Origin of the sequence: Psychroserpens mesophilus, assembly GCF_050617655.1 — a bacterium.
Taxonomy (GTDB): domain Bacteria; phylum Bacteroidota; class Bacteroidia; order Flavobacteriales; family Flavobacteriaceae; genus Psychroserpens; species Psychroserpens mesophilus_A.
The window spans coordinates 57,672-113,385 of the sequence record NZ_JBODQC010000007.1; the positions used below are offsets into that span (position 1 = coordinate 57,672).

The following is a 55,714-nucleotide window of genomic DNA, read 5'->3' on the forward strand; positions in this document are numbered from 1 at the left end:
CACCTTTTAAAGAATTCTTTTTAGGAAATGCCGAACCAAAAAACAACAGAATTGCTGATACTCAAAAATGTTTGCGTGTTTCAGGAAAGCATAACGATTTGGAGGAAGTAGGTTATGATACCTATCACCATACTTTATTTGAAATGCTCGGAAACTGGAGCTTTGGAGATTATTTTAAAAAAGAAGCGATTGCTTGGGCATGGGAATTATTAACTGAAGTTTATGGTATTGATAAAGACATCCTTTATGTAACTGTTTTTGAAGGTAGCGATGATGACAAGTTACCTATGGATCAGGAAGCTTACGATTTCTGGAAAGAATTGATTTCTGAAGATCGCATCCTTATGGGCAACAAAAAGGATAATTTTTGGGAAATGGGAGATCAAGGTCCTTGTGGTCCATGCAGTGAAATTCATGTTGATATTCGTTCAGATGAAGAAAAAGCTAAAGTTGACGGAAAGTCATTAGTCAATATGGATCATCCTCAGGTTGTTGAAATCTGGAATCTCGTATTCATGCAATACAACCGAAAAGCCAACGGAAGTTTAGAAAATCTGCCAGCAAAACATATCGATACAGGAATGGGTTTTGAGCGATTATGTATGGTGTTACAAGGGGTTCAATCAAATTATGATACCGATGTGTTTACACCTATCATCAGAGAAATTGAAACCATTACCAATAAAGATTACGGAACTAACGACAAGGTAGACATTGCTATTCGAGTTGTTTCAGATCATGTAAGAGCTGTAGCGTTTTCTATTGCAGATGGTCAATTGCCGAGCAATACAGGAGCAGGTTATGTGATTCGTAGAATTTTACGTCGTGCTGTTCGATACGGATTTACATTTTTAGATAAAAAAGAACCGTTTATTTACAGATTGGTTGATGTGCTTGTCAAAAAAATGGGAAAAGCTTTTCCTGAATTAAAAGAACAAAAGCAACTGATTGAAAACGTTGTAAAGGAAGAAGAATCATCCTTTTTAAGAACTTTGGATCAAGGGTTGTTATTATTAGACCGAATTATTAGTAATGCGAAATCTAAGGAAATTTCAGGTAAAAAAGTGTTTGAACTCAAAGATACCTATGGTTTTCCTGAAGATTTAACCGATTTAATTCTTCGTGAAAAAGGCTATACTTATAATCATGATGAGTTTGAGCAAAAACTCAAAGAACAACAGGAAAGAGGGAAGCAGGCTTCACAGCTTAAATCTGATGACTGGACTGTTCTAGTCGAAGATGAAGAACAGGAATTTATTGGTTACGATACGACTGAAGCTAATGTAAAATTAGTGCAATACCGAAAAGTAACCTCAAAAAAAGATGGCGAAATGTATCAACTGGTCTTTAATTTAACGCCGTTTTATGCTGAAGGTGGCGGACAAGTAGGCGATAAGGGTTATTTAGAAGACGCTTCAGGTGATATCATTTACATCGTGGATACCAAAAAGGAAAATAATGTCATTATTCATTTTGCTAAAAACTTACCTAAAGATATTCATGCCACATTCAAAGCTTCCGTAGATACAAAACAACGAAACAGAACAGAATGCAATCATACAGCAACCCATTTGTTACATCAGGCATTACGTGAAGTTCTCGGTACTCATGTTGAGCAAAAAGGATCTGCAGTGCATTCAAAATATTTACGTTTTGATTTTTCTCATTTTGCAAAGCTTACAGTTGAAGAATTACGTGATGTAGAGAATTTTGTCAATTCCAGAATTGAAGGTAAACTTCCATTGCAGGAACAGCGTAACATTCCAATGGATAAAGCCATCGAAGAAGGTGCCATGGCCTTGTTTGGAGAAAAATATGGTGATACAGTACGTACAGTGCGTTTCGGACAATCGATAGAGCTTTGTGGAGGAACACATGTTAAAAACACAGGTGATATCTGGCATTTTAAGATTGTTTCAGAAGGCGCAGTAGCAGCTGGAATTCGCCGTATTGAAGCGATTACAAATGATGCTGTTAAAGATTTCTATTTTGAAAATAACAGAGCGTATTTTGAAATGAAAGACTTACTCAATAACGCTAAAGAACCAGTAAAAGCACTTCAAAATCTTCAGGAAGAAAATTCAGATTTAAAGAAACAGATTGAGAACTTACTTAAAGAAAAGGCTAAGTCTATTAAAGGCGATTTAAAAAATGAAATTTCTGAAGTTAATGGCGTTCAGTTTTTAGCTAAGAAAATAGATTTAGATGCTTCTGGTATTAAAGATTTATGCTTTGAATTGGGTAGCCAGTTTGATAATTTATTTCTTCTTTTTGGAGCAGAAAATGATGGAAAAGCAATTTTATCATGTTATATTTCTAAAGAACTTGTAGCCAGCAAAGATTTAAACGCAGGAACCATAGTACGAGAATTAGGAAAATACATCCAAGGCGGTGGAGGAGGTCAGCCGTTTTTTGCTACAGCAGGTGGAAAAAATCCTGACGGATTAGAACATGCTTTACAAGCTGTAAAATCATATTTGGATTAGTGTCTATTCTCACAAAGACGCTAAGTCGCAAAGATTAGGTGCTTAAAATGTCTGTCTTTCAGGTAAAATAGAAATAACTTATGACTGAAAACCAATTATCTAGAATTATAGTTGATGTTAGTTATCAAATCCATGTCAAATTAGGTCTTGGTTTATTGGAGTCTGTTTATGAGGAGATTTTATATTGTGAACTTAAAAATGAAGGATTAATTGTTGAAAGACAAAAACCTCTTCCAGTAATATGGAGAGGTCAACTATTAAATTTGAATTTTAGAACAGATTAGGTAGTTGAAAATAAAGTTATTGTTGAAATAAAATCCGTTCAAGAAATCCATCCAGTACACCCAAAACAATTACTAACTTATTTAAAACTAACTAATTTGAAATTAGGTTTACTAATAAATTTTAATAGTCCATTAATTAAAAGTGGAATAACTAGAATTGTAAATAATTTATGAAATGAGTATTTCAAATTTATAAACCACTTAAGTGTAATCAGATTCAAGTAAACTTAGCGACTTTGCGTCTTTGCGAGGAAACCACATGACTATAGAAAAACCTTAATCAATTCATACAAAAAAAGTATCTTTGATTTCCATTTAAAAAAATATCACATGAACGTACATTTTATAGCCATTGGTGGAGCTGCAATGCATAATCTTGCAATTGCCTTACATAACAAAGGATATAAAGTCACAGGTAGTGATGATACCATTTTTGATCCTTCAAAGTCGCGTTTAGAGGCGAAAGGTTTATTGCCTGAAACATTCGGATGGTTTCCTGATAAAATCACAAATTCATTAGATGCTATTGTTTTAGGAATGCATGCAAAAGCTGATAACCCTGAATTGTTAAAAGCACAACAATTAGGTCTGAAAATTTACAGTTATCCTGAATTTTTATACGAACAGTCTAAACAAAAAACACGTGTAGTGATTGGTGGAAGTCATGGAAAAACGACCATTACGTCTATGATTTTACATGTGATGCATTATCATAGTCGTGATGTTGATTATATGGTTGGTGCTCAGTTAGAAGGATTTGATGTGATGGTAAAGCTCACTGAGGACAATGATTTTATAGTTCTCGAAGGTGATGAATACTTGAGTTCTCCAATTGACAGACGTCCGAAATTTCATTTATACAAGCCTAATATTGCTTTGCTAAGCGGCATTGCATGGGATCATATTAATGTATTTCCTACCTATGAAAACTATGTGGAACAATTTTCGATTTTTGTCGATAGTATTGTTAATGGTGGAAGCATTAATTATAACGAAGAAGATTTAGAAGTTAAACGTGTAGTTGAAGCCAGCGAAAATCCTATTCGCAAGTTAGCCTATAGAACTCCTGAATATCGTGTTGAAAACGGACAAACATTATTAGAAACTCCTGAAGGTGATTTGCCTGTTGAAATCTTTGGAAAGCATAACCTCAATAACCTTGCTGGTGCCAAATGGATTTGTCAACACATGGGAATTGATGAAGACGATTTTTATGAAGCCATTGCCACTTTTAAAGGCGCAAGTAAGCGTTTGGAAAAAATTGCTGAATCTCCTAAAAGTGTTGCTTATAAAGATTTTGCACATTCACCCAGTAAAGTAGAAGCAACTACCAATGCTGTGAAAGAACAGTATAGCGATAGAACACTTGTCGCTTGTTTGGAATTGCATACGTATAGTAGTTTAAATGCTGAATTTTTAAAAGAATACAAAGGCGCTTTAGATGCAGCAGATGTTGCTGTGGTATTTTATTCACCTCATGCTGTTGAAATTAAAAAACTGGATGAGGTCACTCATGAACAAATCGCCAATGCTTTTGAACGTGACGATTTAATTATTTACACCAATCCTAAAGACTTTAAAAATTACTTATTTTCCCAAAATTTTGATAATAAAGCCTTATTGCTTATGAGTTCTGGAAATTATGGAGGTTTAGATTTTGATGAGGTCAAGCAATTAATCGTTTAAAATGAAAAAACTATTGCAAAGTATCTTGATTTGCTGTTTTTTTTGTAATCTGTCTGCACAAAATAATGGCACATATAAATCTATTGAAGAAGCGTTTAATGAACCTTATAGAGTGCAAAAACTATTATTAAACTCGGTTAATTTTGAGGTTTTTCCAGACTCTATATGTTTATTGCCTAATTTACGAGTATTGCAAGTTTTAGGAGGAAATTATACACAACTGCCAGAAGAATTTGGAGATTTAAGTAATTTAGATGGTCTTATTTTAGAGCATAGTAAATTAACAACACTGCCTAAATCAATTGGAAAATTAACTTTATTAGATAAAGTCTATTTAATGAATAACGAATTACTTTTTTTACCAGAATCAATAAGTAATTTATCAAGGTTAGATTTAATCTCTCTTTCAAATAATAAACTAGAAAAATTACCAGAATCATTTGGAAAATTAGAGGCATTAAGAACATTAAGATTGAATAATAATAACCTTCGAAACTTACCTCAATCGTTTAGTAATCTTTATAATTTGAGAGAAATTGATCTTAATTTTAATCATTTCACGGATTTCCCAGAAATTTTATTATTGACAAATTTAGAAAGGATTTCAATAGAAAATAATAAACTAACTAGTATACCAAATGAGATTGGTACTATGAAATATTTGGAAGTCCTTTGGTTGGATAATAATAGTATTAAAGAATTACCTAAAGCTCTTGCAAAATTAGAGTTCTTTATAAGTTTATCTCTTGGAGGTAATGGATTAGATGTTGTTCCAATTGTAGTAACCACATTAAAGGGACTTACTTATTTGTCATTAGAAAATAATAACTTAAAAGAATTGCCAGAAAGTATTGATGAGTTAAAAAATTTAGAAATAATTGATCTTGAAAATAACAATCTAAACTCACTTCCTAAATCCATAACAAACCTTAAAAAATTACATAAGTTGAATTTAAAAGGAAATAGTTTTAGTGTTGAGGAAAAAGAAAGAACAAAAAAAACACTAAAAAATTGTGAAGTAATATTTTAGTTAGCTTTTATAATCTCTAGTAATTACGGAGGTTTAAATTTTGATGAGGTTAAGCAACTGTTTTAGTCACCTTGTCAATCTGGATTTGTTTCAAGATCTCAATGTTAAGTTTTTTTGTCATTCAGAGCGAATCGAAGAATCTCATTTTAGCATAATAAAATGGTTCTTTTTTAGTTTAAATTATTGAAAGATACTTAACATTATTCATGAAATTAATTTTCACTATTTTTTCTATTTTCACTTTTAAGCTTTTCTATTGTCAAGAGATTAAGATTTTAGATTTCAACTCAAACCAACCTATTGAAAATGTTTCTGTTTCCATAGATGAAAATTTCATTGGTTATTCTGATAGTCATGGAAACTTTCAAATAAAAGAAGATATAAAATACAGTTCTATAAGTTTTTCGCATTTAAGTTATGAAACACTTTCAATTGAAAAAGAACAATTTAATGAATCCATTATTTATTTAATTTCTAAATCTGAAACACTAGATGAAGTTGAAATTGAAGCTAAAAAAAAATATAATGTACGCAGAGCAATATTTGGCGGATTAGGAGCTAGTGCTGGATCAAATTTTGGTTGGAATACAAAAGTAGTAACATTCATACCATTTGAATACGAAGGAAAAATTACTACATTAACGTATCAATTAGTTGATATGCTTGGTGTAAAAGGTTTAAAATACTTAAAGTTTAAGGCTAATCTATACTCTATTGATACATTAACAAGATTACCTAAACAGAAATTAATAGAAGAAGACATTTTGACTTCAAACAAAAATGGAGATCGTGTGTATTCACTAGATGTAAGTAAGTATAATATACAAATGCCGAAAGAAGGTGTTTTTGTTGCTTTTGTTATTTTAGATTATGATGAGTATGTTGTAAAACACGTTATGTCAAAAGGAGGACTCATGGTCGCTACTCCAGCTATTAAAACGAGAACAAGAAAAAACAAAGAAAAAAGATTTTCATTAAAATATACTAAAAAAAGTCACGATCATAAACTCATAAATAAATGGATTAAAAATGATGATAATTTTTATGTTATGGGTTTAGAAATAAATTAAATAACAAGACATTTAAATTTATACCGAATATTCAGCTTTGAAAAATCATTTCATTGAAATATCACAATAATTTATACCTCACTTCGTTTTAAATCTAAACCAACCAATCCAACAAATTCTATTCTATACAATTACGTTTATTAATCAATTTTTAAAATCAATTAACTTTATGAAACGTATTCTTATCACAGTATGCATGCTATCGTTATTTTTTTCATGTTCTAACGATGACTCTCAAACAAACGAAGAACTTCAAGAAGATAATTTCTACGCTTTACGTGTGGGCAATTCTTGGGTTTATAAAAACTATAAATACAATGTAAATATGCAAACTTATGAATATACAGGAGTTGTAGATTCTGTTAGTATCGTTAGTAAGGAAACTATTTTAGGCGTTGATTATTTCAAGTTTAGAAGATTCACTACTGGTAATGAGGAAGGCATCACATTCTGCAATCCTAATGGAGAGCATTTTGAGTATCTGAGAGAATACGACGGAAACCTTATTTGGGATGATGGTAGAGTTAAATTTACAAATAGTAATTATACAGAGCGTATTTTAAATACTGATCCTAATCTGAGTTTAAGGGAAATTCTTGTTGAAGGCGAAACAGAAATGACTGTTGAAGCTGGTACATTCACGTGTATAAATTCAGAACGCTATATGATTAGCAATGGTGAACCAACTTCTGGTTTAGATAAATTTTATTATGCTGATGGTTTTGGATTAATTTATGACACATCTTCTTTTGTGTCAGATGAAATCCCAAGTATAATTAGGCGACTGGATAGTTACAATATTCAGTAGCTATTAATGCCTAAATGATTCCATGTATTCATTGAGTTCATCAATTGTTGATTCAAACTGAAAAGAATTGTTCACCTTCCAGTAGTTTTCTGGATTAAAACAATAAGTATACGCAAACTTGGCATACTCTAAACGTGTGTCTTCAAAATCGAATAAGTTTACAACTTGAGCAATTTGAGCAGAAGTCAAACAATTACCTTTTGTAATCTGTTTAGCGAGCGTTAATTTAGAATCTGAAAAGGTTTTACTTTTAATCGATTCTAATGCTTGATTAAAATCTGTGCGAGACATTTCAAAACAACCTGTTTCTTCAACTATAACTACATCTGAAGGTGCTCCACCAACTGTGGTAGTCGTTGTTTGAGTTGTAGTAGTCGACATGCCAGAATTTACATTAATTCCAACACCAACATTAGTGCCACCTGCATTAACACCAACACCAATATTTATCTGATCTCCATTTCCTGAAGATGTCGTCGTCGTGGTTTGGGTTACCGTTTGAATAGGAGGTAAAGGTGTTGCATTATAATGCACAACAGAAACATTACTAGGAGGAGGTAAAATAGCCTGAAATGGTGTGAACGAGTAAAAACGTAATTTTCTACCTCGTTTTGTATCTTTAATTTTATAAACAACTTCACCTCTTTGATTGTCAACATCTACAACCATTAGGTGTCTCTTTTCCAGGACAGGAATAGATTCGTCAGCAAATATAATTTTAGTGTCGTAGTAATCGTTCACCAGGTAGTCTACAGCGATATTGACTACTGGCTCTTCATTTTGTCTGATGCCATTTAAAACAACATAAAATGCATCACCATCTTCAGAGAAAATTGTTAGCCGAGATTCTTGAGCATTTGATAATAAGCTCACTAAAAACAATGTTAAGAAAGTAAATTTTTTCATAATGATAGTAATTTTAAAAACTATTGATTTTCAAAAGCTATGCCAAAAATAATGATAAATTTAAAATGAATACAAAAACCTTATTTGTATTATGATATAAAAAAGAAAATTGTTTTACAGGATATTGGTAAATCGCTTTAATTCTAAACTTATAACTTATATAAATGAATGTTTTAATTGAACTACTCCTATGAGCTTAAAGCTGTAAATTTGCACATCGTGTGAAAAAATAGCTTTAGTTTTTATTATATATCATTGTTGTGTACTCATTTTGATATAGTTTTTCACGAAGTAAATTACTAAATAAGAGACTTCCTTTTTTATTTAAATGAATGAGATCAGTAAAATTCTCTCTTCTATGAAGTATTTCATGATATTTTTTTTCATTGAAATCATATAAAGGGATGTTCTTTTCCAATGATAGTTTTGTTAAAAATTTTTTATGATCTTTATATTGTTCCTCACTGAGATTATATTCAGGTGGAATCACAAATACGAGCTTACTGCCATGCTCAGAAATCCTGTTGATTAATTTTATAAAATGTTCTTTAGCTTCAATTGAGATTTTTTCTTTGATAATCTTTGGTCCAGAAATATCAATGTTATTTTTTTTTTCGAGTGAGATATACCCTCGATCAAAATCCTCAATAAGAAATTTATATTTTCCTTGAGTATTTTTGTTAAGCGATCCCTTTACTCTGGATCTATATTTAAGCAAAGGAATTTTATTAGCTATTAAGTTCTTTTTGTCATATTCATTATCTCCAATTAATAAACTCCAAAAGTGTTTCACTGGAAAATATTCTGAATCACTAGTAAAATTTCTTTCATTACGTGTTATAAAATAATGATCGGCTGAAATGATCCAATAGTCAATTTTAGGGTGATTAATTACAAAAAGATCATTGTACCAGTCTGAATAAAAGTTCTGAGTACCACCATTTAAAGCAAAATTGTAAAACCGAATGTCTAAAGTATCTAATTTACTTGGACGAATTGAATGCGTAGCATTTGAATTTCCAATAATTGCGCCATTATAAATGCTGTTTTTATTCAGAGATTCTTGATATTGAAGTCTGTAATGTGGTGGTTCATCATTATGTTTTGATAAAAATATATTTAGTGCTAGAAATACAAGAATTAGAAAAGAGGTCATCCACGCAATATTTTTAATAAATTTCTTCATAAAACTAAAATTGAAAGTAAATAAATGAAGTCTCTCCAAATGATCCAATGAAGTAAATTATCAAAACAATTAAAATATACATAGACCACCTTAAAGTTCTTGACCTGATTTGAGCAAAATTTTGAATAGCGAATTGTTGCTCTCTACCTCTCCATTCAAATAATACAAATAGGACTAGGGTAATTATAAATGGATAACCAATTCTCCAAAATACAAATTTATAAGATGTCCAGTAATTAGCATGTAGTGTTAAACCGCTGAACATATCAGTCATAAATTGTATGGCATGTGTGATGTTTTCAGCTCTAAAAAACACCCATGCAATTACTGTTAATACAAATGTTATTAGCATCATAGAAAACTCTTTTGCTGATGGTAAAAGCCTTCCTTCAGCAACTACATTTAAGTTTTTTCGGTTATTTTTTGTCAATAAAATAGGTAGAAAATATAATGCATTAAGGGTACCCCAAACTATGAATGTCCAATTAGCACCATGCCAAAAACCGCTAACTATGAATATGATGAATGTGTTTCTAATTTTCATCCAAATACTTCCTCTGCTACCACCTAGAGGTATGTACAAATAATCTCTAAACCAAGTTGAAAGTGAAATGTGCCATCTTCTCCAAAATTCTGCAATATCTCTTGAGAAATACGGAAAAGCAAAATTTTGCCTAAGGTTAAACCCGAAAAGACGAGATGTTCCTATAGCTATATCAGAATATCCAGAAAAATCGCAATAAATTTGAAATGTAAAAAGCAGAGCGCCAATAACTAATGTGCTTCCTCCATATTCAGACGAATTGTTAAATATCATATTGGCGTAATGTGCACAATTATCTGCAATCACTATTTTTTTAAACAAACCCCAAAGTATTTGACGCATTCCATCAACTGTTTTAAAGTAATCAAACTCTCGTTTTGTGTAAAATTGAGGTAAAAGATTAGTGGCTCTTTCTATAGGGCCTGCCACTAATTGGGGAAAGAAACTTACAAAAGCAGAAAAAGCAATTATATTTTTAGTTGGCTCAAGTTTCTTTTTATAGATATCAATAGTATAACTAAGGGTTTGAAAAGTGTAAAAACTAATCCCTACAGGTAGAATAATATTGAGGGAATTGGCATTAATTTCAGTTCCAAAAAATGAGAAAGCTGATATGAAATTATCTAGAAAGAAATTGTAATACTTAAAAAAGCCTAAAAAACCCAAATTAGCACAAATGCTTGTCCATAGTAGTATTTTTCTTTTAAGCGAACTTTCTTCTTTAGATAATAAAATACCTATAGAAAAATCGATAAGAGTACTGATAATTATTAATGATAAAAATCGCCAATCCCACCATCCGTAAAACACATAACTGGCAATAACAATTAAAAAATTTTGAAGTTTGAGGTTCTTATTTGTAACAAACCAATAGAGTAGGAAAACTATTGGCAGGAAAATAGAAAAATCAATAGAGTTAAAAAGCATTGTTTAGAATAAAAGTCTAAAATAAGATTTTAATGGCATTTTGGTTGGCTTTTTACTGATGTATTAGATTAGTTCTCTACTAATTATTAAAACTGAAGCGGCAACTATATTTCTCAGTATGAATTTAAAATGAATGTTTGATTAAATTCAACTACTTATTTTTCATAGAAAATCTAAAGCCTATGTTTGCTTGGGCTAAGAAATATTTTAATATTATTATTTTTTAAATGATTTATAATTCCAAATGTTGAACAATTCAACTCAGAAGTGTTATGCTTTTTGGATTTGTTCTAACTAATTCAACTCGTGCAGCTTCAATATCATTGGGCTTTTTATCTTGAGATAACTTGAATTTTCCTTCCCATTCGGTTATGGTAATCTCAAACATTTTAATGTAATTGAGATTTCTTTCCAGTTTTGGATTATCTGGTTCCAAAGTATAGTTGTGATCTGGTGCTTCTAAAAATTCAGTCATTTTTATTAACGACTGTTTCAATGCAGTTTTACTTTTAATAGCGTTTACATGTCCTTTTAAATGAACTTTAATGTAATTCCATGTTGGCAATTGTGGTGTACTATAGATACTTGGAGAAATATAACATTCTGGTCCCGAAAAAATTAATGTAACATCGTTGTTGTTTTTCAATAGTTTTGCCTGCGGATTATAAATATCAATATGACCGATAAGTTTTCCGTTTTCAAAAATTAAAGGTAGATGTGTGATGATAGGTTGATTGTTACTAACCGAAATTACCATAGCTAAAGGATAGGATTTGATGACCTCAATCATGTGATTGTGGTTGTCATCCTGATGGTGTTTAGGAGGATAGTTCATTATACTCCAAATTGTTTTAAATGGTGATCTAAATGTTTGTACTGCATTTTTCCCCATTGCTCTTGAGTGAATTTTCCAAACATGGGATGCGCAGGCCATTCTGCTCTAGTTTTTTCATTGTGAAATCTATGTATGATTTCCACAAGTTTAGGTTTTTCAGTTTTAAAATCCTTATCATTATTTACCATGAATTTCTGTACTGTTGGTAAATTTTGTTTCCATGGCTTGTCGTTATATAAGGACGACTTAAACATCGAGAATAATAAGCGTTTAAACACATTAGGTTTTTCTAATGAAATATCCTGTAAGGCAATTTGTAAAGGAAAATTGCAATGTGCCAGCATCTGAGATACATTCATTTTTCCCCATTTTGCTTCAGACTGTTCATCTAGCTTTTCAATTCTGCTCATAATATCATGATGGGCTTCAGTAGTAAAAATGGATTTCATAATAATATAGTATGTTTTCTATATAATGTATATATTTATGCAGCAGAAAGTTACAATATATCTTTATAAAATGACCAAGAAACCAATATCATTTTCCATAAAAAATTGGTCGCAGGATGATCAGCCACGAGAGAAACTTCGCGATAAGGGTAAATCTGCACTCAGTGATGCAGAGCTGATTGCGATCTTGATTGGTTCGGGAAATAAAGAGGAAAGTGCTGTGTCGCTTAGCAAACGTATTTTGGCTAGTGTCAATTATAATCTAAATGCATTAGGAAAACTGTCATTAAAACAACTCATCGCATTTAAAGGCATTGGTGAAGCTAAAGCCATAACAATAGCAGCAGCATTAGAACTGGGACGACGACGACGTGGAAATGAGGCTCTTGAAAAAAGTAAAATTAACTCCAGTGTTTCTGTTTTTGAACTCATGCAACCCATTATTGGAGAGTTACCTCATGAGGAATTTTGGATAATTTATTTGAATAATTCCAATAAAGTCATTCAAAAAAACCAATTGAGTAAAGGAGGAATTACAGGCACTTTGGTTGATATACGTTTAGCTCTCAAAACAGCTCTGGAAGTTGGTGCTGTTGGATTAATTTTGGTTCATAATCATCCTTCAGGCACTTTAAAACCAAGTGAAGCAGACAAAAATCTAACTCAAAAATTAAAAGTGGCTGCCCAAAGTTTAGATATAAAGATTTTAGATCACCTCATTATTACTGAAAATAGCTACTTCAGTTTTGCCGATGAATCTTTAATGTGAAAAACGACTTTAATTTCTAAATTCAAATTATAATATGACGATTTTCCATTCGTAATTTGGTACTTTTAAGAACTGGAATTTTTGATAAAATATGTTACTCGTTTACACTCACAAAATAACACCAAGATTGCGTTACACATTTAAACATTTGTGTACACGAATATTAGGAGTTCCTGTCTCTTTTACAACAACAATTGAAGATTTTATAGCTCATGAGAGTATTAAAATATCCTACGCAAAGCAACCTTTGAGTCATGAAATTTTTGTGAGAAGTCATGAGTTACTTTTTGAACAAGGGCTTTCAGATATTGATATTAGCGTTCAGGATTGGGATGATACTAAATGTTTTTTTTCAACAGGAGAAAAAAGTGCTTTGCCTTTCGATATTTTTGCCGCTTCATTTTATTTATTGAGTCGATATGAAGAATATTTACCTCATGTAAAAGATGACTATGGTCGATTTACAGCTTCAGAAAGCATTGCTTTTAAAAATAATTTTTTACAGCAACCAGTAATAGATATTTGGGCTTATAAGTTCAAAACTATTTTAGAAGAAAAATTTGAAAATTATAACTTTCCAAAGCGACGTTATACCATTCAGCCTGTTATAGATGTGCCCAGAGCTTATTATTACAAAAAAAAGGGATTGATTAGAACATTTGGAGGCGTATTTAATGATTTAATTCGCTTTAGATTAAAACGTTTGTATGAAAGAACCTTAGTGTTATCTGGATTTAAACGAGATCCACATGACACTTTTAAATGGATTATTAATAAACAAAAAGCTTGTGATTTTAAGTTTGTAGTCCTCTTTTTAATTGGAGATTATTCTACTTACGATAAAAATATCAGTATCAATAAAAAGGAATTTGTGTCATTGATTAAGTCTGTAGCAGATTACTCAAAAGTTGGTATAAAAGCATCCTATTTTGCGTTAGACGATATTTCTATTTTGAAAAAAGAAAAGCAAAAAATGGAAGCTATTGTGAACTATGAACTCCAAGCCTCTCGTCATTCGTTTTCAAAATTAAACTTACCTAAATCCTATCGCCACATGGTAGAACTTGAAATTAATCAGGATTATACAATGGGTTATATCAAAGAATTAGGATTTAGAGCTGGTACTTGCACACCATTTTTATTTTACGATTTAGATTATGAGGTGCAAACACCATTGCAAATACATTCATTTCACTGTTTAGACGCTGCATTGTTAAAATACCAATCGCAATTAGATAAAAAAGAAGCTTTACAACGCATTATAAAACAGGTGAAGCAGGTAAATGGTACCTTTACACCTGTATTTCATAATTATAGCTTTAGTGACGATTTACTATGGAGAGGCTATAGAGAATTATTCACCATGATATTAGATTCTGTAAATGAAGATTAAAGACATAAAACACGTGTTTTTCGACCTCGATCATACCCTTTGGGATTTTGATAAAAACTCTGCATTGACATTCGATAAAATATTTCAGTTACATCAACTTGATATTAACAGAGTACAATTTTCTACAGTGTACGAACCTATTAATTTGAACTATTGGAAACTTTATCGTGAGGAAAAGATCAATAAGTCAAGTTTGAGATACAAGCGTTTAAAAGATGCTTTTGATGCGATAGCGTATGAAGTTTCAGACGATACGATAAATCAATTATCTGAAGATTATATCACATATCTTACTACTTTTAATCATTTATTTGAAGGCACTTTTGCTCTTCTAGAGCACTTAAAAGAGCGTTATAAATTGCATATTATTACCAATGGTTTTGATGAAGCTCAGCAAAAAAAGATGGATAATGCTAATATTTCTCAATATTTTGAAACCGTTACAAATTCAGAAATTGCAGGTGTAAAAAAACCAAATCCTATCATTTTTAAATATGCTCTGGATATTGCTAAAGCTCAGCCACATGAAAGTATAATGATTGGTGATAATATGGAAGCAGATATTTTAGGTGCTCTCGATATGGGTTTTGATGCCATTCTGTTTAATTATCATAACCATAATCCCGAACCTCATATTAAACAAGTAAAGACCTTATTAGATATAAAAATGTATCTTTAGTCATTCGTTTTTTAACTTCAAAAACAGATATTTCAATGAAAAATATAGTGTTGGTTTTTTCACTGTTGCTTCTCTGCTCATTTAACGCATCGTCTCAGGATGAGCAAATTAATGTAGAAGCAATTAATAATTATAAATACGTCATTATTCCTTTAAAATATGACTTTGTAAATGCAGAAGATAAATATCAAATTAATTCTTTGACTAAGTTTTTGTTCAATAAATATGGCTATACAGCTTTTTTGGAAAACGATTCCTTTCCTGAAGATTTAGTTAATAACAGATGTCTGGCTCTTACCGCAGATGTTGTTAAAGTAAAAGGTGGATTTTTAAATACTAGACTTAGAATTGATTTGATGGATTGTAAAAATAATCTGGTCATCTCTTCTAAAATGGGCAAGACCAGAGAAAAAGAATATAAAGTAGCTTATAATCTGGCATTGAGAGATGCTTTTGAAACCTTTCAATTTTTCAATTATGAATATAAACCAAATGAAATCGTTGCCATTTTATCTTCAAATGATGAAGCAGCTCAAAAAGAGATTGAACGTTTAAAAGAAGAAGTCGCTACTTTAAAAGAAGATAAAGCAGTAAAACAAAACGTCATTAAAGCTGTAGTCGAAACACCTCAAGAGAAAGTAGGAGAGCAAAATGAGATAAAAGCAATAGTCAAAACGCCTTCTGAAAACTTAAAAGATACTACTGAAATTCTCTACGCTCAACCTATAAATGAAGGATATCAGTTGGTTGATCAAACCACTAAAGTAGTTATGGTTCTTTTAAAAACACCAAAAGCAAATATGTTTATGGTTAAAGGGCAAAATGCTATGGTTTATAAGGAAGAAGGACTTTGGTACATCTCAAAAAATGATGGTAAATCGACATCAATTGAAGTCATAAATATTAAGTTTTAATACTTGTATTTGTCTTTCCAGCGTAGCTTTAAAAACTCGCGCTGCGCATGTTCTCTGGCATTATTTCCAGGATTATAAAGCGTCGTATTTTTAATGGCTTCTGGTAAAAACTCCTGATTTGCAAAATTATTATCGTAGCTATGCGCATATTTGTAATCATCGCCATAGCCTAACTCTTTCATTAATTTGGTTGGTGCATTTCTTATCGATAGAGGTACAGCCAGATCTCCAGTTTCTTTAACGAGTTTTTGAGCTTTACCAATAGCTTCGTAAGCAGCATTGCTTTTTGGTGATGTTGCTAAATACGTTGCGCACTGACTCAAAATGATGCGAGATTCAGGATTTCCTATAACAGATACCGCTTGAAACGTATTGTTTGCAATAACTAGGGCTGTTGGATTTGCATTACCAATATCCTCGCTTGCCGAAATAAGTAAACGCCTAGCAATGAATTTAACATCTTCACCACCTTCAATCATTCGTGCCAGCCAATATACAGCAGCATTAGGATCGCTTCCTCTAATCGATTTGATAAATGCGGAAATAATATCATAGTGCTGTTCGCCCGTTTTGTCATATCTAACCGTATTATTTTGAATTTTTTCTGAAACGATTTCATTTGTAATTACAACTTTTTCATCACTGTTAAAAGCAGTAACAATGAGTTCAAAAGCATTGAGAAGTTTTCGGGCATCACCTCCAGAAAGTCTGATGAGCGCTTCAGTTTCTTTTAATTTTATGTTGCGTTTTGAAAGTAAATCGTCTTCTTTCATGGCGCGTTTTAAAAGCGCTTCTAAATCTGTTTTGTCAAACGCGTTTAAAACATACACTTGGCATCTTGAAAGTAGTGCAGGAATCACTTCAAAACTCGGGTTTTCTGTAGTGGCACCAATCAGTGTTACCCAACCTTTTTCAACGGCTTGTAATAAAGAATCTTGTTGAGATTTACTAAACCTGTGAATCTCATCAATAAATAAAATAGGATTCTTGGTGGTGAACAATCCACCACTTTGCTTGGCTTTCTCAATAACATCTCTAATGTCTTTAACACCAGAGTTTATAGCGCTTAACGTGTAAAAAGGTCTTTTAGACTCATTGGCAATAATGTTAGCAAGCGTTGTTTTTCCAGTGCCTGGTGGACCCCAAAAAATCATAGAAGCAATGGCTCCATTTTGTAACTGTTGAGTTAAAACGCCAGTTTTGCCAACTAAATGCGACTGACTTAAATAATCGTTAAGCGTTTGCGGACGTAATCGTTCTGCTAAAGGTTCGTTCATAATGTAAAATTACAAAAAACGAATGTGACAATTTTTCATAGTTTTAATAAATGGAGAGTATTTTGCTATTTAAATTCTAAATTTACAAATGAGTCATAACCAACAACATTTTAGATATTCTACAGGAGTCGTTGCATATCCGGTTTTTTTTGTGCTTTTAATCTGGATTGTGTTCTGGTTACAAGTACGATTTTTTCCGGCAATTAAAACTTTTGGAGTGTATCCTCAAAAGCTCGAAGGCTTGAGTGGCATATTTTTTAGTCCGTTTATACATGCCGATATTCAACATCTGTATCACAATAGTATTCCGCTTTTTATTTTATCAGTTGCCTTATTTTATTTCTATCGGAAAATCTCCTGGAAAGTTATTCTCTACGGAATTTTACTTTCTGGATTCATCACATGGATGATAGGACGGCCTTCTAATCATATTGGAGCAAGCGGATTGGTGTATGTGTTGGTGAGTTTCATTTTCTTTAAAGGCGTTTTTGCAAAACACTACAGGTTAGTTGCCTTATCATTAATGATTATTTTTCTCTACGGAAGCATGATATGGTACGTTTTTCCTGTTAAAGAAGGAATGTCTTGGGAAGGACATTTAGGTGGATTGATCTCTGGATTGTTGTTTGCCATCATTTTTAGAAAATCGGTCGCAAAACCCGAACGATATGTTTGGCAGCAACCAGATTATAATGAAGAGGATGATCCGTTTTTGAGACACTTTGACGAAAATGGAAATTTTATTGAAAATTTAGAACCAGAACTAGAGGAGGAGATGCCTTCCGAAGACAATCAATTAAATATCACTTATAATTTTAAAGAAAACGAGGATTAACGTCTTTGTCTTACAGCTTCATAAAGAAAAGCTCCACAAGCTACAGATACATTTAAAGATTCAATGTCTCCTAATATGGGAAGTTTTGCCTGATCATCTGCAACTTTCAAAACTGAAGGATTAATGCCTTTGCCTTCAGAACCCATTACAATGGCACAAGGCTCTTTGAAAGACACGTCATAAATAGTGTGTTCTGCTTTTTCTGTCGCAGCAATCACTTTAATTCCCGAAGCTTGCATGTAAAATACAGCATCCTTAATATGGTCGACTTTACAAATTGGAATTTTAAAAATGGCTCCAGCGCTTGTTTTTACGGTGTCTCCGTTAACAGGAGCACCTCCTTTTTTCTGAATAATAATACCAGAAACACCTGTGCATTCAGCAGTTCTTATTATGGCACCAAAATTTCTTACATCGCTCAATTGATCCAGTAAAAGAAAGAGTGGAGTTTTACCAGATTCTAAAACAGTTTCTACTAAATTTTCAATAGTATAAAAAGTTATAGGTGCTATTTGAGCCACTGCACCTTGATGATTTTGTTTGGTGAGTCGATTAAGCTTTTCTACTGGAACATAAGAGATGTTAAGACGTTCTTTTCTTAACAAGTCCTCTAATTCTGAAAATAAATCACCTTGTAATCCTTTTTGCAAAAATACCTTGTCAATATTTTCGTCAGATTTTATAGCTTCTATAATGGCACGAATACCAAAAATTGTAGTCTCTTTTTCCATAGGTCAAAGGTATAAAACCTCAATCAATTAAAAATAGATTACCTATATAAATAAACAGGCATATTAAAAGGTAGCTGTTAAACTTAAATGCACTTTGGAATCTGATAATTTGAATTGTTGATTTTCGGTTTTACCACTTGAATAATTAAAACGAAATAAGCCTGCTTTACTCAAAAACCCAAACCCAAAACCAAAACCAAACAATTTACCTTTCTGGTCACTAATCTTGTTTTCAAAATAAGCAGCATCAATTACAGAATGAACATAGATATCACGATTTAAGCGATAACGATATTCGGTATTAATCACACCAAAAAGATTAGCGAACAAACTGTTTTCTTCAAAACCACGAATTGAATTGATACCTCCAAATCTCGGAAGCTCATTTTCAAGAAACGTATCAGAGTCTATGATTTCACCACTTCCTCTAACGTAAATACTATTTCGATCATTGAGATTAAAGATTTTAAATGTATTTAAAGCAAACTTTGTTTGGTCTTCATTAATCTCATCAAATGTCCTATTTCCAAATCCAGCAGTAATATCAAACAGAAAATTTACTGGGAAAAGAAAATCATAATTCTGTCGTTTCGTGTAAATATAGTTTGTAAAATAATAACTCGAACTGAAATCATTTACAGAAGATATTGTTGTGTCTAACAAATCGGTAGAGTTAATACCGCTCAAACCAATACCAACAAGATGGTTGGAATTAATTTGGTAATTGAGTTTAGCAGATTGCCTTGTTGTAACAAACGTAGAGTCTTTCTTAAATATATTAAGGTTGAGTTCCACGCCTAACGGAGAGGAGAAAAGGTAAGGCATCGTAACATTACCATCAAAGGTTTGCTGGTCGTTCTCATCACTTTTATAAAGTAACTTTAAGGTTTCTCCATAATTAAGATTGTTAGTAAGACTTAAATTTAAATAGCCATCAAATTCAATTTTATTTGTGTCTTCATTAGTTCCAAAACCTAAAAAACCGTCAAAAGCATTGCTTTTTGTCTTTTCGATATACATATATAGTATGGTAGAATCTTTTGTGAATAAAACCTCAGGATCTTTAATTTGATTCGCAAAACGTAAATCACTAAGTTCAGACGTTTTTCTTTTGATACGATTTAGATTAAAACGTTGTCCGGTTTTAATCTTCATATAATGTTTAATATACGTTTTTGGAAACTTTTCATAACCTTTAATGATTATTTTGTCTATCGTGCGTTCAATAGGTTGAGATAATTCTATACTGGCCAAAAGATTGGTGTCACTTTCCTGTGTAATCTCTACAAGTTGAAGTGTGGAGAACGGTTTGCCTCGATTAGCAATTTCAGCATTTATAAACTCGAGAGTTGTTTCTAATTTTGAAATAGGAATAGTAAACGAAGAGCCATTAGACTTTAGGTTACTTAGTTTTAAAATGTCCTCATCAATCAATCCGTAGTGATTAATTGTAATGGACTTAAATCTTGTTTTTAAACTAAATTTAGCCTGAAACAAAGAATCATTCTGTTTTTTGAGTTCGATTAACCTGCTATTTATATAGCCAATGGATAAAAGGCGTTTTGCTAACGAGTCGGTTTCAGTTTTAAGTGAATTATAATCCTTAAAATAAGATTTGTAACCTAATGAATCTATCACATTAGTTTCATTTATATCATTCCCAATAGCTTTTAGTTCTAAATTTTGCGAATAAACTTGCGCAAAAAATAGTCCGACTATCAGAACAGTATAACTACGAAATCGATTAGGCATGTATTAGATTATGTTTCAAAACTAACGCAAATTTGCAAGTAAAAATATGGAAGGGATAAAATAAATTTGAAAACTTTTGAAAATTAATGGCTTTGCATTTGAAAAATTGATATTTATTTCTACCTTTGCAGCCCTCAAAGTAGAGGGTTAAATAATAATTATATAGAAATATATGCCAACAATTTCACAATTAGTACGAAAAGGAAGAGCCAAAATAACCAAGAAGAGTAAATCGGCTGCTTTAGATTCGTGTCCACAAAGACGTGGTGTGTGTACTCGTGTTTACACGACGACGCCTAAGAAACCAAACTCAGCAATGCGTAAGGTGGCAAGGGTTCGTTTAACAAACGGAAACGAGGTTAATGCATACATCGGTGGAGAAGGACACAACTTGCAAGAGCACTCGATAGTATTGGTTAGAGGTGGAAGGGTAAAAGATTTACCAGGAGTTAGATATCACATCGTTCGTGGTGCTTTAGACACAGCAGGTGTTGCAGGTAGAACACAACGTAGATCTAAGTATGGTGCAAAACGCCCTAAAAAGTAATTTAAAACTTTAAGAAGAAGACATGAGAAAAAGAGCAGCAAAAAAGAGACCGCTTTTACCAGATCCACGTTTTAACGATCAGTTAGTAACTCGTTTCGTTAATATGATGATGTGGGACGGAAAGAAGTCTGTAGCTTTTAAAGTATTCTATGATGCAATTGATATTGTAGAAGCAAAGAAAACTGACGAAGAAAAAACAGCTTTAGAAACTTGGAAAGACGCTTTATCAAACGTAATGCCTCACGTAGAAGTGCGTAGTCGTCGTGTTGGTGGTGCAACATTCCAGATTCCAATGCAAATTCGTCCAGATCGTAAAGTATCAACAGCTATGAAATGGTTGATATCGTATTCAAGAAAAAGAAATGAAAAATCTATGCCTCAAAAGTTAGCTGCTGAAATTTTAGCTGCAGCTAAAGAAGAAGGAGCAGCTGTTAAAAAGAGAGTTGATACTCACAAAATGGCAGAAGCAAATAAGGCATTCTCACACTTTAGATTTTAATTTAAGATGGCACAAAGAGATTTAAAATATACAAGAAATATAGGAATTGCGGCTCACATTGATGCTGGTAAAACAACAACAACTGAGCGTATTCTTTTTTATACAGGAGTTTCTCATAAAATTGGAGAAGTGCATGATGGTGCTGCAACAATGGACTGGATGGAGCAAGAGCAGGAAAGAGGTATTACAATTACTTCTGCTGCAACAACTTGTACCTGGAAGTTTCCATTGGAAAATGCTGAGCCTACTCCAGAGACTAAAGATTATCATTTCAATATTATTGATACTCCTGGTCACGTAGATTTTACAGTTGAAGTAAACCGTTCACTACGTGTATTAGATGGTTTAGTATTCTTATTTAGTGCGGTTGATGGTGTTGAGCCTCAATCTGAAACTAACTGGAGACTAGCAGATAATTATAAAGTTCCAAGAATTGGTTTCGTAAATAAAATGGACCGTCAAGGTTCTAATTTCCTTGCTGTTTGCCAGCAGGTAAAAGATATGTTAAAATCAAATGCTGTACCAATTGTATTAAACATTGGTGATGAAGCTGATTTTAAAGGTATTATTGATTTAGTTAAAAACAGAGCTATTGTATGGCATGATGAAACTCAAGGGGCAACTTTTGATGTGATTGAAATTCCAGAAGAGCTTAAAGCTGAAGCAAAAAAATACAGAGCTTTATTAATTGAGGAAGTTGCAGGATATGATGAAAATCTTCTTGAGAAATTCATGGAGGATGAAGATTCAATTACAGAAGACGAAGTGCACGCTGCACTTAGAGCTGCTGTAATGGATATGGCAATCATACCAATGATTTGTGGTTCTGCATTTAAAAATAAAGGTGTGCAGTTTTTATTAGACGCTGTATGTCGTTACTTGCCTTCTCCTACAGATAAAGAAGGTATTGTTGGAATAAATCCAGAAACAGATAAAGAAGAAATTCGTAAGCCAGACGTGTCTGCTCCATTTGCAGCATTGGCATTTAAAATTGCTACCGATCCTTTCGTAGGTCGTTTAGCATTCTTTAGAGCATACTCTGGTCGTTTAGATGCTGGTTCTTACATCTTGAACAACCGTTCAGGTAAAAAAGAACGTATTTCACGTATCTATCAAATGCACTCTAATAAACAAAATGCTATCGATTTTATCGAAGCAGGTGATATTGGAGCAGCTGTAGGATTTAAAGATATTAAGACTGGTGATACTATGTCTGATGAAAAACATCCTATTGTTTTAGAATCTATGGACTTCCCAGATCCGGTTATTGGTATTGCGGTTGAGCCTAAAACTAAAGCAGATGTTGATAAGTTAGGTATGGCTTTAGCTAAATTAGCCGAAGAAGATCCAACGTTTACAGCAAGAACTGATGAAGCTTCAGGACAGACTATTATTTCTGGAATGGGTGAGCTTCACTTAGATATTATTGTAGATCGTCTTAAACGTGAGTTTAAGGTTGAAGTAAACCAAGGTCAGCCACAAGTAGAATACAAAGAAGCTATTACAAGACGTGCAGAACACAGAGAAGTTTACAAGAAACAATCTGGTGGACGTGGTAAATTTGCTGATATCGTATTCACGCTTGAACCAGCTGAAGAAGGAAAAGTTGGATTGGAATTCGTTTCTGAAATTAAAGGTGGTAACGTTCCTAAGGAATTTATCCCTTCAATCGAGAAAGGATTTAAAATGGCAATGGTTAACGGACCATTAGCAGGATACGAAGTTGATGCTATGAAAGTGACATTAACTGATGGTTCTTACCATGATGTGGATTCTGATCAGTTATCATTCGAATTAGCTGCAAAATTAGGATTCAAAGCTGCTGCAAAAGCTGCAAAAGCTGTTATCATGGAGCCTATTATGAAGATTGAAGTCATTACTCCTGAAGAAAACATGGGAGATATCGTAGGTGATTTGAACAGACGAAGAGGTCAAATGAGTAGTATGGGAGACAGAGCAGGTGCAAAAACTGTAAAGGCTACTGTGCCATTATCAGAAATGTTTGGGTATGTAACTACATTAAGAACATTATCTTCAGGTCGTGCAACATCAACAATGGAGTTTTCACATTATGCTGAAACGCCTTCAAATATTTCAGAAGAAGTCATCAAAGCAGCTAAAGGCATAGAAGCTTAAAACTAAAAGAAAATGAGTCAGAAAATTAGAATAAAATTAAAGTCTTACGATCACAATTTAGTTGATAAGTCTGCTGATAAGATTGTAAAAACAGTAAAAAGTACTGGAGCTGTAGTAACTGGACCAATTCCATTACCAACTCACAAAAAGATTTTCACTGTATTGCGTTCACCACACGTAAACAAGAAGTCAAGAGAACAATTTCAATTAAGCTCTTACAAGCGTTTATTAGATATTTACTCTTCATCTTCTAAAACAATTGACGCTTTAATGAAACTTGAATTACCAAGTGGAGTTGAGGTAGAGATTAAAGTGTAAGTGAATCTTATCGCTTAATAGATAAAAGCGAAACATGTCCAGAGCTGCGTGCAAAGGAAAAACGGTAAAAATACAATTCAAGGTCGAATGTATTTTCGGCCTTAAATTTTAATAAATAGTAACAAATTAATAATTAATAAATATGTCTGGGTTAATAGGAAAAAAGATCGGTATGACCAGCATTTTCGATGAAAATGGAAAGAACATTCCATGTACAGTAATCGAAGCTGGACCATGTATCGTTACCCAAGTCAGAACCGAAGAGGTAGACGGGTACAGTGCCCTTCAACTTGGTTTCGATGACAAGACAGAGAAAAGTGCTACTAAAGCTGAAATTGGTCATGCCAAGAAAGCTGGTACTTCTGTTAAGAGAAAAGTCGCGGAATTTCAAGGATTTGAAGGAGATTACAAATTAGGAGATGCCATAACAGTAGAGCACTTTATAGAAGGTGAGTTTGTTGATATAGCAGGAACTTCAAAAGGTAAAGGTTTCCAAGGTGTTGTAAAACGTCATGGATTTGGTGGAGTTGGTCAAGCAACGCATGGTCAACACAACCGTTTAAGAGCTCCAGGATCTATTGGTGCTGCTTCATATCCTGCGAGAGTATTCAAAGGGATGAAAATGGCAGGACGAATGGGAGGTGAAAGAGTGAATGTTGAAAATTTAAGAGTCTATAAAGTAGTTCCAGAAAAGAATTTACTTGTAGTTAAAGGTTGTGTTCCAGGACACAAAAATTCTTATGTAATTATTCAGAAGTAATGAAAGTAGCAGTTTTAGATATAAACGGAAAAGACACAGGTAGAAAAGCAGAGCTTTCTAAAGATGTGTTCGCTATTGAGCCTAATAATCATGCAGTTTACTTAGATGTTAAGCAGTATTTAGCAAATCAACGTCAAGGTACTCATAAGTCTAAAGAGAGAGCAGAAATAGCTGGTAGTACACGTAAGATTAAAAAACAAAAAGGTACAGGTACTGCGAGAGCAGGTAGTATTAAGTCTGGTGTATTTAGAGGTGGTGGACGTATGTTCGGACCTAGACCAAGAAATTACAGTATTAAACTGAATAAAAACCTTAAACGTCTAGCTCGTAAATCGGCTTTGACAATGAAGGCTAATGCTAAGGATATCGTCGTTTTGGAAGACTTCAGTTTTGATGCTCCAAAAACGAAAAACTTTACAGCAGTGTTGAAAGCACTAGATATACAAGACAAAAAATCGTTATTTGTGTTGGGTGCTTCAAATAATAATGTATATTTGTCATCACGAAATTTTAAAGGCTCTGATGTTGTAACAAACTCAGAATTAAGCACTTATAAAATTTTAAATGCTAACAAATTAGTTCTTCTAGAGAGTTCTTTAGAAGGAATTGAATCGAATTTAAGTAAATAGAAAGTCATGAGTATCTTAATTAAACCTATAATCACTGAAAAAGCAACCATGCAAAGTGAGTTGTTGAATGCTTATGCATTTGAAGTGAACACTAAGGCGAACAAGGTTGAAATAAAAAAGGCTGTGGAAGCAACCTATGGCGTTTCTGTTGAAAAAGTTCGTACTATAAATGTCCGTCCAGATAGAAGAACCCGTTTTACAAAAACAGGTATTCAACATGGTAAAACAAATGCTGTTAAAAAAGCAATTGTACAGCTGGCGGAAGGTGAAGTAATTGATTTATACACTAACATGTAATTAGACAAGAATGTCAGTAAGAAAATTAAAACCAATAACATCAGCTCAGCGTTTTAGAGTAGTAAATGGATTCGATGCCATTACTACTGATAAGCCGGAAAAGAGTTTACTCGTTCCGAATAAAAGATCTGGTGGTAGAAACAATCGAGGAAAAATGACCATGCGCCAAATTGGGGGAGGTCATAAAAGAAAGTATCGTATTATCGATTTTAAACGTAACAAAACAGGTATTCCTGGTGAGGTTATGTCTATCGAATACGATCCAAACAGAACAGCTTTTATCGCATTATTGAATTATCAAGATGGTGTGAAGCGTTACATCATTGCTCAGAACGGTTTACAAGTAGGGCAAAATGTAGTTTCTGGTAGAGAAGGAATTGCGCCAGAAATTGGTAACGCAATGCCTTTAAGTCAAATACCTTTGGGTACAATTATTTCTTGTATAGAGTTACGTCCTGGTCAAGGCGCTGTAATGGCTAGAAGTGCTGGTGCATTTGCTCAGCTTATGGCAAGAGATGGTAAATTTGCTACTGTAAAATTACCTTCAGGAGAAACAAGATTAGTACTGGCAGAATGTATGGCAACTATTGGAGTTATTTCTAACTCAGATCATCAGTTAACGGTCTCAGGTAAAGCAGGACGTACAAGATGGTTAGGTAGAAGACCAAGAGTAAGACCAGTAGTTATGAATCCAGTTGATCACCCAATGGGTGGTGGTGAAGGTAAATCTTCAGGAGGACATCCAAGATCTAGAAACGGTATTCCAGCTAAAGGATTTAGAACACGTTCTAAGACGAAGTCGAGTAATAAGTATATTGTAGAACGTAGAAAGAAATAATTGAGATAATATGGCACGTTCATTAAAAAAAGGACCTTACATCCATTATAAATTGAGTAAAAAAGTAGAAGAGAATGTAGCTTCTAACAAAAAAACAGTAATCAAAACGTGGTCTAGAGCCTCTATGATTTCTCCTGATTTTGTTGGGCAAACAATCGCTGTTCACAATGGTCGTCAATTTGTACCAGTTTATGTAACTGAAAACATGGTAGGTCACAAGTTAGGAGAATTTTCACCAACACGATCTTTTAGAGGTCACGCAGGTGCAAAAAATAAAGGAAAAAAATAGTAAGCTATGGGAAGTCGTAAAAAACAAATGGCAGACGCTATTAAGGAAGACAGAAAGAAAGTTGCTTTTGCAAAGTTGAATAACTGTCCTACCTCGCCAAGAAAAATGCGTTTAGTGGCAGATTTGGTAAGAGGAAAAGAAGCTGAAAAAGCACTTCAAATCTTAAGATTTAGTTCTAAAGAAGCATCACGTCGTTTAGAAAAATTGTTATTGTCAGCTATTGCTAACTGGCAAGCTAAAAACGAAGATGCAAGTATTGAAGATGCAGATTTATTTGTGCAGGAAATTAGAGTAGATGGAGGATCTATGTTAAAAAGATTACGTCCAGCACCTCAAGGTCGTGCTCACAGAATTAGAAAAAGATCGAATCACGTAACAGTCGTGATTGGAGCAAAAAATAACACACAAGCTTAAATAGAGATATGGGACAAAAGACAAATCCAATCGGAAATCGTTTAGGAATTATCAGAGGATGGGAATCTAACTGGTATGGAGGAAATGACTATGGCGATAAATTAGCTGAAGACGATAAGATTAGAAAATACGTTCACGCTCGTTTATCAAAAGCAAGTGTGTCACGAGTAATTATTGAGCGTACGCTTAAACTTGTAACCGTTACTATCACTACTGCAAGACCTGGTATTATTATCGGAAAAGGCGGACAAGAGGTAGACAAGTTAAAAGAAGAACTTAAGAAAATTACTGGTAAAGAAGTTCAGTTAAATATCTTTGAAATTAAAAGACCTGAACTCGATGCGTTTTTAGTAGGATCAAGTGTTGCACGTCAAATTGAGAATCGTATCTCTTACAGACGAGCAATCAAAATGGCAATTGCTGCTGCTATGCGTATGAATGCTGAAGGAATTAAAATTCAAATTAGTGGTCGTTTAAATGGTGCTGAAATGGCACGAAGCGAACACTACAAAGAAGGACGTATTCCTTTATCAACCTTTAGAGCCGATATTGACTATGCTTTAGTTGAAGCACATACTACTTACGGTAGATTAGGTGTAAAAGTGTGGATCATGAAAGGTGAAGTATATGGTAAAAGAGAACTTTCTCCATTAGTTGGCTTGTCTAAGAAACAAGGTGGCAAGTCTGGAGGACGTGGTGGGAATAATAACAAGTCTCGTCGCAGAAAGTAATTTTTAAAGACAAAGAACAATGTTACAACCGAAAAGAACAAAATTTCGTAAAGTCCAGAAAGGACGTATGAAAGGAAATACCGGAAGAGGACACCAGCTTTCTTATGGTATGTTTGGTATAAAATCTCTAGACTCAAACTTTTTAACGTCACGACAAATCGAGGCAGCTCGTATTGCAGCAACACGTTATATGAAAAGAGAAGGTCAATTATGGATTAAAATATTTCCAGACAAACCAATTACTAAAAAACCTTTAGAGGTTCGTATGGGTAAAGGAAAAGGTGCTGTTGAATACTGGGTAGCCGTAGTTAAACCAGGAAGAATCCTTTTTGAAGTTGGTGGTGTGCCAATTGAAGTAGCTAAAGAAGCATTACGTCTGGCAGCTCAAAAGCTACCAGTAAAAACTAAGTTTTTAATAGCTCGAGATTACGAAGCTTAATACAACAAATTATGAAGCAAGCAGAAATTACACAGTTATCAGTAACTGAGTTACAAGAGAAACTTAGCGAGACTAAACAGAGTTATGCAGATCTAAAAATGGCTCATGCAATCTCTCCATTAGAGAATCCAATTCAGTTACGTAACGTTAGACGTTCAGTAGCAAGAATTGCAACAGAATTAACTAAAAGAGAAATACAATAATTGTATTCTGGCTGAAAGATGGAAAAAAGAAACTTAAGAAAAGAACGTATAGGAGTTGTTACTAGTAACAAAATGATGAAATCAATCGTTGTTGCTGAAGTAAAAAAAGTAAAACATCCTATGTATGGAAAATTCGTTTTGAAAACAAAGAAATATGTTGCTCACGACGAAACAAACGACTGTAACATTGGAGATACAGTAAAGATCATGGAAACACGACCTTTAAGTAAATCTAAATGTTGGAGATTAGTAGAAATAATAGAAAGAGCTAAATAATTATGGTACAACAAGAATCTAGATTAAAAGTAGCTGATAACACAGGAGCAAAAGAAGTATTAACAATACGTGTTCTTGGTGGTACAAAAAGAAGATATGCTTCTATTGGTGATAAAATCGTAGTATCCGTTAAAGATGCAACACCTAATGGAAACATTAAAAAAGGAGCAGTTTCAACAGCAGTTGTGGTTCGTACTAAAAAAGAAGTAAGACGTCCAGATGGCTCTTACATTCGTTTTGATGATAATGCTTGTGTGCTTTTAAATCCAACAGGAGAAATGAGAGGAACACGTGTATTTGGACCAGTAGCTAGAGAACTTCGTGACAAACAGTTCATGAAAATTGTATCATTGGCACCAGAAGTGCTTTAATGACTAAAAAAATGACAAAGCTTAAAATTAAATCAGGAGATACAGTTCAAGTAATTGCTGGAGACCATAAAGGAACAGAAGGTAAAGTACTTAAAGTATTTAAAGATAAGAACAAAGCCATTGTAGAGGGTGTAAACATGGTTAAGAAACATACAAAACCTAGTGCACAAAACCCTCAAGGTGGAATTGTAGAAAAAGAAGCACCAATGCATTTATCTAACTTATCGTTGCTAACTTCTAAAGGTGAAGCAACTAGAGTTGGTTTTAAAATGGAAGGTGATAAGAAAGTTAGATTTTCTAAAAAATCAAATGAAGTAATATAATTATGGCTTATATTCCAAGATTAAAACAAGAGTACAAGGACAAAGTAGTTTCTGCTCTTACAGAAGAATTCGGATATAAAAATGTAATGCAAGTTCCTAAACTTACAAAGATAGTAATATCTAAAGGTGTTGGAGCAGCAGTTGCAGACAAGAAATTAATTGATCATGCTGTTGATGAATTAACTAAAATTTCTGGTCAGAAAGCTGTAGCAACATTATCTAAAAAGGATGTTGCCTCATTTAAATTACGTAAAGGAATGCCAATTGGTACTCGTGTAACGTTAAGAGGTGAGCAAATGTATGAGTTTTTAGACCGTCTAGTGACTTCAGCATTACCACGAGTAAGAGATTTTAACGGAATTAAAGCTACAGGTTTTGATGGACGTGGAAACTATAACTTAGGTATTGTTGAACAAATTATCTTTCCAGAAATCGATATTGATAAAATCAATAAAATATCTGGTATGGATATTACATTTGTAACAACAGCTGATACAGATAAAGAAGCAAAATCGTTATTAACTGAATTGGGATTACCTTTTCAAAAGAACTAAGATATGGCTAAAGAATCAATGAAAGCCCGTGAGGTCAAAAGAGCAAAAACAGTAGCTAAATATGCTGAAAAACGTAAAGCTTTAAAAGAAGCTGGAGACTACGAAGCATTACAAAAGTTACCAAAAAATGCTTCTCCTGTTCGTCAACATAACCGTTGTAAATTAACAGGAAGACCTAAAGGGTATATGAGAACTTTCGGTATTTCACGTGTGACATTCCGTGAAATGGCTAACCAAGGTTTGATTCCAGGTGTTAAAAAAGCATCTTGGTAAACTAAATCGCCTCATCGCGATTACAATAAGAATTATAAATTGGTTTTAGGTTCGGTAAAATTATCGAAAACCACTACCGCAAATTAATATAAATGAATACAGATCCAATTGCTGATTTCTTAACAAGAATCAGAAATGCAGTGAAAGCTAACCACAGAGTGGTTGAAATTCCTGCTTCAAACCTAAAGAAAGAAATGACTAAAATATTATTCGATCAAGGATATATTTTAAGTTATAAATTCGACGATTCTACTGTCCAAGGCACCATAAAAATTGCTTTGAAGTATAACAAGGAGACTAAAGAATCGGTTATCAAAAAAATACAAAGAATCAGTACACCAGGTTTACGTAAGTATGCTGGCGCTAATGAAATGCCAAGAATCCTTAACGGATTAGGTATCGCGATTGTTTCTACATCTAAAGGTGTAATTACAGGAAAGCAAGCGCACAAAGAAAACGTTGGTGGTGAATTATTGTGTTACGTTTACTAATTTAAAGCAGAAAGAACATGTCAAGAATAGGAAATAATCCAGTAGCAATTCCAGAAGGAGTTACAGTTGATGTTAAAGAAGGCTTAGTTACTGTAAAAGGTAAATTAGGAGAATTAACACAAAACTTTGATGCTGTCGAAATTAAAGTTGAAGACGGAAACGTACTTGTAACGAGATCATCAGATAGTAAAGAACAAAAATCTAAACACGGTTTATATAGGTCTTTAATGAACAACATGATAAATGGTGTTTCTAAGGGATGGACTAAAGAATTAGAACTTGTTGGTGTAGGTTACAGAGCTTCAAACCAAGGTCAGAAATTAGATTTGGCTTTAGGTTTCTCTCACAATATCATTTTAGATATTGCACCAGAAGTTAAAATTGAAACCATTTCAGAAAAAGGTAAAAACCCAATAGTAAAATTAACATCTCACGATAAACAATTAGTTGGACAAGTAGCTGCTAAAATTCGCGGCTTTAGAAAACCAGAACCTTACAAAGGAAAAGGTATTAAGTTTGTTGGTGAAGAATTAAGAAGAAAAGCAGGTAAATCAGCTTAAAAAATTAGTTATGGCATTAACAAAGAACGAAAGAAGACTAAGAATAAAAAGCAGAATCCGTAAGGTTGTTTCTGGTACAGAAGCAAGACCACGTTTAGCTGTTTACAGAAGTAATAAAGAAATTTATGCTCAAATTGTTGACGATGTTACAGGTAAAACTTTAGCTGCAGCATCATCAAGAGATAAAGATGTTGCTTCTGCAAAAGGAACTAAATCAGAAAAAGCTACCTTAGTTGGTAAAGCTGTAGCTGAAAGAGCAATTAAAGCAGGTATCAATACTATTTCTTTTGATAGAGGTGGATACCAATATCACGGAAGAGTAAAATCATTAGCTGAAGGCGCAAGAGAAGGCGGACTTAAATTTTAAGACACTATGTATCAAAAATATAAAAACGCAGAATTAGTAAAACCAAGTGGAATTGATCTTAAAGATCGTTTAGTTGGTGTTCAAAGAGTTACCAAAGTAACAAAAGGTGGTAGAGCTTTTGGTTTTTCAGCGATCGTAGTGGTTGGTGATGAAGCTGGAGTTGTTGGTCACGGTTTAGGAAAATCTAAAGATGTGGCTACTGCAATTGCTAAAGCAGTTGAAGATGCTAAGAAGAACTTAGTGAGAATTCCTATTATTAAAGGAACTTTACCTCATGAACAAAAAGGTAAATTTGGTGGAGCACGAGTAAATATCATTCCTGCTGCTCCTGGTACAGGTGTAATTGCTGGTGGTGCTGTAAGAACAGTATTAGAAGCCGTTGGTGTTCACGATGTATTATCTAAATCTCAAGGATCTTCAAATCCTCACAATGTGGTAAAAGCTACTTTTGATGCATTGTTGCAATTAAGAGATGCAAATACAATTGCAAAGGATAGAGGGATTTCTCTTGAAAAAGTATTTAACGGTTAATCATTAGGACAATGGGAAAGATTAAAGTAACAAAGGTGAAAAGTGCTATCAATCGTACTCAAAACCAAAAAAGAATATTAGAAGCTCTTGGACTAAAAAGAATTGGTCAAACAATTGAGCATGATGCTTCACCAAGTGTTCTTGGTATGGTAAATAAAGTTTCACATTTAGTTTCTGTTGAAGAAACAAAATAATAATATAGAATGGACTTAAGTAATTTAAAACCAGCAGAAGGTTCTGTAAAGAATCAAGGTAAAAGAATAGGTCGAGGACAAGGTTCTGGAAAAGGTGGTACTGCAACTCGTGGTCACAAAGGAGCTAAATCTCGTTCAGGTTATTCTAAAAAATTAGGTTTTGAAGGTGGTCAAATGCCGCTTCAAAGACGTGTGCCAAAATTTGGATTTACAAACATTAACAGAGTAGAATACCAAGGTGTTAATCTTGATACTTTACAACAATTAGTTGATGACAAGAAAATAAAAGATGCAGTTGATTTTGAAACGTTAATAGATTTACGTTTAGCAGGAAAGAATGATTTAGTAAAAATTCTTGGTCGCGGTGAATTAAAATCAAAATTAAAAGTATCTGCTCATAAATTTACTGCTTCAGCAAAAGCTGCAATTGAAGCTGCAGGAGGAGAAGCTGTAACTTTATAAGACAACTTAGAGTATGAAATTAATAGAAACATTAAAGAATGTTTGGAAAATAACCGAACTAAAAGACAGAATCATTCTAACGCTTGGTTTGCTTTTAGTGTACCGTTTTGGTGCTCAGGTTGTGCTTCCAGGTATTGATGCAAGTCAACTAAGCAATTTACAAGCAGGTGCAGGAGAAGGTATCCTTGGTTTATTAAACATGTTTACTGGTGGTGCTTTTGCTAACGCTTCTGTTTTTGCTTTAGGTATTATGCCTTATATTTCTGCCTCTATTGTAGTACAATTGATGGGAATTGCAATTCCTTATCTTCAAAAACTACAAAAAGAAGGTGCAAGTGGTCAAAAGAAAATTACTCAGATTACTCGTTGGTTAACCATCGTAATCTGCTTATTTCAAGCACCAGGCTATTTGGCTAGCTTACCAACAGCATTTGGTATTCCTCAATCAGCATTCTTATTAGGAACTGGACCTACATTTTATATCTCTTCAGTAATTATTTTAGTGACTGGATGTGTATTCGCAATGTGGTTAGGTGAGAAGATTACTGACAAAGGAATTGGTAATGGTATTTCATTATTAATTATGGTTGGTATTATAGCAACTTTACCTGCTTCATTCATTCAAAATGCCGCATCGCGTTTAAGTGGAGGTGGTAATGGAGGATTAATGATGATCTTAATAGAACTAGTTATATGGTTTGTGATTATTATGGCATCTGTAATGTTAGTTATGGCTGTTCGTAAGATTGCAGTACAATATGCAAGAAGAACTGCTTCTGGTGGATACGAAAAAAATGTATTTGGTTCTAGACAGTTTCTACCATTAAAGTTAAATGCATCAGGTGTAATGCCAATTATCTTTGCTCAAGCTATTATGTTTGTACCTAGTTTAATTGGTAAATCAATTGATGGCAGTGATGCTGGACAATGGATGATTGCACAATTCTCTGATATTTTCGGATTATGGTATAATATCGTATTTGCACTATTGATTATCATATTCACGTATTTTTATACTGCTATTACTGTTCCAACAAACAAAATGGCAGATGATTTAAAACGTAGTGGTGGTTTTATTCCTGGTATTAGACCTGGGACAGAAACTTCAGAATATTTAGATAAAATCATGTCTCAAATTACCTTACCAGGTTCTATATTCTTAGCATTAATAGCTGTGTTCCCAGCAATTATTGTAAAGCTTATGGATGTTCAGGCAGGATGGGCTTTATTCTTTGGTGGTACATCACTATTAATTATGGTTGGAGTTGCAATAGATACAATGCAACAAGTGAATTCATACTTGTTGAACAAACATTATGATGGCTTGATGAAAACAGGTAAAAATAGAAAAGCAGTAGCTTAATTTAAACTATGGCAAAACAAGCAGCAATAGAACAAGACGGATCAATCATTGAAGCATTGTCAAATGCAATGTTTCGTGTTGAACTTGAAAATGGTCACATCGTGACTGCACATATCTCTGGTAAAATGCGTATGCATTATATTAAATTATTACCAGGAGATAAAGTAAAATTAGAAATGAGTCCTTACGATTTAACTAAGGCTCGTATAACTTATAGATACTAATTCGATGAAACCGTAAGGTTCCATCTTACAATAGTAAATAATAACTAAGACAAGATGAAAGTAAGAGCATCAGTTAAAAAAAGAAGCGCAGACTGTAAATTAGTGCGCAGAAAAGGTAGACTTTACGTCATTAACAAAAAGAATCCTAGATTCAAACAAAGACAAGGGTAATTATGGCAAGAATTGCAGGTGTAGACATACCAAAACAAAAAAGAGGAGTGATCTCTTTAACTTATATCTACGGAGTAGGTAGAAGTAGAGCACAAGAAATTTTAGCTACAGCTAAAGTAGACGAAAGCATCAAAGTAGAAGACTGGACAGATGATCAAATTGGAGCAATCCGTGACGCTGTAGGATCTTATACTATTGAAGGTGAATTACGTTCTGAAACACAAATTAACATCAAACGTTTGATGGATATTGGTTGTTACAGAGGTATTCGTCATAGAGCAGGTTTACCTTTAAGAGGTCAACGTACTAAAAACAACTCTAGAACAAGAAAGGGTAGAAGAAAAACTGTTGCTAATAAGAAAAAAGCAACTAAATAATAATTAGACATTAGTCACTAGTTTTAAATGTTAGAGGAATCTGTTTGAAATAGCAATGTTTAGGATTCTAAAAACTTGAAGAACTAACAACTAGAAACTGAATAATATGGCAAAGTCAAGTACAAAAAAACGTAAAGTAATAGTGGATGCTGTTGGTGAAGCTCACGTAGCTGCATCTTTTAACAATATCATTATCTCTTTAACAAACAAAAAAGGTGACGTAATCTCTTGGTCATCTGCAGGAAAAATGGGATTCAGAGGTTCTAAAAAGAACACACCTTATGCTGCTCAATTAGCTGCGGAAGATGCTGCTGGAGTTGCTAAGGAAGCTGGACTTAAAAAAGTAAAAGTGTACGTTAAAGGTCCTGGTAACGGTAGAGAATCTGCTATCAGATCAATCCATAACGCTGGAATTGAAGTAACAGAAATTATTGATGTTACGCCATTACCACACAATGGATGTCGTCCTCCTAAACGTAGAAGAGTTTAAATTATATATGTATTGAAATTAATATCAACTCTTTTGCAGTTGATATTAATTTTTTATACGTAAATTTGCAAACTGAAAAATAATAAACAAGTATCAACGAGAGATCAACGTTTATCGAAGGATAAGATTAAGACCTTAATTCATAAACACTCTCATAACAAATTTTAAAAATGGCAAGATATACTGGTCCTAAAACTAAAATAGCCCGAAAATTCGGTGAAGCTATTTTTGGAGATGATAAAGCTTTTGAAAAAAGAAATTATCCTCCTGGTCAACACGGAAACGCTAGACGTCGTGGAAAAAAATCTGAATATGCAATCCAGCTAATGGAAAAGCAAAAAGCGAAATATACCTATGGTATATTAGAAAAGCAATTCAGAAACATGTTTAAAAAAGCAACTGCTGCACAAGGTATTACTGGTGAAGTATTACTACAATTGTGTGAGTCTCGTTTAGACAACGTGGCTTTCAGAATGGGATTATCTCCTTCTCGTAGTGGTGCCAGACAATTAGTATCTCACAGACACATTACTGTAAATGGTGACATCGTAAACATTCCTTCTTACCAGTTAAAAGCAGGAGATGTTGTAGCTGTTAGAGAAAAATCTAAATCTTTAGAAGCTATTCAAAATTCATTAGCTAACTCTAGCAATGTATACGAGTGGATCACTTGGAATAACGACACAAAACAAGGAACGTATGTTTCTGTTCCAGAACGTATTCAAATTCCGGAAAATATCAATGAGCAATTCATTGTCGAATTATACTCTAAATAATAAATTAATCATATTGGTATTTAGCCAAAGGATTTACTAGTCTTCTTCAAACTTCTAAATCGCGCAACTAAATAACAATCAAAACGAAGAAAAAACTATGGCAATATTAAATTTTCAGAAACCAGATAAAGTAATCATGATCGATTCTACTGAGTTCGAAGGTAAATTCGAATTCAGACCTTTAGAACCAGGATACGGATTGACAGTAGGTAATGCTCTAAGAAGAGTATTATTATCGTCTTTAGAAGGTTTCGCAATAACATCAGTAAGAATAGAAGGCGTAGATCACGAATTCTCTACAATTGCAGGTGTTGTTGAAGATGTAACTGAAATGATTTTGAACTTAAAGCAAGTTAACTTTAAGCGTCAGATTGATGAAGTAGATAACGAATCTGTTTCTATTTCAATTTCTGGTCAGGATCAAATTACGGCTGGAGATTTTCAAAAGTTTATCTCAGGATTTCAAGTGTTAAATAAAGACTTAGTCATTTGTAACTTAGACCCTAAGGTAAGCATCAACATGGAAATCACTATCGAAAAAGGTAGAGGTTATGTTCCTGCTGAAGAAAATAAAAAAGCGTCTGCACCAATCGGAACCATCTTTACAGATTCAATTTATACGCCAATAAAAAACGTAAAGTACAGTATTGAAAACTTCCGTGTTGAGCAAAAAACCGATTATGAAAAATTAGTTTTTGAAATCATCACTGATGGATCAATTCATCCAAAAGATGCTTTAACTGAAGCCGCTAAAATATTAATTCACCACTTCATGTTATTCTCTGATGAGCGTATCACTCTTGAAGCTGATGAAATTGCACAAACTGAAACTTATGATGAAGAATCACTTCACATGAGACAACTGTTGAAAACTAAATTAGTTGATATGGATCTTTCTGTACGTGCATTAAACTGTTTGAAAGCTGCAGAAGTTGACACTCTAGGTGACTTAGTATCTTTTAATAAAAATGACTTAATGAAGTTCCGTAACTTTGGTAAGAAATCTTTAACTGAGCTAGAAGAATTAGTAAACGTTAAAGGGCTTAACTTCGGAATGGATTTAGCAAAATACAAATTAGATAAAGATTAAATTTAAATTATAATAATCATATTTTGCTCCTCAGAAATTGAGTTTGGAAGCAAGATGATAAATAGAAAGTCATGAGACACGGAAAGAAATTTAACCATTTAGGAAGACAAACTGCTCATAGAAAAGCAATGTTAGCTAATATGGCATGTTCGTTAATCGAACACAAAAGAATCAACACAACGGTTGCTAAAGCAAAAGCTTTGAAACAATTTGTTGAGCCAATGATTACTAAGTCTAAATCAGATACAACTCATAACAGACGAATTGTTATGTCTAAGCTAAGACAAAAAGAAGCTGTTGCTGAATTATTCAGAGATGTTGCTCCTAAGATTGCTGATCGTCCAGGTGGTTATACAAGAATCATCAAATTAGGAAACAGACTTGGTGATAACGCTGATATGGCAATGATTGAGTTAGTAGACTACAACGAAATTTATAACGCTGGCAAGAAAGAAAAGAAAACAACCAGAAGAAGTAGAAGAGGAGGTTCAAAACCAGCAGCTGCACCAGTTGCTCCAACAGCAACTAACGAAGAAGAAGAATAGAATGCTAACAATTAAGCGAGTTGAATGTAATATCAATACTGATAAAAAAATGAAACCCGCTTTGATATTGTTTAAATCTCGATTATCGAGTGTTAATAAGCATTTCATATATATAAAGGATAATCTGTTTTAGATTATCCTTTTTTTTATGCAATTTTGTAAAACCTTGTCCCTGTGAAGACAGGGATACCATAATAAAAACGATGATATACTTAAAACGTAAAAAAGCCCTAATCTTACTCGCAGACGGAACGATTTTTCATGGAAAATCTATCGGAAAAGAAGGTACTGCCTTTGGCGAGGTTTGTTTCAATACAGGTACAACAGGATACCAAGAAATCTTTACCGACCCTTCTTACTATGGTCAGCTTATGGTAACTACCAACGCGCATATTGGCAACTACGGAACTAAAAATGATGAAGTAGAATCAAATTCGATTAAAATCGCAGGATTGATTTGTAAAAATTTTAGTTTCAACTATTCGCGTCCTGCAGGAGATAAATCTTTAGAGGAATTTCTAAATGATAACAACCTCTTAGCCATTTCAGACGTCGATACCAGAGCACTCGTAAGCCATATTAGAGATCATGGTGCTATGAATGCCGTAATTTCTACAGATGTAGATAACATTGAGGCATTAAAAAAACAATTATCAGAAGTGCCTAGCATGGAAGGTTTAGAATTAGCCTCTCAGGTATCTACTAAAGAACCATATTACTATGGTGATGAAAATGCAACTTATAAAATAGCAGCTTTAGATATCGGAATTAAAAAGAATATTCTTCGCAATTTGGCTAAACGTGATGCGTATATAAAAGTGTTTCCGTATAATTCTAAGTTTGAAGATTTAGAAGCCTTCAAACCAGATGGTTATTTCTTATCAAACGGACCAGGTGATCCAGAACCTTTAACAGAAGCGCAAACGGTTGCTAAAGAAATTATCAAGAGAGATTTACCTTTATTTGGAATTTGTTTAGGACATCAAGTCATTGCTCTAGCTAATGGTATTTCAACCTACAAAATGCATCATGGTCATAGAGGTATCAATCATCCTGTAAAGAATTTAATAACGACAAAAGGAGAAATTACATCTCAAAACCATGGCTTTGCTATTAATAGAGAGGAGACGGAAGCACATCCTGATATTGAAATCACTCATGTACATTTAAATGATCATACTGTCGCAGGTATCAAAATGAAAAATAAAAATTGTTTCTCTGTACAATACCACCCAGAAGCAAGTCCTGGACCAAATGATTCAGCTTATTTATTTGATGAATTTATTCAGAATATCCAAAAAAAATAATCAATTATAATATTTAGAAAATGAGCATCATAATTAATATTCATGCGAGACAAATTTTAGACTCTAGAGGAAATCCAACTGTTGAAGTTGATGTTGTTACCGAAAATGGAGTGATGGGAAGAGCAGCAGTACCGTCTGGAGCGTCTACAGGAGAGCATGAAGCTGTTGAACTTAGGGATGGAGGAGCAGCTTACATGGGAAAAGGAGTTACTAAAGCTGTACATAATGTAAACTCAATCATCTCTCAAGAACTATTAGGAGAATCTGTATTTGATCAGAATAGAATCGATCAGTTAATGATAGAGTTAGATGGTACAAAAAACAAATCAAAATTAGGGGCTAATGCTATTTTAGGTGTGTCATTAGCTGCTGCAAAAGCTGCTGCTAACGAATTAGGAATGCCATTATACAGATATGTAGGAGGTGTTTCTGCCAATACTTTACCAGTACCAATGATGAATATCATCAACGGAGGTTCTCATAGTGATGCGCCAATTGCATTTCAAGAGTTTATGATAATGCCTGTAAAAGCAAAGAATTTTACGCATGCGATGCAAATGGGAACTGAGATTTTTCATCATCTTAAAAAGGTATTACATGACAGAGGCTTGAGTACTGCTGTTGGTGATGAAGGTGGATTTGCACCAAACTTAGAAGGTGGAACAGAAGATGCTTTAGAAACGATTGCCAAAGCGGTTTCAAATGCTGGCTACAAATTAGGCGATGATGTGATGATTGCATTAGATTGTGCTGCTGCCGAATTTTATGTGGATGGTGCTTACGATTATACTAAGTTTGAAGGCAGTAATGGACAAGTTAGAACGAGTAAAGAACAAGCCGACTACTTAGCAGAATTAGCTTCTAAATATCCAATTATTTCTATTGAAGATGGTATGGATGAAAACGATTGGGACGGTTGGAAATACTTAACAGAACAAATTGGAGATAAAGTACAGTTGGTTGGTGACGATTTATTCGTAACGAATGTAGAGCGTTTATCGAGAGGCATTAAAGAAGGAATCGCAAATTCTATTCTAATTAAAGTGAATCAAATTGGAACGTTGACTGAAACGATTTCAGCAGTAAACATGGCACATAATGCTGGTTATACTTCAGTGATGTCACATCGTTCAGGGGAAACTGAAGATAATACGATTGCCGATTTGGCTGTCGCTTTAAATACAGGACAAATTAAAACAGGTTCTGCATCACGTAGTGATCGTATGGCAAAGTACAATCAGTTATTACGTATTGAAGAAGAATTACAAGAAGTAGCTTACTTTCCACAAATGAATGCGTTTAAAGTGAAGTAAAATTGTCTTAAATCATAAATCTATAACCTATTCGTTAATTCGAGTAGGTTTTTCTTTAACGATAAATGATAATGTCATTCAGAGTGAAATAAAGAATCTCTTAAAGTAGAGATTCTTCAGCCGTCAAAAAAAGACTCCTTCAGAATGACAACGAAAACATATTTTAGACTAAGGAGTCTAACAACCTAATGTGTCTAAAACGTATATAACAATCCATTTGTCAACTCAAATTGTGTCTTCGGAATACCTGTACTAACAGGAAACGCATCAAAGAAATAATCAAATGTTGTTTTAAAGGCTAAATTTTCAAGTATTTTAAATAAAACAGAGGTATTACTTGATAGTCGATAATCTTTAAAGGCTTCAAGTTTTGGCTGGTAATAACTGGTACTTATAATACTCAAGGTTTCTGTAGGATAAAAGCTAAACGACAGGTATGCACTTCCTCTAATGTCTTGCTGAAGTCGGTCTGAAACAACATTAGATGCTTTTTCATGCTCATACATCACTAAAGTGCCTAGGTAAAATTTATAGTTGTCGTTTTCACTTAATTTAAAACGAGGTCCAGTACCTACCAATGCTCTCAGATTAATATCTGAAATAGCATCATATTGAGTTTGTATAAAGGCTTCCCATTTTACTCTTTTAGTAATTCTTCGGTTGTATCTTAAATGTTGCGTACCTCTGTTTACCAAAGAATTTCCTTCAATTTTCTGTAAATTGATATCATTTACAAACAACCATAAATTCATGGAGTCCTTATATTGAATATGTGCTTTGTTAGCAATTCTGAAAATATCATTTGTGTTTTTTATCAGGGAAACATCTAAGCTTACTGATCCAGTCCACTTTATGGAATCTGTTGGTTTTCTTAGAGTTTCAATGTTTATAACTTGGGCATGAGTATAGGAAGAGATAAAAGAGATAAAAAAGAGTGCTGTTAGAAGGCGCAACATATAAATTGTGTTTACGTGCAAAAATACTATTTAACTCTAAAAAATCAATAAGTCTATTTAATAAACTGTAACCGTAAAAGCACTATCATTGGTTTTACTTTTGCTATCTATTTTATGAATATCATAATTGTTAAAACCATTATAAATAGACTTCGTAAATTCTTAGATATTTCGTAAATTTACCGGACTGAAAAAACAATATAAAACATCAACAAATGTCAGATAAAGCTACGTTAGAAGTTAATGGTAAAAAGTATGAATTTCCAATAGTTATAGGCTCAGAAAATGAAGTTGCTATAGATATAAAAAATTTACGAGGAGATACAGGAGGCGTGATTACGATTGATCCTGGTTATAAAAACACTGGAAGTTGTGAAAGTGCAATTACGTTTTTAGATGGAGAAAATGGAATTTTAAGATATAGAGGGTACTCCATTGAAGAATTAGCAGAAAAAGCCGATTTCTTAGAAGTAGTCTATTTATTAATCTTTGGAGAATTACCTACTCAAGAGGAATTAAATCGGTTCCATGCTGACATTAAAAAGCACTCCGTTGTTGATGATGATATCAAAAAAATATTAGACGCATTTCCAAAATCAGCACATCCAATGGGTGTTTTGGCATCTTTAACGAGTGCCTTAACTGCTTTTAATCCTAGTTCTGTAAATGTAGATTCTGAAGAGGAAATGTATAACGCTATTGTTAGAATCTTAGGAAAGTTTCCTATTCTTGTAGCTTGGACCATGCGTAAAAAACATGGTATGCCATTAGATTATGGGAGTTCATCATTAGGATATGTTGAGAATATTCTACAAATGATGTTTAAACGTCCTAATGAAGAATACACCCAAAATCCAATTTTAGTAAACGCATTAGATAAACTTTTAATTCTTCATGCAGATCACGAACAAAACTGTTCAACATCTACAGTTAGAATCACAGGCTCATCTCATGCAGGATTATTTGTGTCTTTATCTGCTGGTATTTCTGCGCTTTGGGGACCACTGCATGGTGGAGCTAACCAAGCTGTTTTAGAAATGCTTGAGGCGATTAAAGAAGACGGTGGAGATACTAAAAAATACATGGCTAAAGCAAAAGATAAAGAAGATCCTTTCCGTTTAATGGGCTTCGGTCATAGAGTATATAAAAACTTTGATCCAAGAGCAAAAATCATTAAAGTAGCTGCTGATGAAGTGTTATCAGACTTAGGTGTTGAAGATCCTATTCTCGACATCGCTAAAGGTTTAGAAAAAGAAGCTTTAGAAGATTCATACTTTGTTGACAGAAAATTATATCCAAACGTAGATTTCTATTCAGGTATTATCTATAGAGCTATGGGTATTCCAACAGAAATGTTTACAGTAATGTTCGCTTTAGGACGTTTACCAGGTTGGATTTCTCAATGGAGAGAAATGCGTTTGCGTAAAGAACCAATTGGTCGTCCTCGTCAGTTATATACTGGTGAAACGTACAGACCATTTAAAGAGATATCAAAACGATAATTCTTTTAGTAAATCTCAGACAAGCTTCATAAGTAATTATGGAGCTTTTTCTATATTTGTACCTTATGAGACTACACATTCAAAACGAAACCTCTCGCCTTAGAGCTGTTATTCTTGGTACTGCCGAGAGTATTGGGCCAATACCAACTATTGAAGAAGCTTACGATCCAAAATCTGTGCAACATATCAAAGCAGGAACGTATCCTAAGGAGGAAGATATGATTAAAGAAATGGAAGCTGTCGCAGACGTTTTAAAAAAGTATGATGTCAAGGTATACCGACCAGAAATCATCAAAGATTATAACCAGATATTTACGAGAGATATCGCTTTTGTTATAGATGATAAAATTATTAAGGCAAACATTTTGCCAGATAGAGATCGTGAGATAGATGCTATTGAACATGTTTGGACTCAAATTCCCAAAGAACGTCGTATTCGATTACCCGAAGAATGTCATGTGGAAGGAGGAGACGTGATGCCTTGGAACGATTATATTTTTATTGGGACTTATTCTGGTGAAGATTATTCAAATTACATCACTGCACGCACAAATATGGATGCTGTAATTGCTATTCAGGAGTTATTTCCACACAAAACAATAAAATCATTTGAGCTTCGGAAATCAAACACAGATCCTAAAGAAAATGCATTACACCTAGATTGTTGTTTTCAGCCTATTGGTAAAAATAAAGCCATCATTCATAAAAACGGATTTCTGGTGGAAAGCGAATACCAGTGGCTGGTTGATTTCTTCGGAAAAGAAAACGTCTTTGAAATTACTAAAGAGGAAATGTACCATATGAATAGTAATATTTTTTCTATTTCTGAAGAGGTTATTATATCTGAACGTCATTTTACAAGGTTAAATACTTGGCTTCGCAATAACGGATTTACAGTAGAAGAAGTACCTTATGCTGAAATTGCCAAACAGGAAGGTTTGCTGCGTTGTAGTACGATGCCTTTAATTAGAGACTAAACAGGTTGGTTTAAACATCCATAATCCATTCGTCAATGGCTTTGTCATCAGAGCCATGTAATACAGAAATATCTCCTGTAGATTCAAATACAACAGCTTTTACTTCACTGAGTTGAATTACATTAGCTTCCCGAAGTTTTGCTTTCAAATCAGACTCAGTAACCTTACATTTTTTAAGGCTTCCTTCAATAATTTTTCCGTTTTGCATTAATAAAGTGGGCTTGTTATCCATTAAATTTCTAATAGGTTTCCATCGTCTGGCGGCTGCTACTAAAAGCTGTAAAACATAGATGATTACCAAACCTGTAATTCCGTGTTGTAGCGATACAGATTTTGAAATGATTACGGTTGCTATAACCGAACCAATGGCCACAGTCATCGCAAAATCAAAACTCGACATTTTTGAAAAACTGCGTTTACCACTTATTCGGGTTAGAACAACTAAAGCGATGTAAATTCCAATTGCTGTAAGTATAATAGCTAATAAACCATCTGACGAAAACTTAAACCATTTATCCATAATTATTTTTACTCTAATATGCTGTAAAATAGTTCAAGACTTTAACCCAAAAGCGATTAAAATTAATCAGTTTACCTATTTCCTGAATGAGTTAAAGCTTTAAGGTATTAGAATAATGTTTATGGATTCAAATTCAGACTTTAGAGCTATTAAAACTATAACTTATGAATATGATATACCAAAAATGTATAGAAGCATGTCAAAAATGTTTAATAGATTGCCAAGACTGCCTCGTGCAGATGGCAGGAGAAGAAAGTATGAATGATTGTCCGAAATGTTGTGTACAATGTATCGATGCCTGTTTAGTCTGTTTAAAATTCATGGCTGCAGATAGCGCTTATGTAAAGCAATATGCTTTGTTGTGTGCCGAAATTTGTGACTATTGTGCAGACCACTGTAAGGAACATGAACATAAACATTGTAAGCAATGTGCAGATTCATGTCGAAGATGCGCTGAAGAATGCAGAAAAATTGCAGCGTAATTTATAGCTTAACTTACAGTATTAAAATTAAAAATAATTAAAGAAAATGGCAATCATTGGAAATATTATTAAAGGTGTAATTGATTTAAAGGATGCTTTAACAGCAGCACCTAATCATGTTGAAAATCAAAAAAAAGTTTTAAAACAACTTTTGGAAACTGCGAGAAATACACAATTTGGCAAGTATTATAATTTTGAACAATTACTTGCTTCAGATAATATTCCAGTAGCATTTTCTGAAATGATACCTTATTTTGATTACAATCAAATTAGTGCTAAATGGTGGAATAAACTACAAAAAGGAGAATCAGACGTAACCTGGCCTGGACACGCAACATATTTTGCATTAAGTTCAGGGACAACTGGGAAAACAAGTAAACGGATTCCTGTAACAAACGACATGATAGAGTCTATTCGTCAAGCAGGAATCAAACAAGTATTTGCTTTGAAGAATTTTGATTTGCCAGCAGATTTTTTTGAGAAAGAAATTATGATGCTGGGAAGTTCAACAGATTTAGACAAACGAAATAACCATTTAGAAGGAGAAATTAGTGGGATAAGTGCGAGTAATATTCCTTTCTGGTTTCGAGGCTATTATAAACCAGGAGAAGATATTGCAAAAATTGAGGATTGGGATGAACGTGTTCAGCATATTGTTAAACACGCTAATGACTGGGATATTGGAGCCTTGAGTGGTATTCCATCTTGGATAGAACTCATGCTGCAGGAAGTTATCAAACATCACAATCTAAATCACATCCATGAAATTTGGCCTAATCTACAAGTATATACCTCTGGAGGTGTTGCTTTTGGGCCTTATGAAAAAAGTTTCCATGCATTAATGGGTAAGCCTGTAACGGTTATTGATACCTATTTGGCTTCAGAAGGCTATATTGCTACACAAGTACGTCCTGAAACAGATGCCATGCAGCTCAATACTGATAACGGAATTTATTTTGAGTTTGTGCCTTTTAAACCAGAATATATCAATCAAGACGGCTCTCTTCAAGACGATGCACCTTCAATTAATTTATCAGAAGTAAAAACGGATCAGGATTATGTACTTATTATAAGTACTGTTAGTGGTGCCTGGCGTTATCTCATTGGTGACACTATTGAATTTACAGATGTTGAACATGCTGAAATTAAAATTACAGGTCGTACAAAATTCTTTCTTAATACTGTCGGTTCTCAATTATCGGTTAATAAAATGGATGCTGCAATGAAAGTGCTTGAACAAAAATTTGACACTTTAATTCCAGAGTATACCATATGTGCCAGACGAGGCGATGATGGTGAATTTTATCATTTTTGGTATTTAGGTTCTGAACTTAATGACGTAGATGAACTTGTCATTTCTGAAACACTTGATAAGGCTTTAAAAGATGCTAATAAAAATTATAAAGTTGCAAGAAGTAAAGCTTTAAAAGGAGTAAAAGTTAAAGTAGTTTCTCCTGAATGTTTTTACAATTGGAATGCCCGAAATAAGAAGAAAGGCGGACAAGTAAAAATGGAGCGTGTTATGAATGAGGATAAATTTTTAGAATGGGAAACTTTTTTAAACACTCATTAATCAGAATTTCTCTGGTTTCGTTCTTGTACTAACTCCATAATTTCTTCAGGAGATAGGTAATATTTTGTGATTCGATCTTTGTAGGACTGTGTAATATCTGCGTGATTTAATATAAAATTTTTCGTTTTTAAAATGTAGTGTTCCATTCCTTGAGCAACAGCAAAACTATCAGCAGCACGTTCAGCTTCAACAATTGAAGATTCAGAAAACATATAGTTAAATCCAAATTTAATTAAATTCCATTTATTCCTTGTTTGGTAATCTGCTATATGACCAAGTTCGTGACCAATCCATCCTATGAAAATATCATCAGGTATGTCTCTGGTTGAAAACTCTTGATCCGCAATTTTAAAGGTTTCACTAATTAGTATAATATAACTTCTGTTTTTACGACTTCTAAAAAAGCTAGCTAGTTTTGGTTGTGCCTGCATGGTCGATTTCTTAATATTCTTTTTGAATTTGAATTCAATCACTGTCTCATCTAACTGAGGATAAAACGACAATGCGGTTTCAACATTATGTTTTATAGATTTTGGAATTTTATGTTGAGAATGTATGGGCATATAACGAATTATTAAAATGACGACAAGTAATGCTGTTATGAATTTTAAGTATTTCATAGACTCATAAAATACGAATGTATTTGTAGTGAATTGAAAGATATACTCAAATTATTACTCCATTTGAAAACAATAATAGCAGTTTAAACATATGTTTGAAAATTATTAGTTTTGTTTAAATCAATTTACGATATTTATACTCTAAATTAATCCTACTTATGTCTTTTGAACGAATTCAAGAAAAACTTAACATTTTAGCTGATGCAGCCAAATATGATGTGTCATGTTCATCAAGTGGAAGCAAACGTACCAATAAAGACAAAGGTCTTGGTAACGCTTCAGGTATGGGAATTTGTCACTCCTACACTGAAGATGGAAGATGTGTTTCTTTGCTTAAAATTCTTCTTACCAATTATTGCGTTTTTGATTGTGCTTATTGTGTTACTCGTAAAAGTAATGATATCAAAAGAGCTGCTTTTAAAGTTCAAGAAGTAGTGGATTTAACTATTAATTTTTATCGAAGAAACTATATTGAAGGTTTATTTCTAAGTTCAGGGATATTTAAAAATGCCGATTATACCATGGAACGTCTTGTTGCCGTTGCAAGAAAGCTGCGATTAGATGAAAATTTTAATGGTTACATTCATTTAAAATCCATTCCTGGAGCTTCAGACGAACTCATGCGTGAAGCAGGTTTGTATGCAGATCGATTGAGTGTTAATATTGAAATTCCTACAAAATCGGGATTGAAACGATTAGCTCCAGATAAAAAACGGGAAGATTTTATCAAACCGATGGCGAAGGTCAAAAATGAAATTATTAAATACAAAGCAGAAAAGAAGGTTATAAAAAGTACGCCTAAATATGCTCCAGCAGGACAAAGTACACAAATGATTATTGGAGCAAGTGGTGAAAATGATTTTCAAATTATGCAAACCTCAAATCATTTTTACAAACATTTTAATTTAAAGCGTGTGTATTATTCAGGATATGTTCCTATTAGCAACGATGAACGTCTGCCACAACTAGGAAGTGCTGTTCCAATGCTTCGTGAAAACCGCTTATATCAAACAGACTGGTTGATGCGGTTTTACGGATTTGATGTTAGTGAAATCTTAAATCAGAAGCATCAAAATCTTGATTTAGATATAGATCCTAAACTAAGTTGGGCACTACGAAATTTACACGAATTTCCAGTCGATATCAACTCAGCAGATAAACGCATGCTCGCTAGAATTCCTGGTTTAGGAATGAGATCTGTTCAAAAGATTATGAATGCCAGACGTTTTAGGCGACTCAATTGGGAACACCTTAAAAAGATAGGTGTAGCATTAAATCGAGCACAATATTTTATCATATGCGAGAGCAATGCTTTTGAACGTCGTGATTTAACTTCAGAAAAAATAAAAGGATTGATTTTACAGAATTCTACCAGTAAATATCATAACATGTTAAGTAACCAATTAAGTCTGTTTACTTAAATGAAACATAAAATATTACTTTATAATGGCAGTTTTGATGGCTTTTTAAGTGCTGTTTTTTACGTATTTGAACACAAGCTCATTGATGTTAGTATTCAAAATAAATTTGATATACAAAATCAGTTGTTTTCTGAAAAAGAAACTGTGTTTACAGATGAGGCTAAAGCCAATCGCGTTTGGCAAGGCTTACAATCTAAACTATCTTCTCAAGGTTGTCATCGAATATATTATGCTTTTTTAAGTGAGCAAACTGGCGTTGAAGCACTACTGTTAGACTATATACGATATGCGTTTTCATCGAACACCAATATTGATAAAGATTATTCAAATCCTTCGGTTTTAAAAATTGCACAAATAGCAAAAATGGTAGGTCGGGAAAAGCATCGTATGGAAGCGTTTGTTCGTTTTAAGTTAACCAAAGATGATATTTATTTCGCAAATATAGAACCCGATTTTAACGTGTTACCATTGCTTTCTAAACATTTTAAAAATCGTTATGCAGATCAAAAATGGATAATTTATGATATCAAACGACATTATGGTTTATACTACGATTTGAAAACAGTAACGCTTATGGAAATGCATTTGCCAGATGATTTTGACTTTACAAAAACCGATGCTGATTTTTTTGCAAAGCAAGAATTTGAATTTCAAACCTTATGGCAGGATTATTTTAAAAGCACCAATATTGCTTCGCGTAAAAATATGAAACTTCATATTAGACATGTACCAAAACGTTATTGGAAATACCTGAGTGAAAAGCAACCTTGATACAAATACTGACAGGTTTTTGAAAGCTTATTCAGCCACAAAACCATCCCAGCGTTTCATATAGGTAACAAACGAATCACTTAAGCCTTCGTGGTATAAGTAACTTTCTGAAACAGGAGTAGAAATTGGTTCAAAGTCTGGATTGGCTAATACTCGTTTTGGAAAATCATGATGTAAAATAGCTGCTCTACCAATAGAAACAAAATCTACTTGAGCCTCTAGTATTTTTTTAACGTCATTTCCAGTTCTTATATTTCCAGCAACGGTTAATTTAACATTCTTGTAGTCTAAATCTGTAAAATGTTTTAATAAACTTTTATGTTGATGTGCAGCTTCTTCAGGTTGTTTAAAAGAATCCCAAAGTGAGATGTCTAGAAAGTCAATTTGTCCTTCGTCAATGAAACGTTGGCAAACCGTTTGGACTTCTTGCAGTTTCATTCCGAAACGTTCAGGAGATAAGCGTACACCTAATAAAAAACCTGAACCGCAAGCTTGTCTTATGCCATTACTGATTTCAAATAATAATCGTGCTCTGTTTTCTAAGCTACCACCATAATCATCGGTACGACTATTGATTTCTGCACTCAAAAACTGTGATAAAATATAACCATGAGCACCATGCACTTCAACACCATCGTAACCACTTTGCTGTGCTCTTATAGCAGCTGAAATGAAATCCTCACGTAACTGATGGATTTCTTCAAGTGATAAACCACGAGCATTATGTTTGTTAATATTTGAGGCAGAAACAGGTTTCCCTTCAATAAGGTTTTCTGGTGAGCGCATACCAGCATGATGCAATTGTACAACAGCAAGACTGTCGTGTGCTTTAATTTCTGCTGCTAATCGTTGATGACCTTCCATATGCTTATCAGAAAAAATACCTAGTTGTCCTGGAAATCCTTTGCCATTGGCTTGTACATGAGAAGCGCAAGTCATTGTTAATCCGAAACCACCTTTAGCACGCATTGTTAGCCATTTGTATTCATGATCAGACAATGTACCATCCTCATGGCTTTGGGTATTGGTCATTGGAGCTAACATGAATCGGTTCTTCATGACTTTGCCGCAAGGAAAGACTAAGGATTGCTGAGGAGAATTTGACATTTATTTTACAATTAGCTTTTTTATAAAGCGCTTATTATTGATTTTAAAAACCCCTAAATACTGTGCAGCATCTAGAACATCAATAGCTATGGATTGTGTTTGTTCGGTTAGTTTAGTTTCGTAAACGGTTTTACCTGACAGGTTGATTAGTTTAAAATCTATAGCTTCATCTAAAGGTTTAGAAAATGAAATTTTAATAATGTTTTCTGAAGGGTTTGGAGAGATGCTGATAAAATTGTTTAGGTTAGTTTCTTCCGATAAGCTAAGGGTTTCATAAGCCATAGAAAATTCTAATGCTGCTCCTAATGCACCTTTAGTTACTTGATATAGGTAAGGCACATCCATATTTGCTAATATATCATTGGCTGTGTGTGCATATGGTGTTTCGTTCTTTTCAAACAAACCTGTAATAATTTCACCATTATTTTCAAAAGGCATATAATCAGACGCATACGCATATGATATTTCTGTGTTCAGAGTTGAGTATAGCTCTATGAGCGTTGCTAAATTATTTGTAAACGTATTTGAGGCTGTGTTGTTAGAGGCTGGAGAACTTTGATCCCGTTCACAAATAATAGTATCATTATTGGTTCCGGCAAGACCACCAACTTCATCAATATTTAAAACCAGCCTTATATCTAAGTCTTGTGGAATAACGGTATTATTGACATAATAGTTGCTTCCAACTAAACCATCTTCTTCTCCAGAAAAATGGATGAATTTAATAGAGTATTCAGTATCTATATTTTTAAGCAAGCGTGCCAGTTCCATAATTAATACAGTTCCAGAGCCATTGTCATTAGTGCCAGAACCATTAATAGTGTCGTAATGTCCATCAATAATTAAGTAAGTGTTTGGATAGACGCTTCCTGTTTTAGTAATAATAATATTATTGCTAGTTCCTGCAGAATAACTAAAAGGTTGTAAAACGATGTCTGTATAGCCCAAGCTTTGATAACGTGATGTAATCCAGTTTTCAGCATCAGTAAGACGATTAGAGCCTACATTTTTGACTCCAAAACTCTCATATGTTGTCAAGTCGTTTAATAAGTTTGTTTGTGAGGTGTTTTCAACGATACTGGCGTAAAATGGATTAAAGGTTTGCGCATTTACAGACAGTGAAACCAGAAAAGCAAAACAGACTAAAATTAAATTTTTCATAGGAAAATGTTCCTTTTGGGGGTTTTGAAATTATTCTCGGTATAAAAAGTAGTTATGTACCAGATCGATATACACTTGTTTGGCTTCATCTTGGGTGACATCTTGAATTTGAAACAGTGCATTGGTTTTAAAAGCATTAATTATAGGCTTACTGCTACTTGGGCGACCGTAATTATTTGTGGCTTTTTTGTAGTATGCATAAAGACGTAACAGAAAATCTGCAGGAAAGGGTTCAGTATGCTCATTAATTCGTGCTACCGATTCTTGAAATGCTATATCTAATTCTTCTGAAGTCATACTTTTTCGGCAATAATACTTTCACCACCTTTTACTTTTTGGTTGAGCACTACTTTAATATCTGCATCTAAAGGTAGAAACAAATCCACCCGACTTCCAAATTTAATAAATCCTGAATCGGCTCCTTGCACAGCGTCATCATCTACTTTAGCATAATTGACAATACGTTTGGCTAAAGCACCTGCAATTTGTCGGTATAAAATTTGTCCGAAATTCTTATTATCAACCACAACTGTAGTGCGTTCATTTTCTTCACTAGCTTTAGGATGCCAAGCTACTAGATATTTACCTGGATGGTATTTGCTATAACTTATTTTACCACTAATAGGATAGCGCGTAACATGAACATTAATTGGCGACATGAACACAGATACCTGAATGCGTTTATCTTTGAACACCTCTTTTTCGAATACTTCTTCAATCACAACCACTTTACCATCAACAGGAGAAACGGCTGTATGATTCTCTAATTTAGTATGTCGTTTCGGATTTCTGAAAAATTGTAAAATCAGAATTAGAAAGATTAATAGCGTTATGGATAACAATAGTTTAAGCCATTCAATAGATACAAACCAATCGATAGCTAATACACCTCCAATAACCAGAACGAGTGTAATAATGATAATTTTATAACCTTCTTTATGAAACATATGTTATGAGCCTTAAAAATAAAAATATAAATGGTGCAGCAAATATAATACTATCTAAGCGATCTAATAAACCACCATGTCCTGGCATGATGACACCACTATCTTTAACTTTGGCTTGGCGTTTAAATTTAGATTCAATTAAATCACCAATAGTTCCAAAAACACTGACAATGATAGCCAATATCAGCCAAGTGGTGAAATTTAAAATTTCAGTGTATTGAGCGATAAAATAGCTGGCAATGCATGAGAAAAATAAACCTCCAAGGAAACCTTCAACCGTTTTTTTGGGAGATATACTCGGAAATAATTTTTGTTTTCCAAAGTTTTTACCAACTAAAAAGGCAAAAGTGTCGTTAATCCAAACCAATATAAAAGATCCTAATAGTAGGAGTGGAGTAAAAATTTGTTCATAATTGGCAATAGCTATTAAAAATACAAAACCGCTTGATAAATAAAAGGTCGTAATAATAAATCGTTTAGACTCGAATAGTGGAATGGTCTTTTCTGAAAATAAATCCTTAATTAAGATGAGTTGTACAAATATGGTAATCACTAATAGTATTTGGGATGCTTCATCATGACCTTTTGCTGTATTGAAAACGATGTTCCAATAGGCAAATCCTAAATATAAAACCATAAATACGATGTATGGAAATATGCTTTTAAGGTTGATGAGCTTTTTAAACTCTGCCATACAAATAAGTCCGAATACAAAAAAAAGACCTATAAGGGCATGTTGCCAGTAAAGAGAAACAATAAGAATTGAAACGTATAATAGTCCTGAGAGTGCTCTTGTAAGGATTTCTTTCATTTATAAATCTTCTAAGAGCAGCAAATATAAATTTTTTGAGCTACTTCCATATGTAAGAAAGTCTTTATCTTCAATGGTTTTAAAGTGTTTGATGGTCGTAATATTGGTAGGAATTTTTTCTTTGTTTTTTCCTTTTATGCCTCTTAAACCTTCGCCAATATTTTGAACAAACTGACTCGTTGTTGCGTAAATGATAAAATTTGTAGGAAGTTCTTTCAGTTTCTTTTCTGCTATTTGATTAGATGATATTAGAAGTGAGCCATCATCTGAAATCAGATATTCACAAGTCGATAAAAAATAGTTGCATTCTGATACTTTTTTTGTGGTTTGGAAGTTGAAATCTTTGAACATTTCATTTAAACGATCATCAAAAATCAAAACCTTATCATCTTGCCAGTTATTTTCTCTCAATATATTATTTAGGTTATCGTTGACATCCTGTATGTTTTCACAATATAAAAACTTACCACCATTTGCTTTAAAATTAATTGTAAATTGTTCGTCTATAGGCAGCTTTATTTCAGGCATATACTTGCCTCTTTCTTCGCTTTTTATGTGGTCTTCGGGTGTATCTTTTAAACCGAAAATTTTTCGAAATAGACTCATTTAAGGAATTGCTATTAACCTAGTTTTTATATAGTAATTATCAAATATAAAAAAACTTAAATTAATGATAAGTTAATTTAAGCTTTTTATAGGATTTTAAAAGGATTACTCTTCTTCTGATTCAGATACCTGACTATTTTCAGTAGCAATAGTTGTTTTTTTAGGTTCTACGAGTTCTTGTTTTTCAAAAGGACGTTTTCCAAAGATTTTTTCAAGATTGTCTTTAAAGATTACCTCTTTTTCAAGAAGCACTTCAGCCAGCTCAGTTAATTTATCTTTGTGTTGTTCCAGTAAATTCACAGCTCGTCTGTATTGCTCTTCAATAATATCTGAAATTTCTTTGTCAATCAATTCAGCAGTTTGTTCGCTATAAGGTTTTGTAAACCCATATTCAGATTGTCCTGAAGAATCATAATATGTTAAGTTTCCAACTTTGTTGCTTAATCCATAAATAGTAACCATCGCTCTTGCTTGTTTAGTTACTTTTTCTAGATCACTTAAAGCACCAGTTGAAATTTTATTAAAAATCACTTTTTCTGCGGCTCTTCCACCTAGTGCAGCACACATTTCGTCAAGCATTTGTTCAGGACGAACAATAAGGCGTTCTTCAGGTAAATACCAGGCAGCACCTAGAGATTGTCCGCGAGGCACAATAGTTACTTTCACTAAAGGTGCAGCATGTTCAAGCATCCAACTCACAGTTGCATGACCAGCTTCGTGATATGCAATAGCTTTTTTCTCTTCCTTTGTGATAATTTTATTTTTCTTCTCAAGGCCACCTACGATTCTGTCAACAGCATCTAAGAAATCTTGTTTACCAACAGCCTTTTTGCCACCACGAGCAGCAATAAGAGCAGCTTCATTACAAACATTGGCAATATCTGCTCCAGAGAAACCAGGTGTTTGCTTGGCAAGGAAATCGATATCTAATTTTTCAGATTGTTTAATAGGTCTTAAGTGCACTTCAAAAATTTCCTTACGTTCTCTTACGTCTGGTAGATCTACAAAAATTTGTCTATCGAAACGTCCAGCACGCATTAAAGCTTTATCAAGAACGTCTGCTCTGTTGGTTGCAGCTAATACAATTACGTTGGTATTAGTTCCAAAACCATCCATTTCGGTAAGGAGTTGGTTTAATGTGTTTTCACGTTCGTCATTAGAACCTGAGAAGTTGTTTTTACCACGTGCTCTACCAATGGCATCTATTTCATCAATAAAAATAATGGCAGGTGATTTTTCTTTAGCCTGTTTAAATAAGTCACGAACTCTTGAAGCTCCAACACCTACAAACATTTCCACAAAATCTGAACCAGATAATGAAAAGAAAGGTACTTTAGCTTCTCCAGCAACAGCTTTGGCTAATAAGGTTTTACCAGTTCCAGGTTGACCTACTAATAATGCACCTTTTGGAATTTTACCACCAAGAGATGTATATTTTTCAGGGTTTTTAAGAAAATCTACAATTTCTTGAACTTCTTCTTTTGCACCTTCGAGACCAGCAACATCTTTAAATGAAGTTTTAACATCTGTTTTCTCATCAA

At 33.5% G+C, this 55,714-nt stretch carries 68 protein-coding genes and 1 pseudogene (2 of these 69 only partly in view); 51 read left to right on the forward strand and 18 right to left on the reverse strand.

Annotated elements, in window-relative coordinates; genetic code table 11:
• From alaS to ACRHNM_RS12495, 6 genes and pseudogenes are all read left to right on the forward strand, one after another.
• A protein-coding gene (alaS, locus tag ACRHNM_RS12470) for an alanine--tRNA ligase (protein ID WP_431136987.1) crosses the window boundary here: on the forward strand, positions 1–2,486 show its 3' portion. The gene continues 127 nt to the left of window position 1, outside the view; 2,486 of the gene's 2,613 nt are visible here — the last part of the coding sequence; the start codon falls outside the window, past its left edge; its stop codon occupies positions 2,484–2,486.
• 80 nt (positions 2,487–2,566) lie between these two features.
• Positions 2,567–2,944 (forward strand): annotated as a pseudogene (locus ACRHNM_RS12475) (GxxExxY protein).
• Between the two features lie 156 nt (positions 2,945–3,100).
• On the forward strand, positions 3,101–4,456 hold the full coding sequence (locus tag ACRHNM_RS12480; protein WP_431136988.1) for a UDP-N-acetylmuramate--L-alanine ligase: 1,356 nt from the start codon (positions 3,101–3,103) through the stop codon (positions 4,454–4,456).
• A 1-nt stretch (position 4,457) separates the two neighbouring features.
• On the forward strand, positions 4,458–5,486 hold the full coding sequence (locus ACRHNM_RS12485; protein ID WP_431136989.1) for a leucine-rich repeat domain-containing protein: 1,029 nt from the start codon (positions 4,458–4,460) through the stop codon (positions 5,484–5,486).
• A 206-nt stretch (positions 5,487–5,692) separates the two neighbouring features.
• A complete protein-coding gene (locus ACRHNM_RS12490; RefSeq protein WP_431136990.1) occupies positions 5,693–6,556 on the forward strand; it encodes a hypothetical protein in 864 nt (287 codons plus the stop codon).
• Positions 6,557–6,725: 169 nt separating this feature from the next.
• Positions 6,726–7,364, forward strand: a complete 639-nt coding sequence (locus tag ACRHNM_RS12495; RefSeq protein ID WP_431136991.1) for a hypothetical protein — start codon at positions 6,726–6,728, stop codon at positions 7,362–7,364.
• Positions 7,365–7,367: 3 nt separating this feature from the next.
• Here ACRHNM_RS12495 and ACRHNM_RS12500 read toward each other — a convergent pair whose 3' ends face one another.
• The 5 genes from ACRHNM_RS12500 to ACRHNM_RS12520 form a co-directional block, all read right to left on the reverse strand.
• A complete protein-coding gene (locus ACRHNM_RS12500) occupies positions 7,368–8,270 on the reverse strand; it encodes a DUF4476 domain-containing protein (RefSeq protein ID WP_431136992.1) in 903 nt (300 codons plus the stop codon).
• A gap of 235 nt (positions 8,271–8,505) precedes the next feature.
• On the reverse strand, positions 8,506–9,456 hold the full coding sequence (locus ACRHNM_RS12505; RefSeq protein ID WP_431136993.1) for a hypothetical protein: 951 nt from the start codon (positions 9,454–9,456) through the stop codon (positions 8,506–8,508).
• Between the two features lie 4 nt (positions 9,457–9,460).
• A complete protein-coding gene (locus ACRHNM_RS12510) occupies positions 9,461–10,927 on the reverse strand; it encodes an MBOAT family O-acyltransferase (protein WP_431136994.1) in 1,467 nt (488 codons plus the stop codon).
• Between the two features lie 256 nt (positions 10,928–11,183).
• Entirely contained in the window at positions 11,184–11,762 is a 579-nt protein-coding gene (locus tag ACRHNM_RS12515; protein ID WP_431136996.1) for an FMN-binding negative transcriptional regulator, read from the reverse strand.
• The gene (locus ACRHNM_RS12520) at positions 11,762–12,211 is read right to left on the reverse strand and encodes a DUF1569 domain-containing protein (RefSeq protein ID WP_431136997.1); all 450 of its coding nucleotides are present in this window, start codon (positions 12,209–12,211) and stop codon (positions 11,762–11,764) included. The genes ACRHNM_RS12515 and ACRHNM_RS12520 overlap by 1 nt, the downstream gene beginning before the upstream one ends.
• Before the next feature lie 70 nt (positions 12,212–12,281).
• On the opposite strand from ACRHNM_RS12520, the gene radC reads away from it, so the two are divergent.
• The 4 genes from radC to ACRHNM_RS12540 all read left to right on the forward strand — a co-directional run bounded on the left by radC (position 12,282) and on the right by ACRHNM_RS12540 (position 15,966).
• The gene (gene radC, locus ACRHNM_RS12525) at positions 12,282–12,980 is read left to right on the forward strand and encodes a RadC family protein (RefSeq protein ID WP_431136998.1); all 699 of its coding nucleotides are present in this window, start codon (positions 12,282–12,284) and stop codon (positions 12,978–12,980) included.
• A 91-nt stretch (positions 12,981–13,071) separates the two neighbouring features.
• Entirely contained in the window at positions 13,072–14,373 is a 1,302-nt protein-coding gene (locus tag ACRHNM_RS12530) for a polysaccharide deacetylase family protein (protein ID WP_431136999.1), read from the forward strand.
• Complete coding sequence (locus ACRHNM_RS12535; protein ID WP_431137000.1) at positions 14,363–15,052, forward strand: YjjG family noncanonical pyrimidine nucleotidase; 690 nt, start codon at positions 14,363–14,365, stop codon at positions 15,050–15,052. The genes ACRHNM_RS12530 and ACRHNM_RS12535 overlap by 11 nt, the downstream gene beginning before the upstream one ends.
• A 35-nt stretch (positions 15,053–15,087) precedes the next feature.
• Positions 15,088–15,966, forward strand: coding sequence for a hypothetical protein (locus ACRHNM_RS12540; RefSeq protein ID WP_431137001.1), 879 nt, complete (start codon positions 15,088–15,090; stop codon positions 15,964–15,966).
• Here ACRHNM_RS12540 and ACRHNM_RS12545 read toward each other — a convergent pair.
• Positions 15,963–17,243, reverse strand: coding sequence for a replication-associated recombination protein A (locus ACRHNM_RS12545; protein WP_431137002.1), 1,281 nt, complete (start codon positions 17,241–17,243; stop codon positions 15,963–15,965). The genes ACRHNM_RS12540 and ACRHNM_RS12545 overlap by 4 nt on opposite strands.
• A gap of 88 nt (positions 17,244–17,331) precedes the next feature.
• On the opposite strand from ACRHNM_RS12545, the gene ACRHNM_RS12550 reads away from it, so the two are divergent.
• Entirely contained in the window at positions 17,332–18,078 is a 747-nt protein-coding gene (locus ACRHNM_RS12550; RefSeq protein ID WP_431137003.1) for a rhomboid family intramembrane serine protease, read from the forward strand.
• Here ACRHNM_RS12550 and rlmB read toward each other — a convergent pair.
• A complete protein-coding gene (gene rlmB / locus ACRHNM_RS12555) occupies positions 18,075–18,809 on the reverse strand; it encodes a 23S rRNA (guanosine(2251)-2'-O)-methyltransferase RlmB (RefSeq protein WP_431137004.1) in 735 nt (244 codons plus the stop codon). The genes ACRHNM_RS12550 and rlmB overlap by 4 nt on opposite strands.
• Before the next feature lie 63 nt (positions 18,810–18,872).
• A complete protein-coding gene (locus ACRHNM_RS12560) occupies positions 18,873–20,561 on the reverse strand; it encodes a POTRA domain-containing protein (RefSeq protein ID WP_431137005.1) in 1,689 nt (562 codons plus the stop codon).
• A 172-nt stretch (positions 20,562–20,733) separates the two neighbouring features.
• Between ACRHNM_RS12560 and rpsL the strand changes: the two genes are divergently transcribed.
• From rpsL to eno, 34 genes are all read left to right on the forward strand, one after another.
• The gene (rpsL, locus tag ACRHNM_RS12565; RefSeq protein WP_008269190.1) at positions 20,734–21,108 is read left to right on the forward strand and encodes a 30S ribosomal protein S12; all 375 of its coding nucleotides are present in this window, start codon (positions 20,734–20,736) and stop codon (positions 21,106–21,108) included.
• Between the two features lie 22 nt (positions 21,109–21,130).
• Positions 21,131–21,607, forward strand: a complete 477-nt coding sequence (gene rpsG / locus ACRHNM_RS12570; protein WP_040248497.1) for a 30S ribosomal protein S7 — start codon at positions 21,131–21,133, stop codon at positions 21,605–21,607.
• Positions 21,608–21,613: 6 nt separating this feature from the next.
• A complete protein-coding gene (fusA, locus tag ACRHNM_RS12575; RefSeq protein WP_431137006.1) occupies positions 21,614–23,743 on the forward strand; it encodes an elongation factor G in 2,130 nt (709 codons plus the stop codon).
• 12 nt (positions 23,744–23,755) lie between these two features.
• Positions 23,756–24,061: a 30S ribosomal protein S10 gene (gene rpsJ / locus ACRHNM_RS12580; RefSeq protein ID WP_007650482.1), complete on the forward strand. Its 306-nt coding sequence runs from the start codon at positions 23,756–23,758 to the stop codon at positions 24,059–24,061.
• Between the two features lie 142 nt (positions 24,062–24,203).
• Positions 24,204–24,821, forward strand: coding sequence for a 50S ribosomal protein L3 (gene rplC / locus ACRHNM_RS12585; RefSeq protein WP_040248510.1), 618 nt, complete (start codon positions 24,204–24,206; stop codon positions 24,819–24,821).
• Complete coding sequence (rplD, locus tag ACRHNM_RS12590) at positions 24,821–25,450, forward strand: 50S ribosomal protein L4 (RefSeq protein ID WP_431137007.1); 630 nt, start codon at positions 24,821–24,823, stop codon at positions 25,448–25,450. Before rplC ends, rplD begins: the two co-directional genes overlap by 1 nt.
• Before the next feature lie 6 nt (positions 25,451–25,456).
• Complete coding sequence (rplW, locus tag ACRHNM_RS12595) at positions 25,457–25,747, forward strand: 50S ribosomal protein L23 (protein ID WP_040248520.1); 291 nt, start codon at positions 25,457–25,459, stop codon at positions 25,745–25,747.
• Positions 25,748–25,757: 10 nt separating this feature from the next.
• Positions 25,758–26,585, forward strand: coding sequence for a 50S ribosomal protein L2 (gene rplB / locus ACRHNM_RS12600; RefSeq protein ID WP_431137008.1), 828 nt, complete (start codon positions 25,758–25,760; stop codon positions 26,583–26,585).
• Between the two features lie 10 nt (positions 26,586–26,595).
• Entirely contained in the window at positions 26,596–26,874 is a 279-nt protein-coding gene (rpsS, locus tag ACRHNM_RS12605; RefSeq protein ID WP_040248524.1) for a 30S ribosomal protein S19, read from the forward strand.
• A gap of 6 nt (positions 26,875–26,880) precedes the next feature.
• Complete coding sequence (rplV, locus tag ACRHNM_RS12610; RefSeq protein ID WP_249994891.1) at positions 26,881–27,288, forward strand: 50S ribosomal protein L22; 408 nt, start codon at positions 26,881–26,883, stop codon at positions 27,286–27,288.
• An 8-nt stretch (positions 27,289–27,296) separates the two neighbouring features.
• Complete coding sequence (gene rpsC, locus ACRHNM_RS12615) at positions 27,297–28,019, forward strand: 30S ribosomal protein S3 (RefSeq protein WP_431137009.1); 723 nt, start codon at positions 27,297–27,299, stop codon at positions 28,017–28,019.
• 19 nt (positions 28,020–28,038) lie between these two features.
• Positions 28,039–28,458: a 50S ribosomal protein L16 gene (rplP, locus tag ACRHNM_RS12620; RefSeq protein ID WP_431137010.1), complete on the forward strand. Its 420-nt coding sequence runs from the start codon at positions 28,039–28,041 to the stop codon at positions 28,456–28,458.
• A gap of 11 nt (positions 28,459–28,469) precedes the next feature.
• A complete protein-coding gene (rpmC, locus tag ACRHNM_RS12625; protein ID WP_431137011.1) occupies positions 28,470–28,661 on the forward strand; it encodes a 50S ribosomal protein L29 in 192 nt (63 codons plus the stop codon).
• Positions 28,662–28,679: 18 nt separating this feature from the next.
• Complete coding sequence (rpsQ, locus tag ACRHNM_RS12630; protein WP_013869035.1) at positions 28,680–28,937, forward strand: 30S ribosomal protein S17; 258 nt, start codon at positions 28,680–28,682, stop codon at positions 28,935–28,937.
• A 2-nt stretch (positions 28,938–28,939) separates the two neighbouring features.
• Positions 28,940–29,308 (forward strand): 50S ribosomal protein L14, encoded by a 369-nt coding sequence (gene rplN / locus ACRHNM_RS12635; RefSeq protein WP_040248536.1) that lies wholly within the window; start codon positions 28,940–28,942, stop codon positions 29,306–29,308.
• Between the two features lie 11 nt (positions 29,309–29,319).
• Positions 29,320–29,631 carry a 50S ribosomal protein L24 gene (gene rplX / locus ACRHNM_RS12640; RefSeq protein ID WP_431137012.1) on the forward strand — a complete coding sequence of 104 codons (312 nt, stop codon included), beginning with the start codon at positions 29,320–29,322 and terminating at the stop codon, positions 29,629–29,631.
• A 2-nt stretch (positions 29,632–29,633) separates the two neighbouring features.
• Positions 29,634–30,185 carry a 50S ribosomal protein L5 gene (gene rplE, locus ACRHNM_RS12645; RefSeq protein WP_431137013.1) on the forward strand — a complete coding sequence of 184 codons (552 nt, stop codon included), beginning with the start codon at positions 29,634–29,636 and terminating at the stop codon, positions 30,183–30,185.
• 3 nt (positions 30,186–30,188) lie between these two features.
• Positions 30,189–30,458 carry a 30S ribosomal protein S14 gene (rpsN, locus tag ACRHNM_RS12650; protein ID WP_040248538.1) on the forward strand — a complete coding sequence of 90 codons (270 nt, stop codon included), beginning with the start codon at positions 30,189–30,191 and terminating at the stop codon, positions 30,456–30,458.
• Between the two features lie 92 nt (positions 30,459–30,550).
• Entirely contained in the window at positions 30,551–30,949 is a 399-nt protein-coding gene (rpsH, locus tag ACRHNM_RS12655) for a 30S ribosomal protein S8 (RefSeq protein WP_431137014.1), read from the forward strand.
• A 17-nt stretch (positions 30,950–30,966) separates the two neighbouring features.
• Positions 30,967–31,509, forward strand: coding sequence for a 50S ribosomal protein L6 (gene rplF / locus ACRHNM_RS12660; RefSeq protein WP_431137015.1), 543 nt, complete (start codon positions 30,967–30,969; stop codon positions 31,507–31,509).
• Positions 31,510–31,519: 10 nt separating this feature from the next.
• Complete coding sequence (gene rplR, locus ACRHNM_RS12665; protein WP_431137016.1) at positions 31,520–31,876, forward strand: 50S ribosomal protein L18; 357 nt, start codon at positions 31,520–31,522, stop codon at positions 31,874–31,876.
• A 6-nt stretch (positions 31,877–31,882) separates the two neighbouring features.
• Positions 31,883–32,407, forward strand: a complete 525-nt coding sequence (gene rpsE / locus ACRHNM_RS12670; protein ID WP_040248545.1) for a 30S ribosomal protein S5 — start codon at positions 31,883–31,885, stop codon at positions 32,405–32,407.
• Between the two features lie 11 nt (positions 32,408–32,418).
• Positions 32,419–32,601, forward strand: a complete 183-nt coding sequence (gene rpmD / locus ACRHNM_RS12675) for a 50S ribosomal protein L30 (RefSeq protein WP_249994878.1) — start codon at positions 32,419–32,421, stop codon at positions 32,599–32,601.
• A gap of 9 nt (positions 32,602–32,610) precedes the next feature.
• Complete coding sequence (gene rplO / locus ACRHNM_RS12680) at positions 32,611–33,063, forward strand: 50S ribosomal protein L15 (RefSeq protein WP_431137017.1); 453 nt, start codon at positions 32,611–32,613, stop codon at positions 33,061–33,063.
• Positions 33,064–33,076: 13 nt separating this feature from the next.
• The gene (gene secY, locus ACRHNM_RS12685; protein ID WP_431137018.1) at positions 33,077–34,426 is read left to right on the forward strand and encodes a preprotein translocase subunit SecY; all 1,350 of its coding nucleotides are present in this window, start codon (positions 33,077–33,079) and stop codon (positions 34,424–34,426) included.
• An 8-nt stretch (positions 34,427–34,434) separates the two neighbouring features.
• Positions 34,435–34,650: a translation initiation factor IF-1 gene (gene infA / locus ACRHNM_RS12690; protein ID WP_026753784.1), complete on the forward strand. Its 216-nt coding sequence runs from the start codon at positions 34,435–34,437 to the stop codon at positions 34,648–34,650.
• A 54-nt stretch (positions 34,651–34,704) separates the two neighbouring features.
• The gene (gene ykgO / locus ACRHNM_RS12695; RefSeq protein WP_008269159.1) at positions 34,705–34,821 is read left to right on the forward strand and encodes a type B 50S ribosomal protein L36; all 117 of its coding nucleotides are present in this window, start codon (positions 34,705–34,707) and stop codon (positions 34,819–34,821) included.
• A 2-nt stretch (positions 34,822–34,823) separates the two neighbouring features.
• Positions 34,824–35,198 (forward strand): 30S ribosomal protein S13, encoded by a 375-nt coding sequence (gene rpsM / locus ACRHNM_RS12700; RefSeq protein WP_431137019.1) that lies wholly within the window; start codon positions 34,824–34,826, stop codon positions 35,196–35,198.
• A 106-nt stretch (positions 35,199–35,304) separates the two neighbouring features.
• Entirely contained in the window at positions 35,305–35,688 is a 384-nt protein-coding gene (rpsK, locus tag ACRHNM_RS12705) for a 30S ribosomal protein S11 (RefSeq protein ID WP_120202429.1), read from the forward strand.
• 170 nt (positions 35,689–35,858) lie between these two features.
• Positions 35,859–36,464, forward strand: coding sequence for a 30S ribosomal protein S4 (gene rpsD, locus ACRHNM_RS12710; RefSeq protein WP_431137020.1), 606 nt, complete (start codon positions 35,859–35,861; stop codon positions 36,462–36,464).
• A 97-nt stretch (positions 36,465–36,561) separates the two neighbouring features.
• Positions 36,562–37,554, forward strand: coding sequence for a DNA-directed RNA polymerase subunit alpha (locus ACRHNM_RS12715; RefSeq protein WP_431137021.1), 993 nt, complete (start codon positions 36,562–36,564; stop codon positions 37,552–37,554).
• A gap of 71 nt (positions 37,555–37,625) precedes the next feature.
• Complete coding sequence (gene rplQ, locus ACRHNM_RS12720; protein WP_431137022.1) at positions 37,626–38,099, forward strand: 50S ribosomal protein L17; 474 nt, start codon at positions 37,626–37,628, stop codon at positions 38,097–38,099.
• 203 nt (positions 38,100–38,302) lie between these two features.
• Positions 38,303–39,406, forward strand: coding sequence for a glutamine-hydrolyzing carbamoyl-phosphate synthase small subunit (gene carA / locus ACRHNM_RS12725; RefSeq protein ID WP_431137023.1), 1,104 nt, complete (start codon positions 38,303–38,305; stop codon positions 39,404–39,406).
• Positions 39,407–39,426: 20 nt separating this feature from the next.
• Positions 39,427–40,719, forward strand: a complete 1,293-nt coding sequence (eno, locus tag ACRHNM_RS12730; RefSeq protein ID WP_431137024.1) for a phosphopyruvate hydratase — start codon at positions 39,427–39,429, stop codon at positions 40,717–40,719.
• 194 nt (positions 40,720–40,913) lie between these two features.
• Here eno and ACRHNM_RS12735 read toward each other — a convergent pair whose 3' ends face one another.
• Positions 40,914–41,675 (reverse strand): DUF481 domain-containing protein, encoded by a 762-nt coding sequence (locus ACRHNM_RS12735; protein WP_431137025.1) that lies wholly within the window; start codon positions 41,673–41,675, stop codon positions 40,914–40,916.
• A 215-nt stretch (positions 41,676–41,890) separates the two neighbouring features.
• Between ACRHNM_RS12735 and ACRHNM_RS12740 the strand changes: the two genes are divergently transcribed.
• Both ACRHNM_RS12740 and ACRHNM_RS12745 read left to right on the forward strand, forming a co-directional pair.
• Positions 41,891–43,177 carry a citrate synthase gene (locus ACRHNM_RS12740; RefSeq protein ID WP_431137027.1) on the forward strand — a complete coding sequence of 429 codons (1,287 nt, stop codon included), beginning with the start codon at positions 41,891–41,893 and terminating at the stop codon, positions 43,175–43,177.
• A gap of 65 nt (positions 43,178–43,242) precedes the next feature.
• A complete protein-coding gene (locus tag ACRHNM_RS12745) occupies positions 43,243–44,154 on the forward strand; it encodes a dimethylarginine dimethylaminohydrolase family protein (protein ID WP_431137028.1) in 912 nt (303 codons plus the stop codon).
• 10 nt (positions 44,155–44,164) lie between these two features.
• On the opposite strand, the gene ACRHNM_RS12750 is transcribed toward ACRHNM_RS12745, so the two are convergent.
• Positions 44,165–44,674, reverse strand: coding sequence for a DUF421 domain-containing protein (locus ACRHNM_RS12750; RefSeq protein ID WP_431137029.1), 510 nt, complete (start codon positions 44,672–44,674; stop codon positions 44,165–44,167).
• Between the two features lie 320 nt (positions 44,675–44,994).
• On the opposite strand from ACRHNM_RS12750, the gene ACRHNM_RS12755 reads away from it, so the two are divergent.
• Both ACRHNM_RS12755 and ACRHNM_RS12760 read left to right on the forward strand, forming a co-directional pair.
• Positions 44,995–45,156 (forward strand): four-helix bundle copper-binding protein, encoded by a 162-nt coding sequence (locus ACRHNM_RS12755; RefSeq protein WP_431137065.1) that lies wholly within the window; start codon positions 44,995–44,997, stop codon positions 45,154–45,156.
• A 46-nt stretch (positions 45,157–45,202) separates the two neighbouring features.
• Positions 45,203–46,729, forward strand: a complete 1,527-nt coding sequence (locus ACRHNM_RS12760) for a GH3 family domain-containing protein (protein ID WP_431137030.1) — start codon at positions 45,203–45,205, stop codon at positions 46,727–46,729.
• Here ACRHNM_RS12760 and ACRHNM_RS12765 read toward each other — a convergent pair.
• Positions 46,726–47,349: a hypothetical protein gene (locus tag ACRHNM_RS12765; RefSeq protein WP_431137031.1), complete on the reverse strand. Its 624-nt coding sequence runs from the start codon at positions 47,347–47,349 to the stop codon at positions 46,726–46,728. The genes ACRHNM_RS12760 and ACRHNM_RS12765 overlap by 4 nt on opposite strands.
• Positions 47,350–47,507: 158 nt before the next feature.
• On the opposite strand from ACRHNM_RS12765, the gene ACRHNM_RS12770 reads away from it, so the two are divergent.
• Entirely contained in the window at positions 47,508–48,770 is a 1,263-nt protein-coding gene (locus ACRHNM_RS12770) for a putative DNA modification/repair radical SAM protein (RefSeq protein ID WP_431137032.1), read from the forward strand.
• Positions 48,771–49,541: a TIGR03915 family putative DNA repair protein gene (locus tag ACRHNM_RS12775; RefSeq protein ID WP_431137033.1), complete on the forward strand. Its 771-nt coding sequence runs from the start codon at positions 48,771–48,773 to the stop codon at positions 49,539–49,541.
• Between the two features lie 27 nt (positions 49,542–49,568).
• Here ACRHNM_RS12775 and ACRHNM_RS12780 read toward each other — a convergent pair whose 3' ends face one another.
• The 7 genes from ACRHNM_RS12780 to ftsH all read right to left on the reverse strand — a co-directional run.
• Complete coding sequence (locus tag ACRHNM_RS12780) at positions 49,569–50,648, reverse strand: NADH:flavin oxidoreductase (protein ID WP_431137034.1); 1,080 nt, start codon at positions 50,646–50,648, stop codon at positions 49,569–49,571.
• Complete coding sequence (locus tag ACRHNM_RS12785) at positions 50,649–51,809, reverse strand: M28 family peptidase (protein ID WP_431137035.1); 1,161 nt, start codon at positions 51,807–51,809, stop codon at positions 50,649–50,651.
• A gap of 30 nt (positions 51,810–51,839) precedes the next feature.
• Positions 51,840–52,106 carry an acyl-CoA-binding protein gene (locus ACRHNM_RS12790; protein ID WP_431137036.1) on the reverse strand — a complete coding sequence of 89 codons (267 nt, stop codon included), beginning with the start codon at positions 52,104–52,106 and terminating at the stop codon, positions 51,840–51,842.
• A complete protein-coding gene (locus ACRHNM_RS12795; RefSeq protein WP_431137037.1) occupies positions 52,103–52,756 on the reverse strand; it encodes a phosphatidylserine decarboxylase family protein in 654 nt (217 codons plus the stop codon). The genes ACRHNM_RS12790 and ACRHNM_RS12795 overlap by 4 nt, the downstream gene beginning before the upstream one ends.
• Positions 52,746–53,567, reverse strand: coding sequence for a phosphatidate cytidylyltransferase (locus tag ACRHNM_RS12800; protein WP_431137038.1), 822 nt, complete (start codon positions 53,565–53,567; stop codon positions 52,746–52,748). Before ACRHNM_RS12800 ends, ACRHNM_RS12795 begins: the two co-directional genes overlap by 11 nt.
• Positions 53,568–54,173: an LUD domain-containing protein gene (locus ACRHNM_RS12805; RefSeq protein ID WP_431137039.1), complete on the reverse strand. Its 606-nt coding sequence runs from the start codon at positions 54,171–54,173 to the stop codon at positions 53,568–53,570.
• A gap of 105 nt (positions 54,174–54,278) precedes the next feature.
• Positions 54,279–55,714, reverse strand: partial view of an ATP-dependent zinc metalloprotease FtsH gene (gene ftsH, locus ACRHNM_RS12810; protein WP_431137040.1) — the 3' portion only. It continues 556 nt past the right edge of the window; the window shows 1,436 of its 1,992 coding nt (coding positions 557–1,992); its start codon lies off the right edge, out of view; its stop codon occupies positions 54,279–54,281.

Bases quoted from the DNA above. Each gene is read 5' to 3' on its own strand.
- rpsD (WP_431137020.1), top strand. From the start codon at position 35,859: ATGGCAAGATATACTGGTCCTAAAACTAAAATAGCCCGAAAATTCGGT.
- ACRHNM_RS12780 (WP_431137034.1), bottom strand. From the start codon at position 50,648: ATGTCAAATTCTCCTCAGCAATCCTTAGTCTTTCCTTGCGGCAAAGTC.
- rpsL (WP_008269190.1), top strand. From the start codon at position 20,734: ATGCCAACAATTTCACAATTAGTACGAAAAGGAAGAGCCAAAATAACC.
- ACRHNM_RS12545 (WP_431137002.1), bottom strand. From the start codon at position 17,243: ATGAACGAACCTTTAGCAGAACGATTACGTCCGCAAACGCTTAACGAT.
- ACRHNM_RS12805 (WP_431137039.1), bottom strand. From the start codon at position 54,173: ATGAGTCTATTTCGAAAAATTTTCGGTTTAAAAGATACACCCGAAGAC.
- radC (WP_431136998.1), top strand. From the start codon at position 12,282: ATGACCAAGAAACCAATATCATTTTCCATAAAAAATTGGTCGCAGGAT.
- rpsG (WP_040248497.1), top strand. From the start codon at position 21,131: ATGAGAAAAAGAGCAGCAAAAAAGAGACCGCTTTTACCAGATCCACGT.
- ACRHNM_RS12765 (WP_431137031.1), bottom strand. From the start codon at position 47,349: ATGAAATACTTAAAATTCATAACAGCATTACTTGTCGTCATTTTAATA.
- ACRHNM_RS12760 (WP_431137030.1), top strand. From the start codon at position 45,203: ATGGCAATCATTGGAAATATTATTAAAGGTGTAATTGATTTAAAGGAT.
- rplQ (WP_431137022.1), top strand. From the start codon at position 37,626: ATGAGACACGGAAAGAAATTTAACCATTTAGGAAGACAAACTGCTCAT.
- ACRHNM_RS12795 (WP_431137037.1), bottom strand. From the start codon at position 52,756: ATGTTTCATAAAGAAGGTTATAAAATTATCATTATTACACTCGTTCTG.
- rpsN (WP_040248538.1), top strand. From the start codon at position 30,189: ATGGCTAAAGAATCAATGAAAGCCCGTGAGGTCAAAAGAGCAAAAACA.
- rpmC (WP_431137011.1), top strand. From the start codon at position 28,470: ATGAAGCAAGCAGAAATTACACAGTTATCAGTAACTGAGTTACAAGAG.
- secY (WP_431137018.1), top strand. From the start codon at position 33,077: ATGAAATTAATAGAAACATTAAAGAATGTTTGGAAAATAACCGAACTA.
- ACRHNM_RS12530 (WP_431136999.1), top strand. From the start codon at position 13,072: ATGTTACTCGTTTACACTCACAAAATAACACCAAGATTGCGTTACACA.
- rpsJ (WP_007650482.1), top strand. From the start codon at position 23,756: ATGAGTCAGAAAATTAGAATAAAATTAAAGTCTTACGATCACAATTTA.
- rplD (WP_431137007.1), top strand. From the start codon at position 24,821: ATGAAAGTAGCAGTTTTAGATATAAACGGAAAAGACACAGGTAGAAAA.
- ACRHNM_RS12485 (WP_431136989.1), top strand. From the start codon at position 4,458: ATGAAAAAACTATTGCAAAGTATCTTGATTTGCTGTTTTTTTTGTAAT.
- ACRHNM_RS12480 (WP_431136988.1), top strand. From the start codon at position 3,101: ATGAACGTACATTTTATAGCCATTGGTGGAGCTGCAATGCATAATCTT.
- ACRHNM_RS12740 (WP_431137027.1), top strand. From the start codon at position 41,891: ATGTCAGATAAAGCTACGTTAGAAGTTAATGGTAAAAAGTATGAATTT.
- ACRHNM_RS12785 (WP_431137035.1), bottom strand. From the start codon at position 51,809: ATGAAAAATTTAATTTTAGTCTGTTTTGCTTTTCTGGTTTCACTGTCT.
- rpsC (WP_431137009.1), top strand. From the start codon at position 27,297: ATGGGACAAAAGACAAATCCAATCGGAAATCGTTTAGGAATTATCAGA.
- ACRHNM_RS12800 (WP_431137038.1), bottom strand. From the start codon at position 53,567: ATGAAAGAAATCCTTACAAGAGCACTCTCAGGACTATTATACGTTTCA.
- rlmB (WP_431137004.1), bottom strand. From the start codon at position 18,809: ATGGAAAAAGAGACTACAATTTTTGGTATTCGTGCCATTATAGAAGCT.
- rplN (WP_040248536.1), top strand. From the start codon at position 28,940: ATGGTACAACAAGAATCTAGATTAAAAGTAGCTGATAACACAGGAGCA.
- ACRHNM_RS12510 (WP_431136994.1), bottom strand. From the start codon at position 10,927: ATGCTTTTTAACTCTATTGATTTTTCTATTTTCCTGCCAATAGTTTTC.
- ACRHNM_RS12560 (WP_431137005.1), bottom strand. From the start codon at position 20,561: ATGCCTAATCGATTTCGTAGTTATACTGTTCTGATAGTCGGACTATTT.
- ACRHNM_RS12755 (WP_431137065.1), top strand. From the start codon at position 44,995: ATGGCTGCAGATAGCGCTTATGTAAAGCAATATGCTTTGTTGTGTGCC.
- rpmD (WP_249994878.1), top strand. From the start codon at position 32,419: ATGGGAAAGATTAAAGTAACAAAGGTGAAAAGTGCTATCAATCGTACT.
- ACRHNM_RS12495 (WP_431136991.1), top strand. From the start codon at position 6,726: ATGAAACGTATTCTTATCACAGTATGCATGCTATCGTTATTTTTTTCA.
- ACRHNM_RS12535 (WP_431137000.1), top strand. From the start codon at position 14,363: ATGAAGATTAAAGACATAAAACACGTGTTTTTCGACCTCGATCATACC.
- fusA (WP_431137006.1), top strand. From the start codon at position 21,614: ATGGCACAAAGAGATTTAAAATATACAAGAAATATAGGAATTGCGGCT.
- ACRHNM_RS12750 (WP_431137029.1), bottom strand. From the start codon at position 44,674: ATGGATAAATGGTTTAAGTTTTCGTCAGATGGTTTATTAGCTATTATA.
- rplX (WP_431137012.1), top strand. From the start codon at position 29,320: ATGACAAAGCTTAAAATTAAATCAGGAGATACAGTTCAAGTAATTGCT.
- rplV (WP_249994891.1), top strand. From the start codon at position 26,881: ATGGGAAGTCGTAAAAAACAAATGGCAGACGCTATTAAGGAAGACAGA.
- ACRHNM_RS12715 (WP_431137021.1), top strand. From the start codon at position 36,562: ATGGCAATATTAAATTTTCAGAAACCAGATAAAGTAATCATGATCGAT.
- ACRHNM_RS12515 (WP_431136996.1), bottom strand. From the start codon at position 11,762: ATGAACTATCCTCCTAAACACCATCAGGATGACAACCACAATCACATG.
- rplF (WP_431137015.1), top strand. From the start codon at position 30,967: ATGTCAAGAATAGGAAATAATCCAGTAGCAATTCCAGAAGGAGTTACA.
- rplE (WP_431137013.1), top strand. From the start codon at position 29,634: ATGGCTTATATTCCAAGATTAAAACAAGAGTACAAGGACAAAGTAGTT.
- ACRHNM_RS12550 (WP_431137003.1), top strand. From the start codon at position 17,332: ATGAGTCATAACCAACAACATTTTAGATATTCTACAGGAGTCGTTGCA.
- rpsK (WP_120202429.1), top strand. From the start codon at position 35,305: ATGGCAAAGTCAAGTACAAAAAAACGTAAAGTAATAGTGGATGCTGTT.
- rpsE (WP_040248545.1), top strand. From the start codon at position 31,883: ATGTATCAAAAATATAAAAACGCAGAATTAGTAAAACCAAGTGGAATT.
- infA (WP_026753784.1), top strand. From the start codon at position 34,435: ATGGCAAAACAAGCAGCAATAGAACAAGACGGATCAATCATTGAAGCA.
- rplC (WP_040248510.1), top strand. From the start codon at position 24,204: ATGTCTGGGTTAATAGGAAAAAAGATCGGTATGACCAGCATTTTCGAT.
- ACRHNM_RS12505 (WP_431136993.1), bottom strand. From the start codon at position 9,456: ATGAAGAAATTTATTAAAAATATTGCGTGGATGACCTCTTTTCTAATT.
- rplP (WP_431137010.1), top strand. From the start codon at position 28,039: ATGTTACAACCGAAAAGAACAAAATTTCGTAAAGTCCAGAAAGGACGT.
- eno (WP_431137024.1), top strand. From the start codon at position 39,427: ATGAGCATCATAATTAATATTCATGCGAGACAAATTTTAGACTCTAGA.
- ACRHNM_RS12520 (WP_431136997.1), bottom strand. From the start codon at position 12,211: ATGAAATCCATTTTTACTACTGAAGCCCATCATGATATTATGAGCAGA.
- ACRHNM_RS12775 (WP_431137033.1), top strand. From the start codon at position 48,771: ATGAAACATAAAATATTACTTTATAATGGCAGTTTTGATGGCTTTTTA.
- rplR (WP_431137016.1), top strand. From the start codon at position 31,520: ATGGCATTAACAAAGAACGAAAGAAGACTAAGAATAAAAAGCAGAATC.
- carA (WP_431137023.1), top strand. From the start codon at position 38,303: ATGATATACTTAAAACGTAAAAAAGCCCTAATCTTACTCGCAGACGGA.
- ykgO (WP_008269159.1), top strand. From the start codon at position 34,705: ATGAAAGTAAGAGCATCAGTTAAAAAAAGAAGCGCAGACTGTAAATTA.
- ACRHNM_RS12790 (WP_431137036.1), bottom strand. From the start codon at position 52,106: ATGACTTCAGAAGAATTAGATATAGCATTTCAAGAATCGGTAGCACGA.
- rpsH (WP_431137014.1), top strand. From the start codon at position 30,551: ATGAATACAGATCCAATTGCTGATTTCTTAACAAGAATCAGAAATGCA.
- ACRHNM_RS12540 (WP_431137001.1), top strand. From the start codon at position 15,088: ATGAAAAATATAGTGTTGGTTTTTTCACTGTTGCTTCTCTGCTCATTT.
- rplW (WP_040248520.1), top strand. From the start codon at position 25,457: ATGAGTATCTTAATTAAACCTATAATCACTGAAAAAGCAACCATGCAA.
- ACRHNM_RS12490 (WP_431136990.1), top strand. From the start codon at position 5,693: ATGAAATTAATTTTCACTATTTTTTCTATTTTCACTTTTAAGCTTTTC.
- ACRHNM_RS12745 (WP_431137028.1), top strand. From the start codon at position 43,243: ATGAGACTACACATTCAAAACGAAACCTCTCGCCTTAGAGCTGTTATT.
- rpsM (WP_431137019.1), top strand. From the start codon at position 34,824: ATGGCAAGAATTGCAGGTGTAGACATACCAAAACAAAAAAGAGGAGTG.
- ACRHNM_RS12500 (WP_431136992.1), bottom strand. From the start codon at position 8,270: ATGAAAAAATTTACTTTCTTAACATTGTTTTTAGTGAGCTTATTATCA.
- rplB (WP_431137008.1), top strand. From the start codon at position 25,758: ATGTCAGTAAGAAAATTAAAACCAATAACATCAGCTCAGCGTTTTAGA.
- rpsQ (WP_013869035.1), top strand. From the start codon at position 28,680: ATGGAAAAAAGAAACTTAAGAAAAGAACGTATAGGAGTTGTTACTAGT.
- ACRHNM_RS12735 (WP_431137025.1), bottom strand. From the start codon at position 41,675: ATGTTGCGCCTTCTAACAGCACTCTTTTTTATCTCTTTTATCTCTTCC.
- rpsS (WP_040248524.1), top strand. From the start codon at position 26,596: ATGGCACGTTCATTAAAAAAAGGACCTTACATCCATTATAAATTGAGT.
- rplO (WP_431137017.1), top strand. From the start codon at position 32,611: ATGGACTTAAGTAATTTAAAACCAGCAGAAGGTTCTGTAAAGAATCAA.
- ACRHNM_RS12770 (WP_431137032.1), top strand. From the start codon at position 47,508: ATGTCTTTTGAACGAATTCAAGAAAAACTTAACATTTTAGCTGATGCA.